This is a genomic window from Rhodococcus sp. NPDC019647, from assembly GCF_044389235.1.
GTDB classification, from domain to species: Bacteria; Actinomycetota; Actinomycetes; order Mycobacteriales; family Mycobacteriaceae; genus Rhodococcus_F; species Rhodococcus_F oxybenzonivorans.
Genome location: NZ_JBIRXS010000039.1, coordinates 1 through 57,671, shown reverse-complemented (window position 1 = coordinate 57,671; position 57,671 = coordinate 1). Strand labels below are relative to the sequence as shown.

The window sequence follows — 57,671 nt, the reverse complement described above, 5'->3', positions numbered from 1 at the left end:
GGCCTGCCGAATCCGGCACCGGCCTCGGCCAGCGCCGTGATGGTCATCCCATTCCAGGCGGTGACCACTTTGTCGTCCCGGCCGGGCTGCGGCCGGATCGCACGGTGAGCGAAAAGAGCGTTCCGCACGCGACCCCACCGCTCCCAGTCGTCCGGATCCTCGAGGAGTTGCATCACCGACGCGCCTTTTTCGAAGGTTCCCTCCGGCGTCACGGTCAGCAGATGCGACGCCCACTCGCCGTCCTCGGCGCCCAGCACCTCGACGAGCTGTGCGGGTGTCCACACATAGGTCAGGCCCTCGACGCCCTCCGTGTCGGCGTCGAGCGCAGACGCGAACGAGCCGTTCTCCGTACGCAGGTCCCGGAGCAGGAACTGCGCGGTCTCCTCGGTGACGCGGACCGCCAGCTCCGAACCCGTTCGCCGACCGAGGTGGGCGTACACGCGCAGTAGCTGGGCGTTGTCGTAGAGCATCTTCTCGAAGTGCGGCACGACCCACTCGGCGTCGACCGAGTAGCGGGCGAAACCGCCGCCGAGCTGGTCGTAGATCCCGCCCCGCGCCATCGCGGACGCCGTGCGCTCCACCGTCTCGAGCACCTTCGCGTTCCCGGAACGCTCGTAGGTGCGCAGTAGACCCTCCAGCAACGCAGACGGCGGAAACTTGGGCGCACCTCCGAACCCGCCCCGTGGAATGTCCTCGTCCTTCAACACGGCAGCAGCAGCCGCGTCGAGAAGCGCGGCATCCACCGCGACATCCGCAGTAGGTATGCCGCCGGCTCCGCGGCGCAGTTCCGTCGCCACCGACTCCGCGGCATTGTCGACGTCGCTGCGCCGGTCCCGCCACGTGTCGGCGATGGCGCCGAGCAGCTGGGTGAAGGACGGCATTCCGCCGCGTGGCGCGGGCGGGTAATAGGTCCCGCAATAGAACGGTGCACCGTCGGGAGTGAGGAAGCACGTCATCGGCCAACCGCCCTGGCCTGTCATCGCCACGGTGGCGTTCATGTACACGGCGTCGAGGTCGGGACGCTCTTCCCGGTCGACCTTGATGCACACGAAATGCTCGTTCATCAGCGACGCGACGGCGTCGTCCTCGAACGACTCGTGCGCCATCACATGGCACCAGTGGCACGCGGAGTACCCGATCGACAGCAGAATCGGCACATCACGTTCACGCGCCCACTCGATCGCCTCCGGCCCCCATTGCTGCCAATGGACCGGGTTGTCGGCGTGCTGCCGCAGATAGGGGCTGGTGGACCCGCCGAGTGTGTTGCGTGCGCGTGGGTCCATGTCCAGCTCCTCTTCGACTACTGCTGCAGCTTCGGTGGATTGTCGGTGGGACCGGAGGGCCCGCTCGTGGTCCCGTTGTCCCCGTGCAGTGCGCCGCGGTCGGTGCCCTCGTCGGCTTCCTGGTCGGGTTCGGGATGGTCCGGTTCGAAGGTCTCGGGCAGATTCTTCAGCTGCTTGTTCATCGAGCGCACCAGTAGCACCACGCCCGCGAGCAGAGCGAGAATGACCACCAGTCCGATAGGCGAGGCCTTACCGAACTCGGGACCGGAGGGCGTGCTGGGCGTCTGCGCCAGCAGTTCCACCGTCCCGGCGACGACACCGAGCGTCAACGACATCACTGCGACTCGTCCGGGTGAACGCCGGCGAACAGGTCGTTCTCCGGAATGGAGGTGGTGACCCGGGTCTTGGCGAGTTCGAATTCCTCGGTCGGCCAGATTTTCTGCTGGATCTCGAGCGGAACAGCGAAGAACGAACCGTTGGGGTCGATCTGGGTGGCGTGGGCGCGCAGGGCGTCGTCGCGCTGCGGGAAGTAGTCGCCGCAGGTGATCTGCGTGGTGACGCGCGCCATCAGATCACCCTGCTCGGTCTTCCACTTCTTGAGCCACTCCGCCATCGGGAATTCTTCACCGCGGCGTTCGTACTCCTCCTGGAACTGCAGGAGACGTTTACGGATGAACCCGTGCGAGTAGTAGACCTTCTGCACTTTCCACGGCTCGCCCGCGTCGGGGAACTGCTGCGGATCCGCGGCCGCCTCGTAGGCGGCCATCGACACCTCGTGGCAGCGGATGTGATCGGGATGCGGATAACCGCCGTTCTCGTCGTACGTCGTCATGACGTGGGGACGGAATTCGCGGATGGCCCGGACCAGAGCTTCGGTGGCCACCTCGAGCGGCACCAGCGCAAAGCACCCCTCCGGCAGCGGCGGCAGCGGGTCACCCTCGGGCAATCCCGAGTCGACGAATCCCAGCCACTGGTGCTGGACACCGAGGATGCGAGCGGCCTCGGCCATCTCCTCGATGCGGACCTCGTGGATGCGGTCTCGCACGCCGGGCACGTCCATCGCCGGATTGAGGATGTCGCCGCGTTCACCCCCGGTCAACGTCACAACCCGCACTTCGTTGCCCTCGGCGGCGTAACGGGCCGTCGTCGCCGCACCCTTGCTCGACTCGTCGTCGGGATGGGCATGGACGGCCATGAGACGGAATCCGCTCACGTATTCGTTCACCTCAACTTCGCCAGTAGCCGTTGCCGGCTTGTTCGTGTCGTACGCTCTTCGTCCTCCGCCATCGCTTGACGGCGCACCGACGCACATCCTCTATAGTTCCACCCGATAGTTCCGCTTGCAGCCGTGACCCCGCTCGAGTGCTGGAAGCAGTGAGGAACTGGAGCGGTGTGAGAGCAGAGTGATGACGAGAACGCTTCCCCCCGGCCGATACACAGGTGCAGCGAAGCCTGCACGGCCGAGGCGCTGGATCGCGTGGGCGCTCGGCGCGGTCGTCGTAGTGCTCGGGGTGGTTGTGGCGTTCTCGGCCTACGACAGGTTCACGATTTCCGACATCGACAGCGAGGCCACATCGTTCGATCTTGTCGACGACTCGCGGCTCGATATCACCTTCACCGTCACCCGTGACGACCCTTCGCGCCCGGGGGTGTGCATCGTCCGTGCACGCTCCAAGGACGGATCCGAGACGGGACGGCGCGAGGTCTACATCGCCGGAGGGCCACATCAGACGGTGAAGATCACGGCCCCCGTCTACACGTCCGAGCCGCCGGCCATGGGTGATGTGTATGGGTGCAGCCTGGACGTTCCGGCGTATCTCACCGGCGGCTGACCAGCCGCTCCCCGAGCGACCGTTCGGGTTCTCCGCCGGTTCCGACCTCCGATCGTGCTAGAATCGGCTGATACACGGTTCCGGTTTGGAACCGTGTATTGCTGCATTGGCGGCAAGGTGGATCTGTGTTCGGCCCCGGCCGGCTGATCCGCCGAGCCGTTGATCACTGCTGTTGCAGTGGTCTGTCGAGGGAGCCCGGGGGCTCCAACTACGAGGGAGTGATCGAGATGACCGAGACCCAGGTGACCTGGCTGACCCAGGAGTCACATGACAGGCTCAAGAGCGAACTCGACCAACTCATTGCCAATCGACCCGTCATCGCCGCCGAGATCAACGAGCGACGCGAAGAGGGCGATCTCAAGGAGAACGGTGGCTACCACGCGGCCCGCGAAGAGCAGGGCCAGCAGGAAGCTCGTATCCGCCAGCTCCAGGAGTTGTTGAACAGCGCGAAGGTCGGCGAGGCACCCACCCAGTCCGGCGTGGCGTTGCCCGGCTCGGTGGTGAAGGTCTACTACGACGGCGACGAGAAGGACACCGAGACGTTCCTCATCGCCACCCGCGAAGAGGGCGCACGCGACAACAAGCTCGAGGTCTACTCCCCCAACTCACCGTTGGGTGGGGCACTGCTCGAGGCGAAGGTCGGCGAGACGCGCGAGTACACGCTGCCCAACGGCAGCAGCATGAAGGTGACGCTCGTCAGCGCTGAGCCTTACCACAGCTGATATCGGCTCTGCTTCACAGAACTCCGGTCCGGGCGATGCGCCCGGACCGGAGTTTTTTGGTGGTGCAGTTCGCGCTCAGATGATTCTGCGGGCCTTCATGCCGGAGAACACCGCACCGATGCGCACTACGTCACCCGTGGTGGGTGCGTGGAGCATCTGGCCGTGTCCGACATAGATCGCCACGTGCCCGGGACCACCCGACTGCCAGTTTCCGAAGAGCAGGTCGCCCGGCTTCGCCTCCGAGAGCGGGATCTCGACGCCCACGCGCCACTGAGTCTCCGAGGTCCGGGGCAGTTTGATGCCGGTGGCGGCGTAGACGGCGAACGAGGTGAGGCCGGAGCAGTCGAACCCCCCGCCGGACGGTCCGTTGATGTTGCCGCCGCCCCACACATACGGCAGACCGATGAACCGCATCGCCATCTCGACCACCCGGCTCGGCTCCCCGGCGCCGACACCGTAGAAGAACGGCGACAACATCCGGGCGAACGATTCTTCGAGCGACCGGATCCGTGCCACATACGGCTGGGTTTCGTGGACGTAGTCCGGTTTTCCGGCGGGCATGCCGCCCGACGTGCGCACCGCACCCGCACCGGCGTTGTAGGCCGCAAGGGTGAGGTCGAGGGTGTCACCCTTGACCACGCCTTGTTTCTTCCAGGCGTCGATCTGCGCGTGGAGGTCGCACAGCATCTGGCCGGACGCCATCATCGGGTCGGCGACGCCGTTGATGTCCACCTTGCCGTCGCCGTCCGCGTCCTTGCCGTATTTGGCCCAGGTGCCGGGCAGAAATTGACCAGGTCCGCGGGCACCCGCCCTCGACACCGGCGAGGCCGCCCCATGTCTGAAGCCGTTCTCGACCGAGTACAGAGCGGCCAGGGTCGGCGGTTTGATTCCTTCACACAACGAGCCGGCCTTGCGGATCCAGGGGGCGAACACGGCGATGGCTCCGATCGGGGCCAGTGAGACCCCGGGAAAGCCGGCAGGAACCGAGGGAATCAAGGATCCGAGGCCGCTGATGATGGCGGGGACGCCGGGGACGGCGGCCAGCCCACCGATCACGGTTTGTGCACCCGAGGCCATCGGCGCCGGGGGCTGGTCGAGCGGACTGTCGGGGAGGACGAGTGCCTGCTCGGGTCCGGGGACCGGCGGGGGCGGCGCCGGCGGTGCGTCTGCAGCAGGCGGCGCCGGAAGATAGGGATCGGTCGCCTGCTTCACCACCTCGGATGCGTCGGTGACCATTTGCTCGGCTTGCTGTCGTGCTGGTTCCGGGAGAGCCGAAATGGCGTCGTTCACCTGTTTCTGAACGTCGGGAGAAGCTTGCTCTACAACTTGGATAGCGTCCGCCGCTTGGTCTTTCACTGGCTGCGGTATGTCTGCTCCTTGAACCATTGCCCCCGCTGCTGTGGTGATCGCCACGATGATCGCCGCTGCATCAACTGACATACGTGCGCTCCTCCTCCTCGGTATGCCGAACCGAGTAGGTTCACGTTACGACGGGGTACAGCAGGCGCGGGCCGAATTCGGCAGCTTGGGCAGCAGCCATTTCGTGCGGTGAGCAGGCTTCGGGCCGTCGCACACGACCGTGCGTGCGTGTTTCCACCCGGCCCGACTGCACTCCACCCCTCTGAGCCGGCCTCGCATCGCTCTCCGAACTGATTCCCAGGTTGCTCACAGGTTTGTCGTGGAAGGTGGTGGACATGAGTGAAGATCGACGGAATGCCCGCCTGCTTCCCGTTCGGCGTGCGCTCGCCGCAGCCGGGATCGCCGGGTTGGTCGCCGGTGGCGGCATCGCGGCCGCCGCGGACGCCTCTTCGTCCGACGCGGCCGTCGCCGCTCCCCTCGTCTCGGCAGGCTCCGGAACACCGGATGCGGTGTCCAGCGGATTCTGAAGACGCGGAAAGTAACCACAGCATGACCGGTGCGCGTAGCGCGACCGAATGGTCGACGTGGGGTGGGCACGTGCGTGTCGTCGTCACCGACCCGGGCGCCCTCGATTCGGCCGCCAACCTGGTGCGCGGCTATCTCGCGGCAGCAGACGCCGCGGTCAATCGCGAGCGATCCGACGCCGAGATCCACTCTCTCCGGCACGGGAAGAACAGCGTGACCCCACTGTTCGCCCGATTCATCGCCGATGCACTGTCTGCGGCACGGATCACGGACGGAAAGCTCGACCCCACGTCGGCATCCACCACCCACTCCTGGCGCACGGTCGGGGTCGACGGAACCGAGGTGACGCTGCCCGAGGGAGTGCAGCTCGATCTCACGGCCACCGCTCGCGCGAGCTCGGCAGACCACTGCGCCTCGACCACCGCCGAACTCCTCGGCTGCGGCGTGCTGGTGGCCCTGGGCGGCGACATCGCCACCGCCGGACCTACGCCGCCGGGTGGGTGGCAGATACAGGTTCAAGACCTGCCGGGCGACCCCACCTGCCAGGTGTCGATTCCGTCGGGTGCGGGCGTGGCGACCGCCAGCACCGTGAAACCCTTGCGTCCCGACCCGATGGCGTTGTGGCGCACGGTGTCCGTGGTGGCCGACTGCTGCACCACCGCCCACGCGACCAGTACGGCGGCGGTCGCGATGGGCGGCGGCGCCGTCAGCTGGCTGGCCGAACTGAAGCTACCCGCGCGACTGGTGGATCAGGAGTTCCGGGTGAGCACCGTCAATGGATGGCCACACTAGCGGCGCGCTCAGTGCTGCAGCCGAACGGCGTATCCGGCGGCGTCGAGCGCGTCGAGCAGATCCTGCCGATGTCCCGGGCCACGGGTCTCTACGGTGAGGAATACCTCCACCTCGTCCAGTGCGAGTGAGCCACCGGTCCGGGAGTGAACAACGTCGACCACGCTGGCCCCGTTCCCGCTGACGACTTCGAGGAGGCCGACCAGACCACCCGGTCGGTCCGGAATGGTCACGTGCACACCGAGATAGCGTCCCGACGCGCGCAACCCGTGGTTGACGACATGGGTCAGCAGTAGCGGGTCGACGTTGCCGCCCGACAGCACGGCGCAGACCTTTCCGGTGAGGCCGAGCTCGGCCTGGGCGCAACTGATCAGAGCCGCCACCGCCGCGGCGCCGGCGGGTTCGACGATGAGTTTCGCGCGCTCTAGGCACAACAGCAGGGCGCGGGACAGCGCGTCCTCGCTCACCGTGACGATGGCATCGACCTGAGTGCCGACGTGCGCGAACGGGACGTCGCCCGGTCGGCCGACCGCAATGCCGTCGGCCATGGTGGACATGCTCGCCAACGGCACAGGACGGCCTTCGGCGAGCGAAGCGGGCCACGCGGCTGCTTGCTCGGCCTGGACGCCGATGATGCGCACGTCGGGACGCAACTCCGACACCGCGGCGGCGATCCCCGCAATGAGGCCACCACCGCCCGTCGGAACGACAATGGTGCCGACGTCCGGCTCCTGCTCCAGAATTTCGAGGCCCACCGTCCCCTGCCCTGCCACGATGTCGACGTGGTCGAACGGGTGAATCAGCACCGCCCCGGTCTCCGCAGCGAATTCCTTCGCCGCCACCAGGGCGTCGTCCACGGTGTCACCGGTCAGATGCACGGTCGCGCCGTAGGCCTTGGTTGCGACGAGTTTCGGTAGGGGCGCGCCCGTCGGCATGAAGACGGTCGACGCGATGCCCAGGTCGGTGGCCGCCCAGGCCACACCCTGGGCGTGATTACCGGCACTCGCGGCGACGACACCACACGCGCGTTCCTCCTCGGCGAGATTCGCGATCCGGTAATACGCACCACGCGGCTTGAAAGAACCCGTGCGCTGGAGATTTTCGCACTTGAGCGACACCTCGTGCCCGCACCGCTCGGACAACGCCCTCGATGCGATCACCGGCGTCCGGCGCATCACGGGGGCCAGCAGCCTACGGGCTGCCCTGATCTGCTCGAGCGTGACGGATTCCACGCGGGCCAGCATAGGGCGCTCCGCGCCCCGTGCGCCTTTTTGGTAGTTGCCGCTACCAAAAAGGCGCACGGGCGGCGAAGCCGCCTACTTCAGCGCCTGCTCGATGTCGCCCACGAGGTCGGCCGCGTCTTCGACGCCGACGGACAGCCGCACGAGGTCGTCCGGGACCTCGAGCAGCGAACCGGCGGTGGAGGCGTGCGTCATCGCACCGGGATGTTCGATCAGCGATTCGACACCACCGAGCGACTCGGCGAGGGTGAAGATCTCGGTTCGCGAGCAGAAGTCCAGCGCCGCCTGCTTGCCGCCGGCGAGCCGGACGGAGATCATGCCGCCGAAACGACGCATCTGCTTCTCGGCGATCTTGTGACCGCTGTGCGATTCGAGGCCGGGGTAGATGACCTTGGAGACGGCCGGGTGCCCGGTGAGCAACTCCACGACCTTTTCGGCGTTGTCACTGTGCCGCTCCATGCGGAGGGCGAGGGTCTTGATGCCGCGCAGCGTGAGGAAGGCATCGAAGGGACCGGGTACGGCGCCGGCACCGTTCTGGAGGAATGCGAATGCCGCGTCGAGTTCTTCGTCGTTGGTGACCAGTGCGCCGCCGACGACGTCGGAGTGGCCGCCGATGTATTTAGTGGTCGAGTGCAGGGCGATGTCGGCGCCGAGCTGCAGCGGCTGCTGCAGGTAAGGCGACGCGAACGTGTTGTCGACGACGATCTTCGCGTCGGCCGCGTGCGCCACCTCGGTGAGCGCTTCGATGTCACCGATGGTGAGCAACGGGTTGGTGGGGGTCTCGACCCACACCAGTTTTGTGTTCGGCCGGATCGCGTTGCGCACGGCATCCACATCGGACACCGGTACGGGGGTGTATTCGATACCCCACTGGGAGAAGACCTTGTCAATCAGGCGGAACGTGCCACCGTAGGCGTCGTTGGGGATGACGAGGTGGTCGCCCGGGCGGAGGACGGCACGCAGGACGCAGTCGGTGGCGGCCATGCCCGAGCCGAACGCCCGGCCGTACGTGCCCGACTCCAGGGCTGCGAGGTTGGCCTCGAGCGGCCGGCGGGTGGGGTTGCCCGTGCGGGCGTACTCGAACCCGTTACGCATGCCGCCGACGCCGTCCTGTGCGAACGTCGAGCTCGCGTAGATCGGGACGTTGACGGCGCCGGTCTGCGGGTCGGGGTCGAATCCGGCGTGCACGGCCTTGGTGGAGAAACCCTGCCAGCTGATGTTGTCCGCTTTGCTGCGCTGCTCACTCATGTAGGCCAGCGTAGTGGGGACCTAATCTTGCAGATACTTCGCAATCGCGAATGCGACGTCGAGCTTGGTCTCGTCGCTCACGGAGGGGTCGATCGCGTTGACGATGATGCTGTGTGTCGGCGTGAGCAGTGCCATGGCGACGACGTCGAGGACCACCCCGTCCACTGCCGTGGACCGCGGATCGGGGATCACATTCGTCCCGTTCCTCATCTCGACGATGACCACCGGGTCCGTCGCCTGCGGCTTGACGGACGCCGTGAGGGTGCTCAGCACGTTGGCCGGCCCCTTCGACCACGAGCAGGTGGGATCGGCGGAGCCCGGCAGGGCTGCCTCGGTGAGATACGGCCGGTCCGATACCAACGACCCCAGCACCTCCGTCAGGTGGTCGCAGTCGGTCGACTCGGCCACCACCGCAGAGCTGGGTTTCGCTGTCGCCACCGATGCCGGCTGGGCGACACCGTCGACCGCCTGCCCGCACCCGGCAACCATCAGTCCGATGATCGGAACCCCCACGACACGACACAGACGAGCACCCACTGATTTCCCCCCTCGGATGTGGAACGGGCCGCCCGCGTCCGGCGAGCAGCCCGTCCCGATGTCTCGCCCTAGGACCCGGCGCTGAGGAAACCGAGCAGGTCGTGGCGAGTGATGACGCCGGCCGGCTTACCGTCGTCCACCACCATCAGCGCGTCGGTATCCCCCAGCGCCTTCGTCGCGGCCGACACCGGCTCACCCGAACCGATGAGCGGGAAAGGCTTGCTCATGTGCTTCTCGACCGGATCGGCGAGGTGGGCACGGCCTTCGAACACGGCGCTGAGAAGGTCGCGCTCCGTCACACTTCCCGCGACCTCACCGGCCATGACGGGCGGCTCGGCCCCGACGACGGGCATCTGGGACACCCCGTACTCGCGGAGGATCTCGATGGCGTCGCGCAGCGTCTCGGACGGGTGCGTGTGAACGAGGTCCGGGAGCTCGCCGGACTTGCCGCGCAGCACGTCGCCGACCGTCTTCTCGTCCGGCTTGCCGTCGAGCGGGGTGCGGAGGAAGCCGTAGGAGGCCATCCACTTGTCGTTGAAGATCTTGGACAGGTAGCCGCGTCCGCCGTCGGGGAGGAGAACGACAATCACCGCGTCGGGACCCTCACGCTTGGCGACCTCGAGTGCGGCGACGACGGCCATGCCGCACGATCCGCCGACCAGCAGGCCTTCTTCACGCGCGAGTCGGCGCGTCATCTCGAAGGAGTCGGCATCGGAGACGGCGATGATTTCGTCGGGGATGGACGGGTCGTAGGCGCTCGGCCAGAAGTCCTCGCCGACACCTTCGACCAGGTAGGGACGGCCGGTGCCGCCGGAGTACACGGAGCCCTCGGGGTCGGCGCCGATGATCTTGACCTTCCCGCCCGACACCTCCTTGAGGTAGCGGCCGGTGCCGGTGATGGTGCCGCCGGTGCCGACGCCCGCGACGAAGTGGGTGATTTTTCCGTCGGTGTCGGCCCAGATCTCGGGTCCGGTGGTCTCGTAATGGCTCTGCGGACCGCCCGGGTTGGCGTACTGGTTCGGCTTCCACGCGCCGGGGATGTCGCGGGCGAGGCGGTCGGACACGCTGTAGTAGCTGTCGGGGTGTTCCGGCGCGACCGCGGTCGGGCACACCACGACCTCGGCGCCGTAGGCTTTGAGGACGTTGCGCTTGTCTTCGCCGACCTTGTCGGGGCACACGAACACGCACTTGTACCCACGTTTCTGTGCCACCAGGGCCAGCCCGACGCCGGTGTTGCCGGACGTGGGTTCGACGATGGTTCCGCCCGGCTTCAGCTCGCCCGACGCCTCGGCGGCGTCGATCATCTTGACCGCGATGCGGTCCTTCGAGCTTCCGCCGGGGTTCAGGTACTCGAGCTTGGCTGCAACGGTCCCGTGCTCGCCGCCGATAACCGAAGTGAGCTTGACGAGAGGGGTGTTGCCGATCAGGTCGACGACGTGTTCCGCGATGCGCATGACTCCATGGTCCCAGATGCGCAGATCGGATGCTCACAGACGTCCGGCACGAGGCATCGGACGCGGCTAGATTGGTACGGACGCAGTCCGCCGGAACCCGTGAGAAACACACCAGGTAGCGGAAAGGTGAGTGCAGTGCCGAAGAGCACCTGGCAGACCGGAGTGAAGGCCGGCGCCACGGCGGTAGTAGCGGGATCGAGCGCAGGAACACTGTCCTGGGTAGCGTACTCATACCTCATGTCGCAGGCGACGGCGGCGAGAGGCGTCATCGGACGCAACGTCGCGAAACCGCCGGAGGCCGACGGCGTGTACGCCCCTGGCAGCGCGGACGTGGAACGCTGGCGTCGCGGCGCACCGTTCGACCTGCACCTGATGATCTTCGGCGACTCGACCGCTGCAGGCGTGGGCTGCCTGACGGCGGAGGAAGTGCCCGGCGTGCAGATCGCCCGCCGCCTCGCCGACGAGACGGGTAAGCGGGTTCGGCTGAGCACCAAGGCAATCGGCGGTGCCACCTCGCGGGGACTCAGCGGCCAGGTCGACGCGATGTTCGTGGCGGGGCCGCCGCCGGACGCCGCCGTCATTCTCGTCGGAGCCAACGACGTCACAGCGAAGAACTCGATTCGCGCCTCGGCCCACAGGCTGGGTGAGGCCGTCGCCCGATTGAGGGAGCACGACTGCGCCGTTGTCGTCGGGACGTGCCCCGACCTGGGAGTCGTCACAGCCATACCGCAGCCCCTGCGCACCGTCGTCCGCACGTGGGGCCTGCGTCTGGCGAGAGCGCAGGCGGTCGCGGTCACTGCGGCGGGGGGACATCCGGTTGCGCTGGCCGATTTGCTGGCGCGCGAATTCCTGGCTGCCCCCGACCGAATGTTCTCGGCCGACCACTTCCATCCTTCTGCTGCGGGATACGAACTGGCGGCAATGCAGATCGTGCCCGTCCTCGCCACGGCACTGGGCATGTGGCACGGCGGCCCTCTCCCGGACCTGCCCGAGGTCTCGGAAGCAGCCGAGGCACGCAAGTTCTCGACGCGAACACTCGCCTCGCTCAATCGCTTTCTGTGGCGACGTGCCGCGCGACGCCGTGCGACGGGTCGCCTCGACGACCTTCTCGGAATCGAGGAGGCGTCGGCGTCGCGAGTCCGGAAGGCCGCCCAGTGAGACGGAGATATCCGCGCACGGAGGCGACGACGTAGGTTGTCTGAACAGCCATGAAATCGGTGGCCTGCAACACAGTGCAGACCTCCGCAGCCGACAAAGGAGTTATTGATGCCCGAGGCAGTAATCGTCTCTGCAGTACGTTCACCGATCGGTCGGGCCATGAAGGGCTCACTGAAGTCGATCCGCCCGGATGATCTGACGACGCAGATGGTTGCCGCGGCGCTGGCGAAGGTCCCCGAACTCGATCCCACCGAGATCGACGACCTGCTCCTCGGGTGCGGCCAGCCGGCCGGGCAGTCCGGGTTCAACATCGCCCGCGTCGTCGCCGTGCAGCTGGGCTACGACTTCCTGCCCGGTGTGACCGTCAACCGGTACTGTTCGTCCTCGCTGCAGACCACCCGCATGGCGCTGCACGCGATCAAGGCCGGCGAGGGCGACGTCTTCATCTCGGGCGGTGTCGAGTCGGTGTCGAGCTTCGTCACCGGCAACGCCGACGGTCTGCCCAACACGAAGAACCCGAAGTTCGCCGACGCCGAGGCCCGGACCGGCAAGCTCGCCGAGGGCGGCGTCGCCTGGACCGATCCGCGTGAGGACGACCTGCTGCCCGACGTCTACATCGCGATGGGTCAGACCGCCGAGAACGTGGCATCCGCCACCGGCATCAGCCGTGAGGAGCAGGACCGCTGGGGTGTCCGGTCGCAGAACCGTGCGGAGGAGGCCATCAAGAACGGGTTCTTCGAGCGGGAGATCACTCCGGTCACCCTTCCCGACGGCACCGTCGTCAGCACCGACGACGGCCCGCGCGCCGGCACCACCTATGAGGCCGTCAGCCAGCTCAAGCCGGTGTTCCGGCCGGACGGCACCGTCACCGCCGGCAACGCGTGCCCGCTCAACGACGGCGCCGCCGCGCTGGTGATCATGTCGGATACGAAGGCGAAGGCCCTCGGATTGACTCCGCTGGCCCGGATCGTGTCGACCGGTGTGTCGGGTCTGTCGCCCGAGATCATGGGTCTCGGGCCGATCGAGGCCGTGAAGAAGGCGCTCGCACTTGCCGGGAAGAGTGTCTCGGACATCGACCTGTTCGAGATCAACGAGGCCTTCGCGGTCCAGGTCCTCGGTTCGGCCCGTGAGCTGAAGATCGACGAGGACAAGCTGAACATCTCCGGTGGCGCCATCGCCCTCGGCCACCCGTTCGGTATGACCGGTGCTCGCATCACCAACACCCTGCTCAACAACCTGCGTGAGCAGGACAAGACGTTCGGCGTCGAGACCATGTGCGTCGGCGGCGGGCAGGGCATGGCCATGGTCCTCGAACGCCTGAGCTGAGGCGGCTCCGCCGCCCGTGCGCCTTTGTGGTAGCTGGAGCAACCAAAAAGGCGCACGGGCGCGAAGCGCGAGAAGGCCCCCGAGAGCATGCTCTCGGGGGCCTTCTCGTGAAACTGCTAGTCGTTGTTGAAGTAACTCAGCAGGCGGAGGATCTCGACGTACAGCCACACCAGGGTGACCGTGAGTCCGAAGGCGACTCCCCAGGCGGCCTTCTCCGGCGCCTGAGCGCGGATCAGCTGGTCAGCAGCGTCGAAGTCCAGCAGGAAGCTGAAGGCGGCGATACCGATGCAGACGAGGCTGAAGATGATGGCCATCGTGCCGCCGTCACGCAGTCCGAGCCCGCCTTCGACGAAGAAGCTGGCGATCACGTTGCCCAAGGCGAGGACGACGACACCGATGAGAGCGCCGATGATCATCCGCGTCAGGCGGGGCGTGACTCGGATTGCGCCCGTCTTGTAGACGACGAGCATGCCGAAGAACACACCGAACGTACCGAGGACTGCTTGGCCGATCAGCGCCGCGCCACCGACTCCACCGAACGTGATGTCGGTGAACATGAACGACAGCGCCCCGAGGAACAGACCTTCCGCGACGGCGTAGGCCAGCACGATCGCCGGGTTGTCCATCTTGCGGCCGAAAGTGGCGATCAGCACGAGGACGAGACCGACCAGGCCGCCACCGATGACCAACGGCCCCGCGAGCCCCGCGTCGTTGGTGACCAGGAAGTAGGAGATGATCGCCGACACCGTGAGCACACCGAGTGTGATTCCGGTCTTCGTGACGACATCGTCGATGGTCATCGAACGGTAGTCGGGGCCCGTGCGGTAGGGCTCGGCCTGGGTGTACTGAGGCTGACCGAACTGCTGCGTGACCTGCGCGGCGCCGGCCGTCGTAGATCCGAACGAGGCGTATCCGCCGTTGCCCTCTTGTTTGGGCAGGTTACGGAACACCGGGTTACTGGTGGTGCGCACCGTGCACATCCCTTCTCGTGGCTCGCCGGGTGAATCCGGGTTCTCTCATATGATGAACGTCCGGCACCCCACCGCGAGTTCCCGTTCTTCGCTTCGGGTCGGACAATTCGGACTCTACCGGTGCCGCAGTGGCAGCCGCCAGACGAGTGCCCGGCGGCGCGGCGATCAGGCGATCGACCGGGTCACGGTGAATTTGGCGTTGCGGCCGACCACGTCGGTGCGCCCGACCAGCCGTTGCAGCCGGCCTCGATACCCGAGATGAGAGTTGTACACGGTCCACATTTCGCCACCGGAACGGAGTACCCGTCCCGCCTCGGCGAACATCTTGATGGCGACACCGGTGTGTACGGCCGCGCCGACGTGGAACGGTGGATTACAGAGGACGACGTCGCAGCTTCCGGTGGGCAGTGTCGACATCACGTCGTCGCGCAGTGTGCTCACCCGGTCGGCGACTCCGTTGACACGGGCCGTGGCCGAAGCGGATGCGACTGCGGCCGCCGACTGGTCGGTGGCGATGACCGAGATGCCGGGCCGCAGCCGAGCGAGGCTGACAGCCAGGATGCCGGTGCCGCAGCCGAGGTCGACGGCGGTCTGCGCGGCGGGGTTCACGCGCGGGAGGAAGTCGAGGAGGCACCGGGTACCGATGTCCAGTGTGGAACCGGCGAACGCGGCTCCGTGGGAGACGACATCGAGGCCGAGCTCGTCGATATGTTCGGTGACCGGGAAACTTGACCGAGCGGACGCCACCGGACCGCTCGCGATCAGCACCCGCGACTTCTGCCGCCCGAGTGTTGCCCGCACGGACGCGAACGAGCGGTGGAGCACCTCGTTCATCCCGGTGGAAATGTGCTTGTTCCGGCCGCCGGCGAAAACCACCACGCCGGGGTCGGCGTGACGCGCGATCGCCTCGGCGATCTCGGCGAGCTCGCTCAGGCTCCGCGGCAATTGCAGCAGGACCACGCGCGCACCCTCGAGTAGGTCCTGCCCGAGGGCGCACTGCCGATAGCACGACGTCAGACCTGCCGCCTCAGCGTTGCGGGCCAGCGCCTGCTCCCCCGTCAGCGGATCCTGGAACACCCGGATGCCGGTGGAGGCGTGCGTTACCGCGGCGCCGAGTGTGAGCGCACCGTAGTGGTCCCCGATCACGGCGACGGTTCCCGCAGGCGCGTCCGCTAGAGCGGTCGTGGCCTCGTCGAGGATCAGACGGTCTGCGGCGTCGACGGCCACCAGGTTCGGTGCCTCGACATCGGGGCGGCGCCGCAAGAGAGCGAACAGTGAATCACGGTCGAGCACGTTACTGCGACACCCACTCGACCACGTTGTCGACGCTTTCGCGGTGGGTACGGAATTGGTTGACCGGGTTTCCGGGGTCGGCGTAGCCGAACGAGACACCGCAGACGACTTTGCGCTCCTCCGACAGCGAGAAGAAGTCGCGGATATAGGGCGAACTACCTGCGAGCGCAGCCTGGGGAATGGTGGCGACCCCGAGGCTCTGCGCCGCGAGGAGAAAGCTGTCGACGTACAGGCCACAGTCGACCGCGCCGTAGGTTCCGAGCGCTTCATGGGTGGTGACGATCGCGACGTGCGGCGCCCCGAAAAGGTCGAAATTCTTCATGGTCTGTTCGGCCGAGGCCGTCCGGTCCCCGGCCGCTATGCCCACACTCGAATACAGCTGCATGGCACATTCCCGGCGACGCAGCTTGTGCTCACCCCGGTACTCGCGGGGAAAGTCGAAGTCCGATTCTTGCGGATGGCTGCGCACGTACTCTGCGAGTCCCGTACGGAACCGTTCGGTTCCTTCTCCCTCCGTGATCGCCACCTGCCACGGCTGCGTGTTGCACCACGACGGCGTCTGCTGCGCCAACTCGAGGATCCGCTCGATCACCTGACGCGGCACCTGATGGGGCAGAAAGGCCCGGCAACTGATCCGCTCGTCGAGAAGCGTGGCGAAAATGCCTGCGGCCGGGTTCGTGTCGGGTGCCGCAATTCCGGTGTCGGTCACGTAGAAATCTCCTCAGGTTCGCTCGCTCTCGAACACGCTCTCGGGAATGTGCGACCGCGATATGCTGGCGTCAGTGCACCGAGAAGGTGATGTCATGAGTGTGCCACGAGGCCCGGAAGGAGAAGCCGGGCCGACCGACTCGGATCCGCGAACAACTACGCGGGTCGCCGTCACCGACATCGTCGCAGAACTCTCGGCAGAAGGGTTCGACGATGCACGGGAGATCGGCCGGGGTGGGTTCGGGGTCGTCTACCGCTGCCTCCAGAGCGCCCTCGATCGCACAGTGGCCATCAAGGTTCTCTCGTCCGACCTGAGAGACGAGGATCGCGCGCGGTTCCTGCGCGAGCAGCGCGCGATGGGCAAGCTGTCCGGGCATCCCCACGTCGTCGACATCCTTCAATCGGGGGTGACGCCGAGCGGCAGGCCGTACATCGTGATGCCGTATCACCCGCGCGATTCACTCGAGGCCTGGGTACGCCACGAAGGACCCCTGCCCTGGGCGGAGGTGCTTCGGGTCGGGATCAAGTTGGCGGGGGCGCTCGAGACGGCGCATCGCGCGGGGACGCTGCACCGGGACGTCAAGCCGGCCAATATCCTGCTCACCGGCTACGGCGAACCCCAGCTCACCGACTTCGGCATCGCCCGCGTGTCGGGCGGATTCGAAACTACGTCGAGCATGATCACCGGTTCGCCCGCGTACACCGCGCCCGAGGTGCTCCGGGGTGAGCCCCCTTCCGTGGCGTCGGACGTGTACAGCCTCGGCGCCGCATTGTTCTGCCTCCTCACGGGACATGCTGCGTTCGAGCGCCGCAGCGGCGAGAGGCTCGTCGCGCAGTTCCTGCGGATCGCCACCCAACCTGTTCCGGATCTTCGGGGGGAAGACGTTCCGGACGACGTATGCTCCGCGATCGAACATGCCATGGCCGACGATCCGGCCGATCGTCCCGCAGGCGCAGCGGATTTCGGCCGAGAATTGCAGGAGGCGCAACGCAGGCACAATCTCGGCATCGACGAGATGGCACTGCCCTCCACGGTCGGCGAATTCCCGCGTGTGGAACAGTCGGCAACCCCGACCACTCAGTCGGCCGTGTCCGGACGCGGCCGCAGTTATCGCCGGCGCTCGGGCGCCACACCCCCCAGCGCCGCGGCTCGCTTCCGTCCGCCGACGCCGATGCGGTTGCTGGTGCCGCGGACCCGGCCGCTCGAGATGCTTCGACGAGGGCACCGCCGACGTCTGGCGTTGATCCACGCACCCGCCGGGTTCGGGAAGAGCACGGTCGCCGCGCAGTGGCGTGACGAACTCGTCCGCGAGGGCGCCGTCGTCGCCTGGCTGACCGTGGACAACGACGACAACAACGTCGTGTGGTTCCTGTCCCACCTCGTCGAGGCGATCCGCCGGGCCGATCCCTCGCTCGCCGACGAACTGGGGCAGGCACTCGAGGAGAACGGCGAGGATGCCGAGCGGTACGTGCTCACTTCGCTCGTCGACCAGATCCACGAAGGCCGGCGACACGTGGTGGTGATCATCGACGACTGGCACCGGGTGTCCGACCCGAAAACGATCGAGGCCATGGATTTTGTCCTCGAGAATGGTTGCCACCACCTCCAGATCGTGGTGACGAGCCGCACCCAGGTGGGACTTCCGCTGGCGAAGCTCCGCGTCCGGGACGAACTCGTGGAAATCGACAGCATGGCGTTACGTTTCGATCTCGGTGAGTCACAGCGATTCCTCGTCGACATCGGCGGACTCGAACTCGCCGACGCCGACGTCGAGGCGCTCGAGGAGACAACGGACGGATGGGTCGCGGCACTGCAACTGGCCTCCCTGTCGCTGCGGGACCGATCCGATCCCGGCGACCTCATCCGGCACATGTCGGGGCGGCATCACGCCATCGGTGAGTACCTGGCCGAAAACGTCCTGAGCACCCTCGAACCCGCGCTACTCGACTTCATGCTCGCGACCTCGATCACCGAGCGTGTCTGCGGCGACCTCGCGTCGGTGCTGGCGAATGTGCCGCGGGGGCAGGCTCTGCTCGAACAAGTCGAGTCACGGGACCTGTTCCTGAGGAGCCTCGACGACGACCGGGAGTGGTTCGAATACCATCACCTGTTCGCCGAGTACCTTCGCCGGCGCCTCGAACGTGATCAGCCCGAACGAGTTCCGGCGTTGCACCGCGCCGCCGCGCAATGGTTCGCCGACCACCACTACGTGAGCGATGCCGTCAATCACGCCCTGGCGACGGACGACCTCGACATGGCGGTGACCGTCGTCGAAACGCAGGGGATGCGCCTGGTCGAACACTCTCGAATGGTGGCCTTGCTGGGTTTGGTGGAGAAGCTGCCACCCACTGTCGTGGAGTCCAGCCCTCGCATTCAGATCGCCGTGGCGTGGGCGAGCATCCTGCTCCAGCGGGCGCCGGAAACCCTGCGCGCGCTCTCCCGCGTTGCTGCCGCCCTGGAACATTCCCCGCTGAGCGAGTCCGAGCGCGCGGACATCCGGTTGGAGGGCGACGTCATCAGGGCCGTCATCGAGGTGTCGGCGGATCGCGTCGCCAAGGTCCCCGAGCTGATCGCCGAGGTGTTCGCACGGCCGGAGGCCCTGCGCTCGTGGATCGTATCCGCCGCCGCCAATCTGGCGTCCGCCGTCGCCATCGCCAGATTCGAGTACGGGGAGGCCCGTCGCCTGCAGCAGTGGGCTATCCCCTACCACCGGCAAACCGTCGGCGCGTTCAACCAGATGTACGGCTACAGCTTCGCGGGCCTCGCCGCCATGGAGCAACTGGACATCGCTGCCGCCGAAGAAGATTTCCGGCTGGCCGTGCAGGTGGCGACGAAAGCGAGCGGTGAGCACTCGCACGCCGCACGACTTGCCGGAACGTTGCTCGGCGAATTGCTGTACGAGCAGGGTCATCTCGACGAGGCCGAGCGGCTGCTGGACGAAAGCTACGAGCTCGGCCGGGAGGGTGGGCTGGTCGACTTCATGATCGCCCGCTTCGTGACATCAGCCCGGTTGAAGGCCGGGCGCGGGGATTTCGCTTCGGCGGCCCGGCACCTGGACGAAGGAGCCACGGTGGCCACTACGCTGGGGCTTCCTCGACTCCTGGCCAGGGTTCAGAATGAGCGGGCTCGTCTCGGACTTCCACCGTCTCCGCCAGAGTCGCAACCGCCTGCGACGCCCCTGCGCCCACCCGATTTCGGTTATGCCGAGATAGTCGCGCAACTCGACGATGCGACCGCGATCCGCGGGCAAATGACGGATCAGCCCGGTATCGCGTGCGAACGCGCCGAAGCATGGGTGCGCCGAGTCGAAGCGCAGAACAGGCCGAGGGCGACTTTGCAGGCCAAGCGCCTTCTGGTGGCGTGCCTGGTTGCGGCAGACCGCGTCGACGAAGCCAAGCCGGTTCTGGCCGAGGTGGTCTCGACCTGCGCTCGAATCGGGTTCGTGCGCTATGTCGTCGACGGGGGCCCCCGAATGATCCCTCCGCTTGCCGCCCTGCTGGCGGACAAGCAGGGCGGACGCTGGCCAGCCGACTGGCCGGAGGTTTCTGCCGACTTCCTCGCCGCCGCGTTGGCAGGCCACACACCTCTGGAAAATTAGCGTTCGCTTTATTGACTACGTCAAGAAACGGTGATGCAGTGTGATCGTGGACACACACACTCGGCTGGCCGGCCTGCTCCGCGGTGCTTCGCTGCGAGTCACGGCGCCCCGGGTAGCGGTCCTCACCGAGGTCCATCGGCAACCGCACTCGGACGCCGACACCATCACGACCGGTGTGCGCAACCAGCTGGGTTCGGTGTCGACCCAGGCTGTCTACGACGTTTTGCGAGCCCTCACCGAAGCCGGGCTGATCCGTCGTATCGAACCGCCCGGATCCCCGGCTCGCTACGAGACCAGAGTCGGTGACAACCACCACCACGTCGTGTGCCGAAAGTGCGGTTCGATACGCGACATCGACTGTTCCGTAGGCGAAGCACCCTGCCTGACACCCGATTCCAACCACGGTTTCGTCATCGACGAAGCCGAGGTTCTCTATTGGGGCACCTGCCCCGACTGCCACGCGCACGCGTCGGCCACCAGTGGGTGACGAATTCGAGGAAACAAGCAGCGCCGATCCAGCGCGGTACCGGCCTTTCGCCACGACGGCACCGCCGGACGACCTATCGTGGAACGGTTGATGCTGCCTGCCGAAAGGTTGCTCGCATGTGCCGGTTGTTCGGTTTGTCCGCTGCTCCACATCGTGTCCGTGCGTCGTTCTGGTTGCTCGATGCGCCGGACAGCCTGACGCAGCAGAGTCACCGGGAACCGGACGGCACCGGGCTGGGGACGTTCGCCGAAGACGGCACTCCGGTGGTGGAGAAACAGCCGCTGGCCGCCTATGAGGACACCGAGTTCGCACAGGAAGTGAAGCATCGGTATTCGAGTACGTTCGTCGCGCACATACGGTTCGCCACCACGGGCGAACTGTTACCGGCGAACACGCACCCGTTCACACTGCGCGGCCGAATCTTCGCGCACAACGGCGTGATCGGAAATCTGGCGGCTCTCGACACCGAATTGGGCCCCGACCTGGACCTTGTGGAGGGTGACACCGATTCGGAGCGCTTCTTCGCCCTCGTGACCCGGCACATCGACCGGAACGGTGGTGACGTCACGGCCGGGCTCAGCACAGCGGCGCAGTGGGTGGCGGACAATCTGCCCGTCTACGCCCTCAACCTGGTGCTCACCACCCCGGAGGAACTCTGGGCGCTGCGCTATCCGGACACGCACGACCTCCTGGTTCTCGAGCGGCGACCCGGTGGCCCGAGCGGAAGCAGGCATCTGCAACACACCAGCAGCTCAGGCCGAGTCCGGGCCCGGTCCGAGCACCTCGCTCAGCATCCCGCGGTGATCGTCGCGAGCGAACAGATGGATGAGGACCCGGGTTGGACCCCGCTACGGCCGGGCGAGCTGCTGCACGTCGACCGGAACCTCACAGTCAGCCGCGAGGTGGTCCTCGACCGACCACCCCGCGACCTCATTCATCTCGATGACCTCGACAGCCGGGCAGCCGCCGCGCAGCACGAAAACTAGCGAGCAAGCACCTACTGCGCGGAGAGACCCGGCTGGGTGTCGATCCGGCTGGGTCCGCCGTTGAAGGTGCCCGCCTTCCCGAAGGACCATTCGCCGTCCTTGCCACAGACCAACACCCCGTTGCGGTCACCCGGGTTCGCGTAACCGATAACGGTGGTGTTGCCGTTGGCGTCGTCCTGCACGATGGGGCACCCCTTTCCGGGGCCGTTGTTGGGGTCGACGGGGACGGCATTGGCCGTGGTTGCCGCACCCAGAGCGCCGAGGATCGGCAGGGCTGCGAAAGCGAGAGCGGCAATGGTTCGGCGGGTGTTGATCATTCGGTCTCCAGAAGATGTCGGGTAGGTGTCTTGCTGACAGGTACTACTGTGCCGATTGCGGCGCACGGTTTTAAGCAACCCCAGGGGTGGGATCCGCTCACCTACCGCGTTTGCCGCACACGCCTTCAGCGCACCTACTCTGCCCAGTACTCCAGCATCGGTTCGCTTGCGAGTTGGTTCGACCCCTCGGTGATGACGAGAGCGTCCGGAGACAGCGAATACTGCACACCCGCATTGGTGACCGCGAAACCGGTGGCGGTGCGCACGGGATCGTCGATCTCGACGGATGCCCCGTCACTCAGTCGCACACCCTTGTAGTAGAGCCGGCCCACGCCGGTCTCACAAATGACGACGAGCGACTGTGTGGTGCGGCCGAGCGCCACCGCCGGGTTCGACGAGTTGCAGCGCGCACCCGACACCCCCACGAATCCCTGACCGTCCGTCCCCGACGACTGTGGCGGCGGCGCACCGGTTCTGGCCGGATTCGCGCTCGGAGTGAGGCGCACATTCTGAACGGTGACCGCGACGTCACCGGGGAGAATCGTCAGGTAGCCGTCGCCCTGCACGATGCCATTCGCGATGATGCACTCGAAGTCGCCCGTCAGGCAGGACAACCGTTCCCAGTACCCGTGCGAAGCAGTCGGACTGACGACGTACTCGCCGGGCTGAATGTCGGCGCCGACCTTGAAGGTCCCATTGTCGGGTAGGGATTTCGGCGTCGGCGGAAGGGCCGCAGCCGGGGGCGGCTGCACCGGGACGGGCTGCACCTGGGCGGCGACGGAGGAGCTCGGAGGTGGCACGGTTGTGGCCGCGGGAATCGCGCGGGGATCGTTTTGACCACTGCAGCCGACGAGACAGAGCAACAGGGCAGGCACCACGATCGAGAGCGTCTTCACCAGGTCAACCTCAGCAGTATCGGGTCCCACGCACGAACGGCGCAGCTACTCGATTGGTCGGTCGACCTCCGCGGAACGTTACGTGCCGTTGTTCGTACATCCAGCGAAGCCGAATTCGAGATGACATACTCCCGGTGGTTCTCGTCTCGTCTCGTCCCGGTCACCGAGTTCTCCGGAAGGACACACCGATGAACGTTCCTCTTGCCGCCCGATCCGTAGGAATCGCCGCCGCCGTCACCGCCCTCGGCCTTTTTGTAGCACCGACCGCGTCCGCGGAACCCGACGACGTCACGGTCGACATCGTCGGAGACGACAATGCGGTGGTGATGGGAGTGCGGTACGACGCCCCCGGGGCCGTCGTCTGCATCATGGCCGTCGTACCCGAAGACGGCACCGTTGCTGTGGCGACGGTCGGCCCCACCATCGTGATGGACGGAGACGACGTCGACCTGAAGGCCGCCGTCGAGCCCGGCGACTACACGGTGCAGTGGAGTTGCTCGAGCGTGCCGGCGTTCGAGCAGTGGGGTACCACTCCCCCGATGACCACCGGCACCGCGACGCCCGTCGCCGTCACCGTGACCGGAACGCCGGGGTCCGGCGGCTCCGGGAACCCGTTCGGAAGCTGACATGCGATCAACAAACCGCTGGTGAGCGGGCTGAGCCAGATATTTCCCGGGCGGGGCGTAACGAAATAGGTGTGAACGCGGATTCTCTCTATGGAATCCCGCAACGGACAGGAACCCACCGCCATGTCGACCGTCACTCATATCGATACCGCCCGCGCCCGCCGCTCCCGTAAGGTTCTCTTCATCGGGAACCCCACCGGATACAACGAGGTGTCGCAGTGGGCGATGGTCAAGCAGTCCCTGGTGGCGGACGGATTCGAGCCGGTCCGGACCATCGACGGCCCCACCCTCTGCGCGATCGTCACCGATGACGTACTCGACGCCGCCGGCTCACCGCACGACGCACGAACCATCGAGCACGCCCGCGAGCAGGGTGTGCAGTGCATCAGCGTGACCGACACCACCCGAATCTGGCAGGCCACCGCCCGCGTCCGCGCCCGCATCGCCCAGAACGCCCCCGCCGCACGGGTCAGCCCGCACCACCAAGGGGCCTGACGGCCTACGCAGAGACCTGGCCGTTTACTGTGCCCCCAGTCGGACTCGAACCGACACTGTGCGGATCAAGTCCCCGGAAGTGGATCCGCGTGAACTCCACTGGACTCGATATCTGTTTATTCGCAACGTATTTCGTACATGCTCGTCCGTGCCGATCCATCTCCGTTCGTACCGACTTCTGACACCTCGCGCAACAAACTGTGCGGGTGTCCGCGACGATTGTCGGTCGCAAGTATGGTCGAGAAATGACTGTGCGAGCAGGTGTGGTGGTCACGGGTACAGAAGTCCTGGCCGGTCGAGTCACCGACAAGAACGGCCCGTGGGTGGCCCAGCGACTACTCGAAATGGGAGTGGACGTCGCACACATCACGATCTGCGGTGACCGGCCCGATGACCTGACCGCACAACTACAATTTCTCGCGGATCAGCACGTCGACTTGATCGTCACGACCGGGGGCTTGGGTCCGACCGCCGACGATCTCACCGTGGCGACCGTTGCCGCTCTGTACGGCCGCGAATTACACCTCGACGAGAAACTCGAGCAACGCATCCACGCAATCGTGCAGCGATGGCGAAGCCGACTGAGTGCTGCAACCGACTCCGAGCCACTACGGGCAGGTATCCGCAAGCAGGCAATGGTTCCGAAGGGCGCGCATTCCATTCCTCCGACCGGAACCGCCCCCGGTGTCGCGATACCTGCCAACGACTCCGGGACACTGCCCGCTGTCCTGATACTGCCCGGCCCGCCTCGTGAACTGCAGACGATGTGGCCAGCGGCACTCGACAGCGCGCCGATCGTCGAGGTCTTGGCCCAGCGCGCGCAGATCCGTCAAAACACCATCCGCGCGTACGGTCTGTCCGAAGCCGACCTCGCCGCGACACTGCGGACCGCAGAGCGCCAGATCACGGGATTCGACGACCTCGAGATCACCACCTGCCTGCGGCTCGGAGAGCTCGAAATGGTGACCCGCTACGCAGAGTCGGCGGCAACCGCATACACGGAACTCGCAGGTCTTATCGACGAACATCACGGCTCACAGGTCTTCTCGATTGACGGGTCCACCATCGACGACATCGTGGCGAACCGGTTGGCCGGCCATCGAATCGCCACAGCAGAATCGTGCACGGGTGGCATGATCGCCGCACGTCTCACCGATCGCGCAGGCTCGTCGGCCTACGTCATCGGCGCGGTGGTGTCCTACGCGAACGCGGTCAAGTCGGACCTTCTGGACGTTTCCGCCGAGATCATCGAAGAACACGGCGCCGTGAGCGAGCGGGTGGCGGCCATGATGGCAGAAGGCGTGCTGAGCAGACTGGGCGTCGACATCGCGGTATCTACCAGTGGCATCGCAGGACCAGGGGGTGGCACCGATCTCAAACCGGTCGGCACTGTCTGCTTCGCGATCGCCTCCACGGAGCGACCGACCGTCACCCGTACACTCCGGCTCCCCGGCGACCGCGCAAGCGTACGTGCGCTTTCCACCACCGCGGCCATGCACATGCTCGCCGACGCATTGGGGCCTGCCCAATAAGCGAAATCGCTTACGCGAGGTGATCAAACAGTAGTTACGTGCCCCCAGTCGGACTCGAACCGACACTGTGCGGATTTTAAGTCCGCTGCCTCTGCCAATTGGGCTATAGGGGCTGCTGGTCGCCGAGGTGGTGCCTCGGCGACGTCGCGCAGATCAGATTAGCTCAGCCGATGGACATCGCAATTCCGTCGAGGATGTCGTGCTCGCTGACCACGAGTTCGTCGATGCCGGCTTTGCGTTCCAGCTCCTCGGCGAGTGCGAGGGTGACGATCGCACCGCCGCCGATGACGTCGACCCGGCCTGGGTGCATCGGCCCGAGTGCCGCCCGCTCGTCGTGTGTCATGGCGATCAGCGACTCGCAGACCTCACGCAGCCGGGGTAGCGGGACGCGGGAGAGGTGGACCTGCTCGGCGTCGTACTCGGGCAGTTTCTTCGCCAGCGCGGCGATGGTGGTCATCGTGCCTGCCACGCCCACCCAGGTCCGGGCCTGCTCGACGGGCACACGGGCGAATGCTTCGTCGAGGCGCTCCTTCGCGAAGGTGCGTGCCGCGTCGACCTGCTCGGCGGTGGGCGGATCGTCGTGCAGGCATCTCTCGGTGATCCGCACACAGCCGATGTCGGTGGAGAACGCCGCGTGAACGCCGGACTCGTCACCGAGCACCACCTCGGTGGAACCGCCACCGAGGTCGACCACCACGAACGGACCCTGCGCCGCATCGAGTTCGCCCACAGCACCGTTGAACGACAACCGCGCTTCCTCGTCCCCGGTGATCACCTCGGCTCCGGCGCCCGCGATCACCGACCCCAGCACGTCCCTGGTCATCGAGAAGAAGTCTTCTCGATTGGATGCGTCCCGGGTGGCGGAGGTGGCGACCATCCGGACGGCTGTCGCGCCGGCGTCGCTGATCAGGCTTGCATATTCACTGAGTGCGATTCGCGTGCGCTCGATGGCCTCGGGTGCGAGTCGACCGGTGGCGTCGACACCCTGCCCGAGCCGGACGACGCGCATCTCACGGCACACGTCGTGAAGTGCGCCGTCGGTGTCGATGTCGGCGATGAGTAGACGAATCGAATTGGTTCCGCAGTCGACGGCCGCTACCCGCGTCACTGTTCGGCGCTTTCGAGGTCGTCGATACCCGGCCAGTCCGCGGGAATGGCCGTGCCCCTCAGCTTTCCACCGGCAGCCGACGCGGCGAGGGCGACCGATTCGTCACCGAGCGGATTGACCCCCGGACCCTTTGCGAGCGAATGGGCCATCAGCACGTGCAGGCACTTGACGCGGTCGGGCATACCGCCGCCAGTGAAGTCGGTTCCCAGCGATTCGATCGCGTCACGCTCTGCCAGGTATGACTCGTGCGCCCGCCGGTAGGCGGCCGCCAGCTCGGGATCGGAAGCGAGGCGCTCCGTCATCTCCCGCATCACGCCAGCCGACTCCTGTCGGCTCGCCTCTGCGGTCAGCCGCGGGTCGGTGAGGTAGTACAGCGTCGGGAACGGGGTGCCGTCGGGAAGCTTCGGCGCCGTCTTCACGACACCGGGGCGACCGTCGGGGCTGCGGTATGCGATGTCGAGCACTCCACGCGGTTCGCGCCCGAGCTGGGCGGCAACGGCGTCGAGGTCTTCCTGCGACACGGGGTGGGACGGGTCGGACGAAGTGGTCACCCGGTGGGTTCTCCTGGTTCTAGCGGTGCGGGCGGCGGGGGCACGGGAGCGGGGGCCGGCGTGGGCTGTGCCTCGGGTGCTACCGGAGGTTCTGACACTGTTTTCCACAGGTCGGAGTACCAGGGGCCCGCCATCTCGGCGTCCTTCTCTTCCCGTTTCTCCGGTTCCTTGTAGTCGCCGGGCAGCTGCACCTGGTACGGCGTGTCGCCGGGCCGGACCCAGCGGAGCCGGCCGCGTGCCTGCGCCTCGATGTAGGCGGGGTCGGAATAGCGTTGCTCGAGAATACGCAGTTCGGCGAGCTCCTCCTCGAGCTGAACCTGTTCAGCGGCAAGCCGGTCGGCCTCACCTCGCTGGGTGAGGTATGTCCGCAGCGGAACCGCGAGGGTCAGCGCGAGGAGGAGTACGACCACGACGAGGATCAGGGCGCGGCCGGTCGACAATCCGAGAATGGTGTGTTCGGAGCGGGGAATTCGGGCCGCTACGCCGGTGGCGCCGATCCTGCGAGGACGGGCACGACCGGGCAGCACTTTTCCGGTGTCGGCACCGTCGGGAGCTGCAGGCTTGCCCTCTGCGGAACCCGGCGGAGTCGACTTGGTGGTGCGGGGTCGCCGTGCACCACCGGGGACTCCGTCGGTCCGGGTTCGCCGCGACCGTTCACCACGCCCGGCGGCCCGGCCGCCCGGACTTGCTCCGGACGACCGCGGCCTACCGCGTTGTGCCACTACCCAGATACCCCTTTACTCGACAGCCGAGAATCAGCCCTCGTAGGCGAACCGCGGGAAAGCGACCTCGCCGGCGTAACGGGCGGCGTCGCCGAGGTTCTCCTCGATGCGCAGGAGCTGGTTGTACTTGGCGACGCGCTCGCTGCGGGCGGGGGCGCCGGTCTTGATCTGACCGCTGCCGACGGCGACGGCGAGGTCGGCGATGGTGGTGTCCTCGGTCTCGCCGGACCGGTGGCTCATCATCGTCTTGTAGCCGTTGCGGTGCGCGAGGTCGACGGCGTCGAGCGTTTCGGTGAGCGTGCCGATCTGGTTCACCTTCACCAGCAGCGCGTTGGCGGCACCCTTGACGATGCCCTCTTCGAGCCGCTCGGGGTTGGTGACGAACAGGTCGTCGCCGACGAGCTGAACCTTGTTGCCGATCTGATCGGTCAGGGCGACCCAGCCGTCCCAGTCGTCCTCGCTCAGCGGATCCTCGATCGAGACGAGCGGGTACGCGTCGATCAGCTCCGCGTAGAAGTCCGCCATCTCGGCCGCGGTGCGGTTACTGCCCTCGAACTTGTAGCCGGCGCCCTCGGTGTAGAACTCGGTGGCGGCGACGTCGAGCGCGAGTGCCACATCGGTTCCCAGAACCAGGCCGGTCTTGCCGATCGCGACGCTGATCAGATCGAGCGCCTCCTTGGTGCCTGCGACGTCGGGGGCGAAGCCACCCTCGTCACCGAGGCCGGTGGCCAGGCCCTTCTCCTTCAGCACCGCCTTGAGCGCGTGGTAGACCTCGGCGCCCCAGCGCAGCGACTCCTTGAAGGTGGCGGCACCGATCGGCGCGACCATGAATTCCTGGACATCGACGCCCGTGTCGGCGTGTGCGCCGCCGTTGAGAATGTTCATCATCGGGACCGGCAGCACGTGGGCGTTGGGGCCGCCGACATAGCGGAAGAGATCGAGACCCGACGAGTCGGCAGCCGCGCGGGCCACGGCCAGCGAGGCGCCGAGGAGCGCGTTGGCGCCGAGGCGGGACTTGTCCGGGGTGCCGTCGGCGTCGAGCAGGGCCTGATCGACGGTGCGCTGCTCGGTGGCATCGATCCCGATGATGGCCGGGGCGATCTCGCTCAGGACCGCCTCGACGGCCTTCTCGACACCCTTGCCGTTGTAGCGGTCGCCGCCGTCGCGCAGCTCGACGGCCTCGTGCTCACCGGTGGATGCACCCGACGGGACCGCGGCGCGAGCGAAACTTCCGTCGTCGAGCAGCACCTCGACCTCCACCGTGGGATTGCCACGGGAATCGAGGATTTCACGGGCTCCGACCTGCTCAATGATGGACACTTACAGACTCTCCTTCTATGGGCTTCGCACTGTGCACCGACGGTCCGATGGTGCCAGGACACCAGATCGTGCCAGCACACAGCGTAACGGCACAGCGTAGGGGGCGCGGGATGGCGCGCCTCGGTCACCGTGATCCGCCGGTGTGCTGCTCGAATTCCCACCTGATGGACCAGCCGGTAACGAGGTTACGGACGGACTCCCACCGAGTACGCCGACGCCCGGTCACGCACGAGGGTGAGGTACTCGCCGGACAGGTTGTACGCCATCAGCGCCGACTGCCACCCTTCCGGTTCGGTGAGGTCACCGCCGCGGGCGCACAGGTAGCGGGCTGCCGTCAGGGCCGCGTCGTCGATGTTGTCGGCATCGGCCACACCGTCGCCGTTGGCGTCGACGCCCCATCTCTTCCACGTTTCCGGAATGAACTGGAGCGGACCCATAGCCCGATCGTGCACGGGGTCGCCATCCCATTCGCCACGGTCGGTGTCGGGAATCTCCGCCACACCTGGGCCTCCGTCGAGGGGAATGCCGCGGATTTCCGGGGTCACCTGCCCGGTCGGGGCGACGGAGGAACCCTGATGGGTGCCGTGCCTGCTCTCCACGCTCGCGATTCCGGCGAGAGTGGTCCACCCGATCCCGCATTCGGGAGCGGTGGCGGCGAGAACGGCCGCGGCGTAGCCGTACGCCTCGAGTGCGGTTGTGCCGATACCCACGGCGTCCGTCAACTCTGCCGACCAACCGCGCAGCTGGTCGGCACTACGTCCCGGCGCCTCGATGTCGATCGGCGGAGTGGGCGCACCCGGACCAGGCGGGATGCCCTCCGGTATCGCGACACGCGGCTCCTGCTCCCGCGAGCAGGCACCGTAGGCAACCGTCACGACCACCAGCGCCGCGAGAAAGGCGATCAGGGTTCGGGGCCATCGAGAACGACGCTTCGGCGCAGCGGGATAACGGGTCACCATTCCATCATCCATATGGCGAAGCGGTAGTCCGAGAAGTCCGCGCGTGCCGGGAGCACAATTCGCACCGTTTGTGTACGCGTCGCACCACTCCGCGCGGGCGCGACGCGCGCACTGAGTCCGCGGATGTCGGGAGTTATCCACAACCCGCGACCCGCACCTTCCGCCCTCCCCTGAGTACGAGCACGCTGACTGCATGGATTCGGAACCGGCGGGACTCGTCCGACGCTGCACGGCACTCGATCACGGCTATACCGACGGTGAGCTCCACCGATCCGCAGGCGCGGTGACCTACTCACCGTGCGCCGAGGCACGTACCTGCGCCGCGACGACGACGCCCGACTCGACACCGTCGGTCGACATCGCGTTCTCGCGCACGCCACAGCGGTGGCATCGCATTCCGACGCCGCGGTGAGTCATGTGTCTGCCCTCGCACTCCACGGAATCGACTTGTGGAACGTTCCCCTCGCGCTGGTTCACATGACCGCCAACCGCACGCAGGGTGGCAAGAAGAGTCGCCGCCGCCACCTGCACGCCACGCCGTTCTTGCCCGACGAGGTCATCATGATCGACGGCATACTCGTCACGACGGTGCCGCGTTCCCTCGTCGATTTCGCTCGCACCGTTCCGTTCGAGCAAGCAGTCGTGGCAGGTGATCATGCACTGCGTCTCGGCCTGACGGACCACGACGAACTCGCCGACGCCGTCGCCCGCGCACACCATCGCACCGGCGCGAAGCGTGCCGAGCGGGCAGTCGCGTTCATGAATGGCTTAGCGACAGTGTCGGTGAATCACGCAGCCGCGTGCTCTTTCATCGCGAAGAGTTGCCGGCACCCGAACTGCAACAGGTGGTGCCGGGCCTCGACGGCCGTCCGGTCGGCCGGGTGGACTTCTTGTGGCGGGAGTACGGAGTCGTCGGTGAATTCGACGGAATGGAGAAGTACTCGCTGCACCCGACACGCTCGGAGTCGGAGTCGGTGCGGCTGGAGAAGCTTCGCGAGGACGACCTCCGGGCGACCGGGGTCGCCGTCGCGCGCTGGACGTGGAAACACCTGGACGACCCGGCGACCGTGGTGGCCCGGATCCGCCGGGCGTGCGAACTCGGCTGCCGATCCGCGCCGCTGTCGTTCGCATCGCAGACCGTCTCGCCGGTGCGGCGCAGGCACTAGGTCCACGGATTCAGGACTCAGGCCGGCCAGTGGGCGGACCAGTCCCCCGGCTGGAGTACCTGGGTGCCTTCGGCGCGGGCAGCTTTCTCGGCGGCGCGGATGCGCGCGATGAACTCGTCCGTCACCGCGCGCAGCGTCGTCTCCGCGTCCGCCTGGGCGTGGAGTGCGGCCTCGAGTTCGGTGGGTATCAACTCCGTCGGCAACCCCGCCTTCGCGGCTTTGGCCATCACCTTTGCCGCAAGGGACGCGGCGGGCTGGCTGAGCGCGATGCCGTCGAGGCACGATTCGCGGGCTTTTTCGGCCGCCTTCCGGATCTCCCATGCACGTTCCTGCTCCGCAATGTCGACGGGGCCGACGACGTCTTCGCTGAGATGGGGACTGCGGTGCACGAGTTTGGCGACGAGAGTGGCTGCCACGTCGTCGACGTCGAAGTTCCCCGACGCCGACGCGATCCGCGCATGGAACAGCACCTGCAGCAGTAGGTCGCCCAGTTCTTCGCGCAGCTCACCGGTATCGGAAGACTCGATCGCGTCGAGCACCTCGTAGGTCTCCTCCACGAGATAGTGCGCGAGGCTGCGGTGGGTTTGCGTCACTTCCCAGCCCCCGTAACTCCAGAGCCGGTCCATCACCTCGGCGGCCTCGACCAGGTTGTCTCCCAATAGTTTCGGCGCCGAGATGACGCGATCTCCCCCTGTCACGCGGGCGCGGACGGCGGGGTGCTCGCGATCGGTGGTGACCAGGACATCCGATTTCGGCACGACAGTGAGGAACTGCCGGACGCCGTCGGGGACCTCGTCGGTGACCTGCACGCCGTCGCCGATCACCCCGAGGGCTTCCATCGGGATCGTTGACGGCCGAAGGGGGTCGAGCAGGATCACCGTCATAGGGTCAGGCCTCCATCACCACGGAACCGGCAGCCTTGCCGTCGAGCGCGACGATGAAGTCGGCGATGTACTGCAGCAGCTCCACGTCGCGTACGCGGTCGGCGCCGATACCTCCCGAGCCGGCCCGCGGCAGCGGCAGCTGGACCATTCCGGTGGTGGCCCGGTACTGGGCGCTCGGGTAAATGCGCTTGAGGCGCAACTGCTTCGAGTCGGGCAGCGGCATCGGTGCGATCTTCAGCTGAGTGCCGGCCACCGCGACCTCCTCGAGACCGTATTCGCGGCACAGCAGGCGCAGCTTGGCCACGGAGACCAGCCGGCGTACCTCTTCGGGCATCGGACCATACCGGTCGACGAGCTCGTCCACGACAGCGGCAATGCCGGCATGATCCGTCGCCGCGGCGAGTTTGCGATACCCCTCGAGCCGCAGACGGTCGCTGGTGACGTAGTCGGGAGGGATGTGCGCGTCGACGGGGAGGTCGATCCGGACCTCCTTGGGCGCGTCCTCCGTGGTGACGGGTCTTCCGTCCGCTGCTGCACGGAAGGCCTCGACGGCTTCACCGACCAGGCGCACGTACAGGTCGAAGCCGACACCCGCGACGTGACCCGATTGTTCGGCACCCAGCACATTTCCGGCGCCACGGATCTCGAGGTCCTTCATCGCCACTGCCATGCCGGCGCCGAGATCCGAGTTCTGCGAGATGGTAGCGAGCCGGTCGTACGCCGTTTCGGTGAGCGGCTTCTCAGGCGGATACAGGAAGTACGCATACCCACGTTCGCGGCTACGCCCGACCCGCCCGCGCAGCTGGTGCAGCTGGGAAAGACCCAGGGAGTCGGCGCGTTCCACGATGAGCGTGTTGGCATTGGAGATGTCGAGGCCCGTCTCGATGATCGTGGTACACACCAGGACGTCGAAGTCACGTTCCCAGAAGCCCTGCACCGTCCGCTCGAGCGTGTCCTCGTTCATCTGGCCGTGCGCCACCGCGACCCGTGCTTCCGGCACCAGGTCGCGGATGCGTTGCGCTGCCTTGTCGATGGAGCTCACCCGGTTGTGGACATAGAAGACCTGACCGTCGCGGAGCAGTTCCCGTCGGATTGCCGCGGCGACCTGCTTGTCGGCGTACGCACCGACGTAGGTGAGGATCGGGTGCCGTTCCTCCGGAGGCGTCAGAATCGTCGACATCTCGCGGATGCCGGCCATACTCATTTCGAGGGTTCGCGGAATCGGTGTGGCAGACATGGTGAGCACGTCGACGTGCGTACGCAGCGCCTTGATGTGCTCCTTGTGTTCGACACCGAAGCGCTGCTCCTCGTCGACGATTACAAGGCCGAGGTCCTTCCACCGGATCCCGGTCTGCAGCAGCCGGTGTGTTCCGACCACCACGTCGATTTCGCCGTCCGCCATCCCAGCGATGATCTCCTTGGAGTCACCGGGGTCGGTGAATCGGGACAGTCCGCGCACCTTCACCGGGAATGCTGCCATCCGCTCGGTGAACGTCTGCAAATGTTGTTGCGCGAGAAGCGTGGTGGGCACGAGCACTGCCACCTGCTTGCCGTCCTGCACCGCCTTGAAGGCAGCACGTACCGCGATCTCGGTCTTGCCGTATCCGACGTCACCGATGACGACGCGGTCCATCGGGACCGCCTTCTCCATGTCGGCCTTGACCTCGCTGATCACCGTCAGCTGATCGACCGTCTCGGTGAACGCGAACGCGTCCTCCATCTCCTTCTGCCACGGTGTGTCCGGCCCGAAAGCGTGGCCGGGCGCCGCCTGACGCGCCGCATAGAGCTGGACGAGTTCGCCGGCGATCTCGCGAACTGCCTTGCGCGCCTTGCGTTTGGTGTTTGCCCAGTCGGAGCCGCCGAGCTTGCTCAGGGCGGGAAGCTCACCGCCGACGTAACGGGAGAGCTGATCGAGGGATTCCATGGGGACGAACAGGCGGTCACCGGGATGACCACGCTTGCTCGCGGCGTACTCGATCACGAGGTACTCACGTCGCGCGCCGCCGATGGTGCGCTCGACCATCTCGACGAATCGTCCGATGCCGTGCTGGTCGTGCACCACCATGTCGCCCGCTGTCAGTGCGAGCGGATCCACCTGATTGCGCCGCTTGGCGGGCAGTCTCTTGCCGTCGCCGACGGCGGCAACCCGGTTACCGGTGAGATCGGACTCGGTGACGATGACCAGTCCGGGTGTCGAGTCGTCACCCGGCAGCACCAGCCCCTCGTGCAGCGCCCCACGGAGCACCGCCACCTGCCCGCGCGGCGGCTCCCCACCCGCCGTGAGTTCGGCAGCCGGGACTTCCGCCTCGTGCAGCCGCTCGAGAACCCTGTGTGCGGTGCCTGCACCGGGTACGACGACGACGGCGCGGCCACCAGTGCTCACGTGGGCACGCAGGGACACGAACAACTCGGCCAGCAGATCGTCGGATCCGCGCACCTGGGGCGCCGCGGTGACCGCCAGTTCGAGTTCTTCACCGTTTCCCGACGCGAGGGGGCTCAGAGTCCACCACGGGCGGCCACTGGCCTCCGCCGAGTCCCGGACCTGGCGCAGCGAACGATAGGCGGAGGCACCGAGGTCGATACCGCCCCCTTTCAACGCCGACGCGTCGAGCGGTGCGTCAGCGCCGATCGAGGCAGCCGTCCACGAGGCCTCCAGGAACTCCTGACCGGTGCGCACGAGATCGGTGGCACGAGTCCTCACCTTCTCGGGGTCGCACAGCAGGATGTGGGCGTCGTCCGGCAGCACATCGGTGAGGAGCTGCAGTTGGCCCGGCCGCAGCACCGGCAGCAGCGCCTCCATGCCTTCCACCGGAATGCCCGCCGACATCTTGTCGAGCATCTCCACGAGAGCGGCGTCGGCTTGATTGTCGGCCGCGAGTTGCGCCGCACGATCACGCACGTCCTGGGTGAGGATGAGCTCCCGACACGGCGGGGCGATCACCGCGTCGAGTTCGACTTCGGGAAGTGACCGCTGGTCCGCCACCGAGAAGGCACGGAGCTCGGTGACCTCGTCGCCCCAGAACTCGATGCGGACGGGGTGGTCCGCGGTGGGCGAGAACAGGTCGAGGATGCCGCCGCGGACGGCGAACTCCCCGCGCTTGCCGACCATGTCGACGCGGGTGTACGCCATTTCGACGAGCCGCTGGACGAGTCCGTCGAAATCGTGCTCGACGCCCACCCGCAGGGTGATCGGTTCGATCTCGCCGAGGCCGGGTGCCATGGGCTGCACGAGGGAGCGCACCGTGGTGACGATCACCCGCAACGGCGCACCGTACGAGACGTCGTCCGGGCGGGCCAGCCGGCGGAGAACCTCGATGCGCTTGCCGACGGTGTCGGCGCTCGGTGACAGCCGCTCGTGCGGCAGGGTCTCCCACGACGGGAACTGGGCGACGGCGTCGCCGATCATCTCCTGAAGTTCGGCGGTGAGGTCGTCGGCCTCGCGGCCGGTGGCGGTGACCAGCAACAAGTGGGTGCGCTCGGCGAGCGCCGCGGCCACGAACGGGCGGACGGGCCCGGGAGCGACGATGTCGAGATGACTGCGTCCGAGTACCTCGGCCACTTGCGCGATGACGCCGTCGGCCAGAGCGATCCGTGCCAGGCCGGCGAGCGGAGTTCTAGCGGACGAGGGCTCGGCGGCGATGAGCGGGGAAGACAACGACAACTCCTGAGCAGTGATGACGAACTGCCGGCGAACAGCTCGGGCCGAGGCGCTCGGCCAGTTGCGGACTGAGCCAGCCTAGTCGATCCCGGCCACATGCGGATTCTTGTCTGCCCGCTGGCCGGGCAAACAGGAACGGCCGTCAGATCGCGACGTCGATACTGCCCTTGACCAGCAGTGCACCGATCGCCGCCCCGGACACCGGGCGGCTGAACAAGAACCCCTGACCTCGGTGGCAGCCCAGGTCGATGAGCGCTCGGGCCGCCTCGGCGTTCTCGACCCCCTCCGCCACCAGCTCGAGACCGAACGACTCGGCCAGCCCGACGATCGACTTCACGATTGCCCTGTCTTCCGGGTTCTTGTCCAGATTCATGACGAAACCCCGGTCGATTTTGAGCGTCCCGACGGGGAGCGCCTTCAGGTGACTCAGCGAACTGAAGCCCGTACCGAAGTCGTCGATCGCCACCTCGACGTGCAGCTCGTGCAGACCGTCGAGGGCCTCCCGAGTTCGGGTGAGGTCACTCAGCACCGCATTCTCGGTAATCTCCAGACACAAGGCACCCTGTCGCAGATCGAACTCCTTCAGCGCACTCGCGACCACGTCGAGAAAGTCCAGCCCGGCCAGCTGCCCGGGCGAGACATTGACGCGAAGGGTGAGATCCAGGCCTGGTGCCTGGCTACTCCACCGTGACCACTGCGCACACGCGGTTCTGATGACCCAGCGACCGAGTTCCCCGGCCAGGTTGGTCGCCTCGGCGACGTCGATGAACGACACCGGCTGCAGCAAGCCCAGGAACGGATGATGCCAGCGCACCAACGCCTCGACCCCGATGATGCGACCGGTGCGCAGGTCGACTTCCGGCTGATACTCGAGGAACAGCGACCCGTCGGCGATGGCGCCGCGCAAGCTCAACTCGATCATGTTGCGCTTTTCGCTCTCCGCCTGCATCTCCTCGGTGAACACGCTGATAGCGTTGCCGCCCTTGGTTTTCGCGGCCATGACGGCCTGGTCTCCCCGGCTGAGCAATGCGCCCGTCGTCACCTTGCCCGGATGCCCTGCCGCGACACCGATACTGACGCTGCGACTGACCACCTCGCGCCCGAGTCGCACTCGCTCGGTCACCACGTCGCGGATGTGCTGTGCCTGCAGTTCCGCTTCCGCGAGATCGACGGACCCGCCGAGGACGAGGACGAATTCATCACCTCCGAGGCGTGCGACGAGGTCGTCGGGTGCGCAGCTCGCCCGAAGCCGATCCGCGATCGTGGAGATGAATCCGTCACCGGCCCCGTGGCCGAAGAAGTCGTTGAGCGGCTTCAACCGGTCGAGGTCGAGGAACAGGATGGCCACCGGGCCCGGATCCGCAGAACTCAACCGCGCGTCGAGATGGCTGTAGAGGGCGCGCCTGTTACTGAGCCCGGTGAGGGAGTCGTGATCGGCCGAGTACCGCAGCTGTTCCTCGACTGCGACACGCGCCTGCACCTGTGCGAGCAGAGCGGCGATCGCCTTGAGGACATCGACCTCCGCGGGCGTCCAGTCGCGATCGCCGAACTTGATGAACCCGAGGGTGCCCGTCGTCGTCTCCCCCGACAGCAACGGAACGGCCGCGAGCGACACCTCGGGTACTCCGGACGCCTCCCGAACACGGTCGTTGTAGTCGGGCCCGGACACCTCCGGACGGGTGATGACCACTTCCTTCTGATGCTCGGTCAGCGCGAACATCGGATCCGCATCCTTGAAATACACCACCCCGATCGGGTCCGGTTCTGGGATGTGCGGGCGCGGGGGGTATTCGGCCACCAATACGGTCGCCCCGAGCTCGTGGTCGTTGAAGCGAAGGAAACAGGTATCCACCTCGAAGTGCTCGACCAGGTCCTGGAGGACCAGCTTGGCGACGGGCACGAAGGACACCGCATCCACGGGCGTGAGCCGTGACGCGACGGTCGTCACGAGGGTGTCAAGCTTCTCGGCGTGCTTCTCGGTAGGCACTGCGCCTCCTGTCACGACGTCGTCCGCCGTCCTGTCCGGTCCCGTCGACGCGCACTGCGCACCGAAGGCGCTGGGGCATGACTCAATCTCAGCACCATGATCAGCGACTCCTTTTCTCCCACTCCGACCAGGTCGACGAGTTCGCGTCGAAGACCCTCCAGCGACCCGGCATAGCGCGGCGACAAGTGCTCGAACTCCGCCCGCTCCACACCATAGAGAAACACCGGTGAGATGGGTTGCACCGCGAGCCCGTGCTGCTGCGCCGTGATCCACACACTCTCGGTGGCCTGTCCCCCGCGCACGTAGTCCGCCGCGTCTCGGCCGCACACCGAGAGCACCGCGATCGCCGAACTGGACGACACCCGGTCGCGAGTGGAATTGCCGAGCGCCCGGCCCCCGTCCTGCCCGCCCACGTGTTCCATCACGTCGGGTCGACGGAGCAACTCCAGCGTCGACAGTTCCGCGGAGTCGAGCTCGAGAGCGCGGACATCGATTCCCACGTCGACCGGATCGGCGGGTGGCCAGCGCAATTCGTCGATCATTTCCCGGTGCAAGGTCGGAGTCAGGAACCGGATGCGGTCGGACTCCGCCAGGATCTCACCGATGGTCGTCACGGTTGCTCGCTCGGTGACCAGGCGCAGCCGACCCTCTTCCTTCTCGGCGTCCTCCACCAGGCGAGCGGCGAGTGCATTGCCGAGGTCGGCTGGGACGCCCATATTCCGGTTGGTCGTGCGCTCACGCATGTGCACGTACCGACGGGCCAGGTCGGGGTCGTGGCCGCCGGCGAACGTCATCGTGGCAACCGGTCGACCCGGGTCGGTACCGCTGTGGAGCCGCACGTCGCCGAGGATCCCGGACGCCGCCGCAGCGATTCGGGCGTTGTGCAGTGCTGCTCCGATAGCCACCAGACTCCCGCGGTAGCCGACGTCCATCTCGGTAGTGTGCTCTCGGGCCAGGAAGAAGCTGAGCGCTTCGTCGTCCGCGACGATCTTCCACGGTTGAACGTTGCCCCCGGACGGCGCGAGGGCCGCGGACTCGAGCACTGCGTCTACTGCATCCACCGTGGCCACCGGGTCGAGGGGCGCCGTACCCCCGGCTTCCGCAGATGCCGCCGCCGCGAACACCGGCTCGGAGGTCGCCGGCTCGGACAGGGTGTCGAGGTGCTCGTCGAGGTCCATGCGGCACCGCCCCGACGCGAGGGGCTGTCCGAGCCCGATCCGCCGTACCGCCGCGGCCACCTGGGCGCCACCGAGCAGCACGTCACCGCCCAGCTGAGGCCAGGTGGAGATGGTTTCGTCCACCTCCACCAGCGAGGCCGCCATCGCCGTCGACAGCTGACCGGCATCGAGAATTCGCAGTACCAGGGGGATCTTCTCCCGGGCCCCCAGACCGGACAGCGAATCGACGTCGACGTCCCCGAGCACCCCGTGGAAGAGCGGACGCTCCGGTTCGAGGTCGAAACGTTCGACATCGACGAGCCCTCTGTCACTGGTGGCCATCAGAACGGGGAGCCGCCTGCGACGCGCCTCCTGCCGCAGCGACAGCTTGACGTCGAGGGAATCGCACTCGTCGATCACGACGTCGGTGCCGTCCAGGAACGCCGCCACCGTGTCGGTGCTCACGCCGTCTTCCCACAGCGACACATCCATGTACGGGTCGATCTCGGCGAGCCGACGGGCGGCCACCACCGACTTGTTCACGCCGAGGTCGAGCACCGTTCCGGGCACCCTGTTCAAGTTCGACAGTTCCATGGTGTCGAAGTCCGCGAGCCGCAGAGCGCCACATGCGCCTTCCAGGGTGAGAGCGAGCGCCACCGCGTGCCCGACACTGAGGCCGACGATCCCCACGGTCACGCCCCGTAACCGGTCCTGCTGCTCCGCCGTGATCTTGTTCCGATTCCTGTCCAGTCGCAGCAACCGAAACGACGCCGGACCGAGCAGACGTACCACCGTTCTGCGCCACGAGTAGTAGGCCCAGACGGGACGCTCCTCCGTGACTTCCGGCCCGGGGGCCGGTACGAGGCTGCGAAGATTCGCCCGCTGAAGTTCCAGCCGATCGACGAACAGCACGGCCGGATCCTGCCGGAGAAGTTCCAGCAGTTCCGCATCGTCGGGAACCGCCTCGTCGAGGACGAGTGCGGCATAGTCACCGCGAAAATCGTTCACGACACGCTCCGCATCGGCCGGACGACGCTTCCGATGGTCTCCGGCGCCATCGAAGGCGCCGGTCGGGACGTCGTGAGGAGTAGTTGGGCCAATTGCAAGGATTCGGCGTGGCCCCGGCGCCTCCTCCGATCCCACCACATCAGCCGCGTCTCGTAGCGGTCATCCGGATACGGCACCGGCGCAATATGGTCGGCCACCACACCGCCGGACGAAGCCCACGTCGCCAGCACGTGGGTGCCAGCCGTGGCGAGCATGAACTGCACGTCGAGAAGGTCCATCGAATAAGTCGCGAAACGGCCGAGCGCCGCTCCCAGTTCTCCCCGGTGAGACGCATTCTCCGACACCCAGGCGCCCTTCGCCTCGACGACCCCGAACGGTAACCGATCCTCGATCATCCGGCGAACCTCCGGGGCACCGGGATGGCCCGCCCATTCCGTTATTGCGTGCGCCTCACCTGCGGCGACGTAGGGTCCTTGTGCCCGCACCCCCGCGGCCACCGAACCGTCCGCATCCAGCGCGACGAAGAACACCGCGGTGGTGTCACCGTGTCGAATCCGGCTGTACTCGAGTGCTTTCTCGGCACCGTACCTCCGATAGCCATCCTTCGCTCCCTCGAGATATGCTTCCCAGAGTTGCGGCTCCGCCGACGGCCGGGCTGCAACGAAACGGCACTGAGATCGTGCATCCCAGACGCTCAGAGTTCGGTTTAGCGGTGTGTCGGTCGAGCGAAGTTCGTAGGGCGATTTCGACAATTGCTTCACAGGCATTGGTGTGTCCCATCGTGAGTCGGTGCAGCAGTTCCGAGGGACTCACGGGTTACGAGAGACCCCAAGAACTGGACACACGATCACCGGTCACAGTCCCGCAGTGAGCTATTTTCCGCGCTCACCAGCCATTTGTCACCTGCGATGCCACAAAGCGGACCTGAAACAAACTGCAGGTCCGTCTTTTCCGGCAATAACCGACTCTGGGATTACGCCAGCGAAATGAACAGCTCCACGCTGCTCGGAGAACGGAGAGACTCAACCTCTTCCGTGAAGGCGCGTTCGATGCGCCCTTCCTTCTCGGCTATTTCAGCCTGAAGCCACACATCCTCGATCGGATCGGACGACCGGCCGTCCGGTAGGAACTTGGCAAAGTATCCGGCCGGCACACGGACCAGCACGTCACCGATCGCGAGGTCATCCAGTCCGCCACACCGGTATCCGACGACCGCGCTCCACCCGAGGTCGGGAACGGCCACATAGACGGTGGTCAGATCGTCGATTCCGCGCTGATGGATGCGCTCGCGGGTGAACTTCATCAGGTCGGTGGCATGCACCGTCGAGCCCAATTCCATACGCGGAAGCACCAACCCACCGAAGTCGGCTGCCTCACGCTTGACGATCTCGAAAGTCATTGCGGCCCTACCTCGTAGCGGGTGGCACTATGGCCACATACAGATCGATTCCGAAGGCGTGCGGGTAGAACTCGAAATCGCCCGTGAAGGACCGTTCGATCTGTTTCAACTCTTCCGCTTCACGAATCTGCCCCCACAGCGCGTCGAACAAGTCGGGAAAGGTTCCCACCGACGAGAACTTGGCATACGTGCCCGCGGGCAGCCGGGACACGATGTGTCCCCGCTTCACCTCGTCGAGCGAGGAGCATTGGTACCCGACGATCTGGGTGTAATACGAATTGATGTCGGCTGCGTGGTCGACGTAGGCGGAGGCAAGCGGGCGGTCCACATTCTGCGCGAGCAGCGTGGACCACGTCTTCTCGAGAGCTGGATCACGCGCCTCACCGAGTGCACGTTTCGGACTACGCACGGCCAATCCGGCAACTAGCGTTTCTTCACGTTCGACGATGACGAACGGCATCGGGCACCCTCCGGCATCATCGGCGCACTGGGCTTACAACGACACTATCGCTTTTCGCTCCACCTGCATTCAGGCGAACGGACTTCAACCATACATTGCCGGGCCGGGAGCGGTGATTCATTGGTTCCGAAATCACCCGAGCCCCCGACCGCGGGTCCACTGCACTGTAGTGGTGCCTTTTCCTACCAGTGGAGGATGTGACACACATAACACTCTTGGGATACTTCGGCATTGGCGGAACCACTCCCCTGTCCCGGTCAACTCCCCCTGCCCCTGTCAACGAAGTAGTCGACGCGACGCGAACTGGCGGAAGTACACGAGCTTGGACGGCTCTACGAGACCGGGAAGAATGAAGTACCAGACGCGCTCCATGCGACGCGGGAGTTCGTCGAACGCGTTGGTCGCAGTGGCAACCACGTGGGTGCCCAACAGCGAGCCGAGCAAAAAGGTCGCGAGCGTCTCGGGAGCGACATCCTCTTCCGTGCGAATGTCACCCTCGTCGACGGCCCTGCCGACGAGCCGCTCGAAAGCCTGCTGCCACGCGGTCACCACATTGCCGTCGGTGCCCTGGTAGTCGCCGATTTCGTGCTGAAGTCGCAGCATCGCCGCCACGATCGGATCAGAACTGGCTGCCTCGATCGCGACGTAGGAGAGTGCGACGAGCGCCTCCAGCGCGGGCGTGGGCCCGTCGCTCACGGAAGTGACTCCTGCAGTGAGCCGGACCTGACCTTCGTCGATCACGCCCCGAGCGAGGTCTTCCTTGGAACTGAAGTGAAAGTACAGGGCACCTTTGGTGACACCGGACTGCTCGATGATCTCGTTGAGACCCGCATTCGCATACCCGAGGCGCACGAACACGTCGGCCGCGGCCATCAGGACTGATGCCCGAGTGACCTCTGCACGAACCTGTCTCGCCATCGATTGCCTCCCCGACCAACCCCTCCGAGGGGGCACACAACTGCTGCGAACCCTAACACCCGCCACGCTCGAGGCTGACGGTGTTGGACCGCGCGTCGGGAAATGAGAACCCGTTCATCCGACTGGAGGCTGTGGCCTGTCCGATCCGAGCTGCGGGTCTGCTTCCAGGTTGGTCAACCCGTTCCAGCAGAGGTTGACCAGATGTGCGGCCACCACCTCCTTGGACGGCGTGCGCTCGTCGAGCCACCAGGTCGCCGTGGTCGACACCATGCCGACCAACGCCTGTGCGTAGAGCAGGGCGAGGTCCGGATCGAATCCCCGCCGCGAGAAGTCACCGGCGAGAATGTGCCCCACCTGACCGATGGCCTCGTTCAGAAGACTCGAGTATGTGCCGTCCGGCGCAGCCATCGGCGAGTCACGAACCAGAATCCGGAAGCCGTCGGTGTGCTCCTCGACGTAGGTGAGCAGGGCGAGCGCCACCCGCTCGACCCGCACGCGGGAGCGGTTCTGCTTCAGCGAGGACGTGATCATGTCGAGCAACCGCGACATCTCCCGGTCCACAACCACCGCATAGAGGCCTTCCTTGCCACCGAAATGTTCGTACACGACCGGCTTGGAGACGTGCGCGCGCTGCGCGATCTCCTCGATCGAGGTGGCCTCGTAACCCCGCTCGGCAAAGAGGGCGCGCGCAATCTCGATCAGTTGCTCGCGGCGCTGAGTGCCGGTCATCCGGGTGCGCGCCACCCGCGCCGGGGTCGCATCCACTTCGGTGGGTCGGGGCACCGAGGCACCATCCTTTCCTCACACGCGCGACGGAACAAGTGCCGCGGGCAGCGCAGAACGCTGCAGGTAGCACCCACTCTATCGGGACGCCCGAAACAAATTTCCGGAGCGGTTCGACCTACGGCGGGTCGGCATGCGAGGATTCTCTCGCGCAAACGGGCGTGACACCCCGCGAGTGCGGCAATCCGCCGTAGTGTAATGGCAGCACCTCTGATTTTGGTTCAGATAGTTCAGGTTCGAGTCCTGGCGGCGGAGCGAAGCCTGAAGCGCAATGCGCTGTCCGGGCCGGCCGCCCAGAGAGCAGCAAGAGTAGAACGACCAGAGGGAGCTTCATGCCAGTGCAGACCGCCGTGGTCGTCCTCGCCGCCGGTGCAGGAACCCGGATGCGGTCGAAGATCCCCAAGGTGCTGCACACCCTGGGGGGACGCACGATGCTGGCGCACTCCCTCCACGCGGCCGCCGAAGTCGATCCCACGCATCTCGTCACCGTGGTCGGTCACGATCGCGAGCGTGTCGGCGCCGCAGTCACCACCCTGGAAGCCTCGCTCGGCCGCGCGATCGCCATCGCCGTCCAGGAAGAGCAAAACGGGACCGGGCACGCCGTCGACTGCGGCCTGTCTGCGCTACCCGCCGACTTCCAGGGGACCGTGCTGGTCACCGCCGCCGACGTACCACTGCTGGACGGCGACACCTTGCGGGCCCTTCTCGAGCGCCATCGCGGCGGGACGGCACCTACGGCCGTCACCGTGCTGACCTTCACCGCTCCCGAACCCACCGGATACGGGCGAATCGTCCGGCGGTCCGACGGCGAGATCACCCACATCGTCGAGCAGGCGGACGCTACCGCGGAACAGGCAGCGATCACCGAGGTCAACTCCGGCGTGTACGCCTTCGACGCCGAATTCCTACGCACAGCCCTCGGTCGGCTGAACGCGGACAACGCGCAGGGCGAGCTGTACCTGACCGATGTCGTGAAGATTGCCCGCGAGGCCGGTAAGCCAGTGGTCGCCGCCCATCTGACGGATGCCGCGAAAGTAGGCGGCGCCAACGACCGCGTGCAACTGTCGCGGCTCGCCGCCGAACTGAATCGGCGCACCGTGGAGAGGTGGATGCGCGACGGAGTCAGCGTCATCGATCCGGCCAGCACCTGGATCGACGTAGACGTCACACTCGGGCGCGATGTCACACTTCACCCCGGAGTCCAGCTGCACGGCACCACCACGGTGGGCGAAGATGCGGTGATCGGCCCCGACACCACGCTCACCGACGTGTCCGTCGGCGAGGGAGCGAGCGTCATTCGCACCCATGGCACCGAGGCACACATCGGTGCCCGCGCCACCGTCGGCCCTTTCTCCTACCTGCGCCCGGGCACCGTACTCGGCGAGTCCGGCAAACTCGGCGCCTTCGTCGAGACGAAGAACGCCGAGATCGGAGCGCATTCCAAAGTTCCTCACCTGACGTACGTCGGGGATGCCACGATCGGCGAGCACAGCAACATCGGAGCGTCCAGTGTGTTCGTCAATTACGACGGCGTCGCCAAGAGCCGTACCGTGGTGGGGTCGCATGTCCGGACGGGATCGGACACCATGTTCGTCGCTCCGGTACAGGTCGGTGACGGTGCCTACACCGGAGCCGGCACCGTGCTGCGGTACGACGTACCCCCGGGGGCGCTCGCCGTCTCCGGTGGGAAGCAGCGCAATATTGACGGCTGGGTGCAACGCAACCGGCCAGGTACCGCCGCCGCCGAGGCGGCGTCTGCCGCGGAACATCCTCACAGTTCCGACCTGCACGAAACCGACAAGCAAGATTTAAAGGATGGCATAGAGCAGTGACCGCGAATTGGATCGACAACCAGAAGAACCTCATGCTTTTTTCTGGTCGCGCGCATCCGGAGCTGGCCGAGCAGGTGGCGAAGGAGCTCGATGTGCGGGTCACTCCGCAGACTGCTCGTGACTTCGCGAACGGTGAGATCTTCGTCCGCTTCGAAGAGTCGGTGCGCGGCTCCGACGCCTTCGTGCTGCAGAGCCACCCGGCCCCGCTGAACACCTGGGTGATGGAACAACTGATCATGATCGATGCGCTCAAGCGTGGATCGGCCAAGCGCATCACCGCGGTGCTGCCCTTCTACCCGTACGCCCGCCAGGACAAGAAGCACCGCGGACGTGAGCCCATCTCCGCTCGCCTCGTCGCAGACCTGCTCAAGACGGCCGGCGCCGACCGCATCATCACGGTCGACCTCCACACCGATCAGATCCAGGGCTTCTTCGACGGACCTGTCGATCACATGCACGCCCAGGGACAGCTGGCCGAGTACATCCGCGGCAACTACGGCACCGAGAACATCGCCGTCGTCTCCCCCGACTCCGGTCGCGTCCGTGTCGCCGAGAAGTGGGCCGACACCCTCGGCGGTGCCCCGCTGGCGTTCATCCACAAGACCCGCGACCCGCTGGTGCCCAACCAGGTGAAGTCGAACCGTGTGGTCGGTGAGGTCGAAGGCCACACCTGCATCCTCATCGACGACATGATCGACACCGGTGGAACCATCGCCGGCGCCGTGAAGATCCTGAAGGAGGCCGGTGCCGGAGATGTGATCATCGCCGCCACCCACGGTGTGCTCTCCGACCCCGCCGCCGAGCGTCTCGCAGCGTGTGGTGCCAAGGAAGTCATCGTCACCAACACCCTCCCGATCGACGAGTCGAAGAAGTTCGCGCAGCTGACGGTGCTGTCGATCGCTCCGCTCCTCGCGCGCACCATCAAGGAAGTATTCGAGAACGGCTCGGTGACCTCGCTGTTCAACGGCAACGCCTAGGCGCTCCGCGCCTGTGCGCCTTTTTGGTAGTGGGAACGACCAAAAAGGCGCACAGGCGTAGCCTTCTGTCGTGTTCACCGGGATACCTATCGCTGCACTCGACTTCTACGAGGATCTCGAGGCAGACAACAGCAAGAGCTTCTGGACCGCGCACAAAGCGGTGTACGACGACGTAGTGCGGGCACCCATGACGGCGTTGCTGGCCGAACTCGAGGACGAGTTCGGCGCGGGCAAGGTGTTCCGCCCCTACCGCGACGTCCGCTTCTCGAAGGACAAGACCCCGTACAAGACCCATCAGGGCGGCTTCGTCGAAACGCGCCCGGGAGTCGGCTTCTACGTGCAGATCGATGCATCGGGCTTGTTCGTCGCGGGAGGCTTCTACTCGCACACGCCGGTTCAAGTCACCCGGTTCCGCGACGCCGTCGACGACGACCGCCGGGGACGCCAGTTGGTGCGGCTCGTGAAGAAGCTGCAGTCGTCGGGATTCGAGATCGGCGGCGACACACTGAAAACGCGGCCTCGTGGCGTTGCCGAGGATCACCCGCGCCTCGAACTGATGCGTCACAAATCGCTGACCGCGAGCAAGAAATACCTCTCCCCCGACTGGATCGACAGTCCGCGTTCCGCGCAGGAAGTGCGGGCAGCGTGGCGCGAGATGCGGCCACTTGTCGAGTGGCTGACCACGGTGATCGGCGCGGGCGAATGAAACTTACTGGTCGGGAAAAGTAGTGCAGCACACAGCGATTGCACCCCCTCACCCGAGGGTGAACATGATCTTCGTCACGCCCGCTCGCAGAAGCGCAGGTCGCCCGAGGGGCAGTGTGTCGCCCGGGCTCGCAGTGCCCTACTGTGGCTCGTCGTGATCGACGCGCAAACTCTCTCGGGCCCTATCGATATCGGTGCAATTCGAAACGTCCGGCGTTGGTCGCCGGGGGCTTGCGTCTGGTGCGGAGATGACCATGCTGTCGAGATGTTCCGCAACGAACCTCGCTGTGGCGCTTGCCGCGAGAAGGAGACCGTGATCGACGAAGCCCGGCGCTTCCTCGGCATGTACGGTCTGCGCCCCCTCGGTGGCACGCTGCAGTCGGACGACGACGAAGAGCGCGAACACCGTGTCAAGGCCCGCGATGCACGTCGTGAACTGAACGAGGTGAAGCTGTCCGAGCTTCCCGACCCCGCGGCCGTGCGTAAGGCGCTGCGCCCCCGGGCCGCCAGCGTCGTCTCGGAGACTCGCACTTCGGCCCACTCCGGAACGTCCTCGCCGTCCACGTCGAGTCGCCCGAGCTCGCCCCGCAGCTCGACCACCCCGCCCGTGGCACCCGTGCGCACCGACTCCGTGGACGTCGCCGCGCTCGAAACCCGGGTGACCGGACTTCTCGAGCAGCTCACGTCGATCGACGCCCAGATGAGCCAGATCGGCGAACCCGTCGGGTTGGCGGCACGCGCCCGCCTCAGCGACCTCGAGAAGCAGCGCGCCACCGTGCTCCGTACTCTCGCCGCGCTCGAGAAGGCCCGGATCGCCGCCGGACGGTAGAACTCACGCCAAGTCGGTAAGCCCACTACCGACGCCTAGCGCGTGGCCCGAACTTCCCTCGCGCGGCCGAACACAGACAGCACCACGTCCGCGTCATCGCGACGCGGACGTGGTGCTGTTCGAGCGGAACAGCTCAGTGCGCCATCACCAATTCGCCCTGTGAAGGTGCCAGAGCTGCATTCGGCACCAGGAATGCCGCGATCACCGCACCGGCCACGAATATTCCGGCACCCCATGTGAACGTGGCCGTATAGCTGGCAACGTGGGCCTGCGCCACGGTCAGCGGGCCGGGCTGGTGCGAGGTCAGGTAGTCGGTCATCGCCGATGCGGCGACGGTAGTCAGTAGCGCCGTACTGATCGAGCCACCCACCTGTTGGCTGGTGTTGATCAGCGCCGAGGCGACACCGGCATCGTCGTGGTGCACACCTGCGGTCGCGCCCTGGAACGCGGTGGTCATCGCACCACCGAGGCCGATACCCAGCAAGACGAGGCCAGGCAGGACTTCGGCAACGAAGCTGCTGCCCAATTCGAGCTGCGTCAGCCACACCATGCCGACTGCGGAAACCAGGAAGCTACTGCTGATCACAATTTTCGGACCGACCCTGGGCAACAGCAGCGACGGCACCGTGGTCGACGAGAGAACGATGCCCGCGACCATCGGCAGGAACGCCAGACCTCCCTCGATCGGCGAGTAGCCCAAACTGACAATCAGATAGAAGGTCAGGAACAGGAAAATCGAAAACATTCCCATGCCCATGACGAACACCGCCAAGAACGAACCACCGCGCGTGCGGTCCAGCACCAGTCGCAGGGGCAGCAGCGGATGTGCGACCCTCGCCTCCAGCCAGACGAACACCGCGAGCAGTACGACTCCGCCGATCAGGCACCCGAGCGTGACCGGGTCGGTCCAGCCGGATGATTCGGCGTGCGCGAATCCGTAGACGATGGCGAACAATGCGGCGCTCACCACGAGGGTGCCCGGAATGTCGAGCTTGGGCCGCTCGGTGGTGACATGCTTGGCCAGCAGCAGCACCGCACCAACCAGAGCGACGGCGGCGAATCCGACGTTCACGAACATCACCCAGCGCCAGGACGCCCATTCGGTCAGCATCCCACCGAGCAGCAGACCGATCGCGGCGCCTGCACCGGACAACGCACTGAAAATGCCGAAGGCCTTCGCTCTTTCGGACTTTTCAGTGAAAGTCACAGTGAGCAGGGAGAGCGCGGCGGGGGCCAGCAGAGCACCGAAGACACCCTGGCCGACACGTGCCGCGACGAGGATCTCGAAGTTGCCCGCCGCGCCACCCACGACAGACGCGGCCGCAAATCCGATCAGACCGACTACGAAGGTGTTTCGCCGGCCGAACAGGTCACCCAGTCGACCGCCGAGCAACAGCAGGCTGCCGAATGCCAGCGCGTAACCGGTGATGACCCACTGCCGGTCACCGTCGCTGAAGCCGAGGTCCTGTTGGGCCGCGGGCAGCGCGATGTTCACGACAGTCGCATCGAGCGTCACCATGAGCTGAGCCACGCCCAGCACGACAAGCACCCACCAACGCAAGGCGTGCGAGCCGCGACGGCCTGCTCTATCTGAGGCAGGTGCCCCAATCGTGGTAGTCATGTGTCCCCTTTGTTGCTAGTCATGTGCCAGTCAGTTCGAAAACCGATCTGTTTCCAATGAGGAAAACAGATCGGTTTTCAAAGCGCAACTCGAGGGGTAGCCTGTTGCCTATGACCAACACAGCAACGTCCTCGTCTGCAGCGGGTGCCGGTGCCGTCTCTTCGCGCGACCGGTTGCTCGACGCCGCAGCGAAGCTGTTCTACGAGCAGGGCGTCCACATCGGCGTCGACGCTGTGTGCCGAGCGGCCGGTGTATCCAAGCGGTCGATGTACCAGCTGTTCGACAGCAAAGATGACCTGGTCGCCGCCAGCCTGCTCGAGCGCACGGCACCGGACTATCAAGGCTCGCTGTTGCCGGCAGACGACGACCGTGCGCCCCGGGCACGGATACTGCACGTTTTCGAACGATTCGAAGACCTGGAGCGGACACACGAATTTCGTGGATGCCCGTTCGTTGCGGCGGCCGTCCAAGTCAAGGCGCCCGAGCATCCGGCGAGTGTGGTGGCCCGTCGGCAGAAGGACAAGCTGACCTCGTTCTTCCAGCGGGAAGCCGAGCGCGGCGGTGCGAACGACCCCGCCCGGCTGGCCCGACAGCTCACTCTCGTACTGGACGGAGCCAGCGCCCGCTCCGTCGTTCAGGCAGAGCGCCTCGACTGCCTCGCTGTCGAGACGGCCGGCACACTGCTCGACGCCGCCGGCATCGTCGATTCCTCGGTCTGATCAACGCTTTCGGCAGAACTCTCGGGCACCTCCCGGTAACCCCAACGGGGGTACCCGAAGGAGGATTATCGTGAGCCTGGGACGCCCGGTCCGCGGCGCGCGTGTAGTCGAGCCCCTACCGCAGCTTCAGACTGGGCAATCAGCGGAATCGTCCGCGCCAACCGATGTACACCGTTCACGAACATACACACTTGGGAAATCGCGTAGTGGAGCGCACCAACCACCTCGGTCAATTTGTCTCTGGTCGGCGCAGTTTCGCTTGGTCGCGGGCCGTCACCTCGCCTGCGACCTTCCTCGAACTGCCAATCGACCAGCGCGTCGATCTCGTCGATGCCCCATTGTTCGCGGTTGCGGGCGGGAGTGTGTTCGGTCATGCGGGAGATGGCCTTTGATAGAGAGCGAATCAGATCCGCCGGTGTCGATGAATGTCCCGACGAGCGGGTCCGATCCGCAGGTGGTGCAGCAGCATTCGGCGGACGCGAGGGTGGTTACGCGTCCGCCGAGGCGATCTCAGCGCGCTAGGCGTAAGAGGCACCGAGTCGGTCGAGTCTTCAGCTGGCATGCACAGGTGATGACGGCGTCACGCGTCTTTCTTCTTCTGTTTGAATGCCGTCACCGCCGACACCACCAGCGTCGAGGGATTGGCATGGTCCGGGAAACGCGACTGCATGTGGGCGACGAGTTCGCGTGCGTTCTCGAGGTCATCGACGTTGGCCACGAATTCCTGCAGGTATTCACGCGTTTCGTCGATGCACGCGGCCGGGTCGTCGAGTTCGGGGCGCTTGTGTCCGGCGACCACCGTGGTGGGGTTCAGCGACGCGAGGTAATCGACGCTGGCGATCCAGCTGGGCCAGTCGTTCCGGTTGGTCATTGCCAGCATAGGATTGACACCGTTGTAGACGACGTCTCCGGCGATCACCGTCTGCAGGGTAGGGATATGGACGATCGCGGTGGGCGAGGTGTCGGCTTGCTCGATCTCGATGGCCAGCATTTCCGTGCCATCGACGGTGAGGACCAAGTTGTCGAGCGGTTCGGGTACCGCGGCGTTGTCGAGGGCCTGCCCGCCGAAGAAATCGCGGACGTAGGCGCGATCACTCTCGAGGTTGGTGGCGATGGATTTCGCCACGGCCGGTACTGCGACCGCGCGGGCTTCCGGAAATCGGTTCAGCAGCCGCTCGAGACCGAAGTAGTGGTCGAAGTGGCCGTGGGTGATGAAGACCGTGGTCAGCCGCTTGCCGGAATCCTCGATCTGATCGATCACCTCGTCGACGTCGGTGGCCAGGAACTGGGTGTCGACGAGGATCGCTTCGGTCGGCCCGGTGATCAGCGTGGAGGTGGTGGGCGAGAACGAACCGCCACCGGGCAGTTCGAACGCTTGGCAGGTATAGACATCGATCGCGAGGTCGCTCATAAATATTCGTGCTTTCTGTGAGTTCTTCATTCTGAGGCTTTTCCGTGCTGCCGGGGATCTGTTCAAGTGCGGCCGCTCATCCGATTTCCCCTGCGCGTATCGCCTCGGCCAGCGAATGAACGCGGCTCAGATGATGGGCGCCGTAGAAGTCGGCCTCGGTCAGGCGCTGCTGGTCGGCGGTGGACAATTCGGGGTGCGCGAGCGCAGCCGCGACGATGCGGCCGTGCATCCACGCCCCGACGAGAAGGCTCAGCATCGTCAGGTAATCAACCGAGGCGGCGTAGGCGTCACGAGGATTCCGCGCCGCGTGAGACAGAAGTGTCTCGGTCGCGTCACGCACGGTCTGCAGGGCGCGATCGAGCCGTTCCGCCGTACGCGCCGCCACCGGGTGCTCGATCACCCGAAGCGATCCGACGCTGGAGTCGATCTGATCGAACAAGCGTCGCGCAGTCACTCCCCCATCGCGAATCAGCTTGCGGCCGAGCAGATCATTGGACTGGATTGCGGTAGTGCCCTCGTAGATCGGCATGATCCGAGCATCGCGATAGTGCTGCGCCGCACCCGCTTCTTCGATGAAACCCAAGCCGCCGTATACCTGGACCCCGTCGGAGGCGATGCGGACGGCTTCCTCGGTGAACCAGGCCTTGAGGATCGGCACACAGAATTCGGCGAGCTCCGCGGCGTCGGGCGAGTCGGTGCGCTGCCAGCGGTCGAACCACTCGGCGACCTGCATCGAGAAGGCGCGCATCGCCGAGATAGAACTCGACATCGATGTCAGCAGGCGAGCAACGTCGGGATGCTCGGCGATAGGGGTACCCGACGGTCGTCCGACCACCGTGCCCTGCACTCGCTGCTGGGCATAGTCGCGAGCCTGCTGGTAGGCGAGGTCCGCCAGCCCCAGGCCCTGCAGTCCGATGCCGATGCGGGCGGTGTTCATCATGACGAACATCGCCGAGAGGCCACGGTGCAGGTCTCCGACGAGATAGCCTGTCGCGTCGGCATAATCCAGCACACAGGTAGGACTGGAATGAAGACCGAGCTTGTGTTCCAGGGAAAGAGTGGTGACGCGGTTGGGTTCACCAATACCGCCTCGGCCATCGGGGAGGAACTTCGGAACCACGAACAGCGACAACCCGGCCAGTCCCACGGGAGCATCCGGAGTACGGGCGAGCACGAGATGCACGATGTTCTCGGTGAGGTCGTGATCTCCCCACGTGATGAAGATCTTCTGCCCGGTGACCGCCCACGTACCGTCCACATTGGGGCGGGCGATGGTGCGGATCGCAGACAAATCCGTACCAGCATCCGACTCGGTGAGGTTCATCGTGCCGGTCCACTGCCCGGACACCACCTTTGACAGGTACACATCCTTCAGTTCAGGGCTAGCGGCCGAGTGCAACGCCGCGGCCGCACCGGTCGACAACAGCCAGCACACCGAGAACGCCGGATTGGCTGCGGACCACAACTCCGAGACCGCGTTATAGAGCAGGAACGGCGCACCTCCGCCGTCAATTGCGGGATCGAGGCCGAACCCCACCCAACCAGCCTCGGCAAAGGAACGGTAGGCCTGCTTGTACCCGACCGGGGTCGTGACAGCACCATCGGAGAGCACGCTGCCAGCACGATCACCGACAGTATTGAGCGGACGCAGCTTTTCGGCGGCGAAATCCGCTGCCGAAGTCAGGACTGCAGCAGCGTCAGCGGCCTTGATCTCACCGTTCGTCACGGTCTCGAGAATGTCTGTGCCGAGGACCTCGGTGTAGAGGAAGTCGTATTGGGCAAGTGGTGCTGTGTACACGGTAATGGTCCTTCTAGAATGTGAGGCCGATGGTGGTGCTCAAACCGCCGTCCAGCGGGATGACCGCACCGACCACGTAGTTCGAGGCACGAGAACTCAGGAAGATTGCCGTCGCAGCAATGTCGGAGGGCTCGCCGATCCGGCCTACCGGGGAGGCGTCTCTCAGCTGATCGCCGACCTCCGTCAACATCGCAGCCGTCATCTTCGACGGGAACGGCCCGGGTGCAATGGCATTGACCAGAATCGATGGCGCGAGCTCCGCGGCCATGTGGCGAGTGAGGTGGTGGATGGCGGCCTTGGACGCCGAGTAGGAGAAATTGCTGACGCCCGGCACTGCCAGCCCGTCGATCGAGCCGATGTTGATCACGCGGGCAGGGTCGTCTTGGTTGGACGCCTTCTCCAGAAGCGGGCGCGCCAACTTGGTCAATGTGAAAGGAGCTTTGACGTTGGCGGCGAGCACCCTGTCCCACGCGGAGTCGGGGAACTCGTCGAACGGTGCACCCCAGGTTGCACCGGCGTTGTTGACCAGCACGTCAAGGCTCGGCTCCCGTGCACCGAGGGCGTCGATCAGCGCCGCACACTGCTCCTCGCTGGTGACGTCGCACGGGATGGCATGTACCTCACCGAATTCCGAGAGGCGCTCCGCTGCCTCGACACACGCGGCTTCTTTACGGGAAGAGATGTACACGCGGGCGCCGGCCCGGAGATAACCCTCGGCGATCATGTAGCCGATGCCACGAGTACCGCCGGTGACCAGAACCGTCTTACCTGAGACCGCGAACAGTTCGGGGAACATGACGTCCTTTCCGAGACGTGAGGTGGGGCGACGCACACACCCATCCGGCAGAAGAAGAGACCGCTCGCGATCGGGGGCCAAGTGTGAGCCTGATAGCGGATCGAGCAGAAAGTACCACCACCGACAACTTTAATGCAACTTGTTGCATAATGGGAATCCGAGGTCGATGATCGTTGGGTCCGCTCACTCCGCCCGGACTGCAAGCCGAGCACCCACAGTGCGTACCGAACAGGGAGAAGCGAAGATGACTGGAGTGAAACATCTTTCGATGGCAGGCCCGACCGAGGCCGAGTTGCAGTCGGCAGGCCTCCGATTCACACAGAGCGGACCGATAGCCGAAATCACGCTGTGCAGACCTGAACGACGCAATACACAGAGCCCGGCAATGTGGCGAGCACTCGCCGCATTGGGGCAGACAATGCCGACTGACATCCGCGTTGTCATCGTTCGCGCTGAAGGGCGTAGTTTTTCGGCCGGTTTGGATCGATCGATGCTGAAAGACCCTGCCTCGCCGCACGAGGCTGCCGACGGCGAGACCATTTCCGGCCTACTCGACGGTACCGACATGACCGTCGCGCGCACCATACGTGAATATCAAGACGGCTTCCTGTTCCTGCGTAACTCGAACTTCATCTCGATCGCCGCCGTCCAGGGACACGCAGTCGGTGCCGGCTTCCAACTCGCACTCGCGTGCGATCTCCGGGTGGTGGCCGACGACGCAACATTCTGCATGAAGGAGGTCGCACTCGGCCTGGTGCCCGACCTGACGGGGCTGACACCCCTGGTCCGGCAAGTTGGATACGGCCGCGCGCTCGAAATTTGTGTCACTGCACGCAATATTGTTGCCGCGGAGGCGCTCTCACTAGGCCTCGCACACAGCGTGGTGCCTGTCAACGATCTCGAAAGCGAAACTCGGGCCATGGCTCACACTCTCCTGCAGGCAGACACCGCCGCCGCGCGAGAGGTCAAGCAGCTGGTGCAGTCGGCCGAGGTCGTCCATGTCGAGCATCAGCGGCAGCTCGAAGCTGCGGCCCAGACGCGTTTGCTGCGCGCGCGCAGCGCTACGGCGGACGGCTCCGACCGAGGGTTCTGAACCGATATCCCGACACATCTGTCGTGTTCGAACAGTGGATCACCATAATTCGCCGCATTACCGTCACCACGCGAAGAGCACCTTGCCGACGCGGTCGGCCTGGGTGGCATGGATCAGGGCGTCCTGATACTTCTCGAGCGGGTAGGTGGCCGCGATGGGGACCCGCAAGGTGCCGTCGGTGACGAGGGCGGCGAGCCTGGCATAGGCGGCGGTGAACTCCTCGAGAGGCGCTGTGTCGAGCCAGCCCTTCTGCCAGAAGCCCCGGACGTGAAGATCGCGGAAGATGAGGTCGCCCGGTCGGACGACGACCGGGGCGCCGCTCATTCCTCCGTAGCTGACGAGGGTGCCCCCATGGACGAGCCAAGGAGCGAGTTCCGCGACCACGTCCCCGGCTGTCGCGTCCAGCAGAAGTGAGATCCGCTCGTCCCCGAGCGCCTTCTTCAATTGCACACCGAGATCCGGTCCACTGACGACGATTGCGTCGGCACCCAACTCCAGCAGCTCCGCGGCGACTTCGGGGCGGCGCACTACATTGAGAGTGCGGTAACCGGCGTGCTTGGCCAGGGTGATGACGTAGCGGCCCACAGCAGAATTACCGCCGGTCTGTCCGACCCATCCACCCGACGGGACATCGACGAAGCGACGGAGCAGGAGGTCGGCCGTCACAGGGTTGACGCCGAGCATCGCCAGCTGCAGGACATCGGCCGCCGGATCGACCACGATGGCGTCATCCTCGTCGATCGCGATCTGGTCCTGCCACGTGGCGTGCTTCAGGGTAGGAATGATCAGGACCCGCTCGCCGATGCGGGCAGGATCGACGGCAGGGCCAACGGCGACGATTCGACCGACGCCTTCGGTTCCCAGGGCTGCGGGCAGGGTCGGGCGATGCCCATAGAGTCCCCTGATGAGAAGCACGTCGGATGGGTTGATCGGGGCGGCTTCCATCGCGACGAGCACCTGTCCTGCTCCGGGTTCGGGAGTCTTCGACTCGATCAGCTCCGAAGCCGTGCTCGGCTTCCCGAATGCCCGCATGTGCAACTTCTTCATCGTGACCTCCGGTTGATGGTCAGCTCGATTCGAGAGATCCTGTCTCCCATTCCCTCCCCTGAAAGCAGGAGACGGAACGGGTCCCGGCACAGTTCGGGCGTCGCCGGTTTCATGACCGATTTCCCGATCTTTGGATGTCCGGCGCGGGTCGCGAGGTGTGGGACGAGCACAAACCTACGAATGCGCGACCGGCGGCTCATAGGACGAGTGCGCCGCGCCCTGGTATGGATGCGCCACCGCCAGTATGCAATGACGAACGGTCACGCCGGGAAGCCCGCGAAGCGGGCGCCATCGCGTCGACGTGTGCGCTGTTGACATTTGACGCCAACGACTAGACGATCCAGTCTAGTCGCCGCCTCCACGTGGCCGGCGCGAACTCACCATGGACAAGGAGCCATTTCATGAGCCAAGAGCACACGCCCGGCGAGGTCACCCTCGAGAGGGACGGCAACATCGCGATCATCACGGTCGAGAACGAGTCCAAGTTGAACTCCTACACGCCGGACATGATGCGCCAGCTCGCCGACCATCTGACCACATTCGACGAGGACGAATCCTTGTGGGTTGCGGTGTTCCGCTCCGCCGGTAAGAACACCACCGCAGGCTTGGACATGCCCAAGTTCTTCGGCCCGGAAGCAGACGCGGACATCGACCCGACTCTGGTCGATCCGTTCGCTCTGGGGCGGCGCGCAACCAAGCCGATCGTGGCCGTGGTTCAGGGCCTCACCTTGACTGTCGGCATCGAGATGATGCTCGCCGCCGACATTGTCGTTGCCGCCGATACCGCGCAGTTCCAGCAGCTCGAGGTCGCCCGCGGCCTCGCACCCCTTGGCGGTGCCCATTTCCGTTACCTGACCCGGACCGGCTGGGGTAATGCGATGTACCACCTGCTCCGGGCTGACAAGTTCGACGCCCAGCGCGCCCTCGAGCTCGGCTTCGTCCAAGAAGTCGTGCCTTTCGGCCAGCATATCGAGCGCGGAATCGAACTGGCGCGTGAGATCTGCGCCAATGCCCCGCTCGGCGTTCGAGCCACCAAGGCGTCCGCCCTGAAATACATCGAACAGGGCGAGACCGCCGCCATCGCCGCGATCGACGACGTGAAGGGCGCCGTCTTCGACAGTCACGACTTCCAAGAGGGAATCCAGTCGTTCATCGAGCGCCGCCAGGCCAACTTTCAGGGCAAGTAGTCGCAGCGCGAATTAACCGAAATCCATTGGACCTCGACATAAGGAAATCGGCGCACTGTTCGCCGGCGCCTGCGGGTTGGCGCACCGGTACCAGTGAAGGGCGCGCTCGTTCTATCGGTGCCCGCTCGCCGGTTCCTAGGTTGGCAGTGTCCGACACACAACCCGGCGTGAAGAGGAAAAGCACATGAATCG

Annotated in this window: 54 protein-coding genes and 2 tRNA genes (1 of these 56 running past the window's edge); 22 read left to right on the top strand and 34 right to left on the bottom strand. The window is 65.9% G+C overall.

The genetic code is table 11. The features are described 5' to 3' along the window. The 3 genes in view from ACH49N_RS35650 to mca are tightly spaced (at most 17 nt apart) and all read right to left on the bottom strand, a layout consistent with a single transcriptional unit that may run on beyond the window. Positions 1–1,283 carry the 5' portion of a thioredoxin domain-containing protein gene (locus tag ACH49N_RS35650; protein WP_358278623.1) on the bottom strand. 733 nt of this gene lie to the left of the window's left edge, so only the first 1,283 of its 2,016 coding nucleotides appear in the window; it begins with the start codon at positions 1,281–1,283; its stop codon lies off the left edge, out of view. A gap of 17 nt (positions 1,284–1,300) precedes the next feature. Continuing rightward, positions 1,301–1,618, bottom strand: a complete 318-nt coding sequence (locus tag ACH49N_RS35645) for a hypothetical protein (protein WP_284708783.1) — start codon at positions 1,616–1,618, stop codon at positions 1,301–1,303. Continuing rightward, positions 1,618–2,496 (bottom strand): mycothiol conjugate amidase Mca, encoded by an 879-nt coding sequence (mca, locus tag ACH49N_RS35640; RefSeq protein WP_109335268.1) that lies wholly within the window; start codon positions 2,494–2,496, stop codon positions 1,618–1,620. Before mca ends, ACH49N_RS35645 begins: the two co-directional genes overlap by 1 nt. Positions 2,497–2,689: 193 nt before the next feature. Between mca and ACH49N_RS35635 the strand changes: the two genes are divergently transcribed. Then, positions 2,690–3,115 (top strand): DUF4307 domain-containing protein, encoded by a 426-nt coding sequence (locus tag ACH49N_RS35635; RefSeq protein WP_358278621.1) that lies wholly within the window; start codon positions 2,690–2,692, stop codon positions 3,113–3,115. 227 nt (positions 3,116–3,342) lie between these two features. Next, the gene (gene greA / locus ACH49N_RS35630; protein WP_005238978.1) at positions 3,343–3,837 is read left to right on the top strand and encodes a transcription elongation factor GreA; all 495 of its coding nucleotides are present in this window, start codon (positions 3,343–3,345) and stop codon (positions 3,835–3,837) included. A 75-nt stretch (positions 3,838–3,912) separates the two neighbouring features. Here greA and ACH49N_RS35625 read toward each other — a convergent pair whose 3' ends face one another. Continuing rightward, positions 3,913–5,277, bottom strand: coding sequence for a bifunctional lytic transglycosylase/C40 family peptidase (locus ACH49N_RS35625; protein ID WP_358278618.1), 1,365 nt, complete (start codon positions 5,275–5,277; stop codon positions 3,913–3,915). A gap of 254 nt (positions 5,278–5,531) precedes the next feature. Here ACH49N_RS35625 and ACH49N_RS35620 point away from each other — a divergent pair, with 254 nt between their 5' ends. Next, positions 5,532–5,723 carry a hypothetical protein gene (locus ACH49N_RS35620; RefSeq protein WP_317768714.1) on the top strand — a complete coding sequence of 64 codons (192 nt, stop codon included), beginning with the start codon at positions 5,532–5,534 and terminating at the stop codon, positions 5,721–5,723. A gap of 22 nt (positions 5,724–5,745) precedes the next feature. After that, positions 5,746–6,513, top strand: a complete 768-nt coding sequence (locus tag ACH49N_RS35615) for an FAD:protein FMN transferase (RefSeq protein ID WP_159925218.1) — start codon at positions 5,746–5,748, stop codon at positions 6,511–6,513. Between the two features lie 8 nt (positions 6,514–6,521). On the opposite strand, the gene ilvA is transcribed toward ACH49N_RS35615, so the two are convergent. The 4 genes from ilvA to ACH49N_RS35595 form a co-directional block, all read right to left on the bottom strand. After that, positions 6,522–7,754, bottom strand: coding sequence for a threonine ammonia-lyase (ilvA, locus tag ACH49N_RS35610; RefSeq protein WP_159925216.1), 1,233 nt, complete (start codon positions 7,752–7,754; stop codon positions 6,522–6,524). Positions 7,755–7,826: 72 nt separating this feature from the next. Then, positions 7,827–8,999, bottom strand: coding sequence for a cystathionine gamma-synthase (locus ACH49N_RS35605; protein WP_159925214.1), 1,173 nt, complete (start codon positions 8,997–8,999; stop codon positions 7,827–7,829). A 21-nt stretch (positions 9,000–9,020) separates the two neighbouring features. Beyond that, positions 9,021–9,536 (bottom strand): hypothetical protein, encoded by a 516-nt coding sequence (locus ACH49N_RS35600; protein ID WP_159925212.1) that lies wholly within the window; start codon positions 9,534–9,536, stop codon positions 9,021–9,023. 68 nt (positions 9,537–9,604) lie between these two features. Continuing rightward, on the bottom strand, positions 9,605–10,990 hold the full coding sequence (locus ACH49N_RS35595; RefSeq protein WP_109332248.1) for a cystathionine beta-synthase: 1,386 nt from the start codon (positions 10,988–10,990) through the stop codon (positions 9,605–9,607). A gap of 135 nt (positions 10,991–11,125) precedes the next feature. On the opposite strand from ACH49N_RS35595, the gene ACH49N_RS35590 reads away from it, so the two are divergent. Beyond that, positions 11,126–12,148 carry an SGNH/GDSL hydrolase family protein gene (locus tag ACH49N_RS35590; RefSeq protein WP_201453439.1) on the top strand — a complete coding sequence of 341 codons (1,023 nt, stop codon included), beginning with the start codon at positions 11,126–11,128 and terminating at the stop codon, positions 12,146–12,148. Positions 12,149–12,256: 108 nt separating this feature from the next. Beyond that, the gene (locus ACH49N_RS35585) at positions 12,257–13,474 is read left to right on the top strand and encodes an acetyl-CoA C-acetyltransferase (protein WP_109332250.1); all 1,218 of its coding nucleotides are present in this window, start codon (positions 12,257–12,259) and stop codon (positions 13,472–13,474) included. A 116-nt stretch (positions 13,475–13,590) separates the two neighbouring features. Here ACH49N_RS35585 and ACH49N_RS35580 read toward each other — a convergent pair whose 3' ends face one another. The 3 genes from ACH49N_RS35580 to ACH49N_RS35570 form a co-directional block, all read right to left on the bottom strand. Further along, complete coding sequence (locus ACH49N_RS35580; protein WP_201453438.1) at positions 13,591–14,445, bottom strand: Bax inhibitor-1/YccA family protein; 855 nt, start codon at positions 14,443–14,445, stop codon at positions 13,591–13,593. Positions 14,446–14,610: 165 nt separating this feature from the next. Beyond that, positions 14,611–15,738, bottom strand: coding sequence for a methyltransferase (locus tag ACH49N_RS35575; protein ID WP_250776315.1), 1,128 nt, complete (start codon positions 15,736–15,738; stop codon positions 14,611–14,613). Between the two features lies 1 nt (position 15,739). Further along, positions 15,740–16,447 carry a nitroreductase gene (locus ACH49N_RS35570; RefSeq protein ID WP_250776317.1) on the bottom strand — a complete coding sequence of 236 codons (708 nt, stop codon included), beginning with the start codon at positions 16,445–16,447 and terminating at the stop codon, positions 15,740–15,742. A 100-nt stretch (positions 16,448–16,547) separates the two neighbouring features. Between ACH49N_RS35570 and ACH49N_RS35565 the strand changes: the two genes are divergently transcribed. The 3 genes from ACH49N_RS35565 (at position 16,548) to ACH49N_RS35555 (ending at position 21,518) form a co-directional block, all read left to right on the top strand. Continuing rightward, complete coding sequence (locus tag ACH49N_RS35565; RefSeq protein ID WP_358277078.1) at positions 16,548–20,045, top strand: protein kinase; 3,498 nt, start codon at positions 16,548–16,550, stop codon at positions 20,043–20,045. A 46-nt stretch (positions 20,046–20,091) separates the two neighbouring features. Further along, complete coding sequence (locus ACH49N_RS35560; RefSeq protein ID WP_250776322.1) at positions 20,092–20,532, top strand: Fur family transcriptional regulator; 441 nt, start codon at positions 20,092–20,094, stop codon at positions 20,530–20,532. A gap of 116 nt (positions 20,533–20,648) precedes the next feature. After that, positions 20,649–21,518 carry a class II glutamine amidotransferase gene (locus tag ACH49N_RS35555; protein ID WP_250776323.1) on the top strand — a complete coding sequence of 290 codons (870 nt, stop codon included), beginning with the start codon at positions 20,649–20,651 and terminating at the stop codon, positions 21,516–21,518. An 11-nt stretch (positions 21,519–21,529) separates the two neighbouring features. Here ACH49N_RS35555 and ACH49N_RS35550 read toward each other — a convergent pair whose 3' ends face one another. Both ACH49N_RS35550 and ACH49N_RS35545 read right to left on the bottom strand, forming a co-directional pair. Then, on the bottom strand, positions 21,530–21,835 hold the full coding sequence (locus ACH49N_RS35550) for a hypothetical protein (protein WP_109332254.1): 306 nt from the start codon (positions 21,833–21,835) through the stop codon (positions 21,530–21,532). 134 nt (positions 21,836–21,969) lie between these two features. Beyond that, entirely contained in the window at positions 21,970–22,731 is a 762-nt protein-coding gene (locus ACH49N_RS35545) for a hypothetical protein (RefSeq protein WP_250776325.1), read from the bottom strand. A gap of 188 nt (positions 22,732–22,919) precedes the next feature. Between ACH49N_RS35545 and ACH49N_RS35540 the strand changes: the two genes are divergently transcribed. The 3 genes from ACH49N_RS35540 (at position 22,920) to ACH49N_RS35530 (ending at position 25,384) form a co-directional block, all read left to right on the top strand. Further along, positions 22,920–23,357, top strand: coding sequence for a hypothetical protein (locus tag ACH49N_RS35540; RefSeq protein ID WP_250776327.1), 438 nt, complete (start codon positions 22,920–22,922; stop codon positions 23,355–23,357). A 123-nt stretch (positions 23,358–23,480) separates the two neighbouring features. After that, complete coding sequence (locus tag ACH49N_RS35535) at positions 23,481–23,852, top strand: hypothetical protein (RefSeq protein WP_250776329.1); 372 nt, start codon at positions 23,481–23,483, stop codon at positions 23,850–23,852. Positions 23,853–24,097: 245 nt separating this feature from the next. Then, entirely contained in the window at positions 24,098–25,384 is a 1,287-nt protein-coding gene (locus tag ACH49N_RS35530; protein WP_250776330.1) for a competence/damage-inducible protein A, read from the top strand. Between the two features lie 39 nt (positions 25,385–25,423). On the opposite strand, the gene ACH49N_RS35525 is transcribed toward ACH49N_RS35530, so the two are convergent. The 7 genes from ACH49N_RS35525 to ACH49N_RS35495 form a co-directional block, all read right to left on the bottom strand. After that, positions 25,424–25,497: transfer RNA gene (locus tag ACH49N_RS35525), tRNA-Leu, on the bottom strand. 50 nt (positions 25,498–25,547) lie between these two features. Then, positions 25,548–26,492, bottom strand: coding sequence for a Ppx/GppA phosphatase family protein (locus ACH49N_RS35520; protein ID WP_250776412.1), 945 nt, complete (start codon positions 26,490–26,492; stop codon positions 25,548–25,550). Beyond that, entirely contained in the window at positions 26,489–27,043 is a 555-nt protein-coding gene (locus tag ACH49N_RS35515) for a DUF501 domain-containing protein (protein WP_109332261.1), read from the bottom strand. The genes ACH49N_RS35520 and ACH49N_RS35515 overlap by 4 nt, the downstream gene beginning before the upstream one ends. Continuing rightward, the gene (locus ACH49N_RS35510) at positions 27,040–27,765 is read right to left on the bottom strand and encodes a septum formation initiator family protein (protein ID WP_358277042.1); all 726 of its coding nucleotides are present in this window, start codon (positions 27,763–27,765) and stop codon (positions 27,040–27,042) included. The genes ACH49N_RS35515 and ACH49N_RS35510 overlap by 4 nt, the downstream gene beginning before the upstream one ends. Before the next feature lie 33 nt (positions 27,766–27,798). Then, positions 27,799–29,085, bottom strand: coding sequence for a phosphopyruvate hydratase (gene eno / locus ACH49N_RS35505; protein WP_159925184.1), 1,287 nt, complete (start codon positions 29,083–29,085; stop codon positions 27,799–27,801). A 185-nt stretch (positions 29,086–29,270) separates the two neighbouring features. Beyond that, the gene (locus ACH49N_RS35500) at positions 29,271–30,041 is read right to left on the bottom strand and encodes a lytic transglycosylase domain-containing protein (RefSeq protein WP_374435469.1); all 771 of its coding nucleotides are present in this window, start codon (positions 30,039–30,041) and stop codon (positions 29,271–29,273) included. Positions 30,042–30,332: 291 nt separating this feature from the next. Next, the gene (locus ACH49N_RS35495) at positions 30,333–30,764 is read right to left on the bottom strand and encodes a hypothetical protein (RefSeq protein WP_358277041.1); all 432 of its coding nucleotides are present in this window, start codon (positions 30,762–30,764) and stop codon (positions 30,333–30,335) included. A gap of 80 nt (positions 30,765–30,844) precedes the next feature. On the opposite strand from ACH49N_RS35495, the gene ACH49N_RS35490 reads away from it, so the two are divergent. After that, positions 30,845–31,210, top strand: coding sequence for a hypothetical protein (locus ACH49N_RS35490; protein WP_358277040.1), 366 nt, complete (start codon positions 30,845–30,847; stop codon positions 31,208–31,210). 17 nt (positions 31,211–31,227) lie between these two features. Here ACH49N_RS35490 and ACH49N_RS35485 read toward each other — a convergent pair whose 3' ends face one another. From ACH49N_RS35485 to ACH49N_RS35445, 9 genes are all read right to left on the bottom strand, one after another. After that, positions 31,228–32,094, bottom strand: coding sequence for a MazG family protein (locus ACH49N_RS35485; RefSeq protein ID WP_358277039.1), 867 nt, complete (start codon positions 32,092–32,094; stop codon positions 31,228–31,230). Between the two features lie 4 nt (positions 32,095–32,098). Beyond that, positions 32,099–35,749, bottom strand: coding sequence for a transcription-repair coupling factor (gene mfd / locus ACH49N_RS35480; RefSeq protein WP_358277038.1), 3,651 nt, complete (start codon positions 35,747–35,749; stop codon positions 32,099–32,101). A gap of 145 nt (positions 35,750–35,894) precedes the next feature. Next, positions 35,895–37,739 (bottom strand): EAL domain-containing protein, encoded by a 1,845-nt coding sequence (locus ACH49N_RS35475; protein ID WP_358277037.1) that lies wholly within the window; start codon positions 37,737–37,739, stop codon positions 35,895–35,897. Positions 37,740–37,750: 11 nt separating this feature from the next. After that, positions 37,751–39,904, bottom strand: a complete 2,154-nt coding sequence (locus ACH49N_RS35470; RefSeq protein ID WP_358277036.1) for an Rv1355c family protein — start codon at positions 39,902–39,904, stop codon at positions 37,751–37,753. Next, entirely contained in the window at positions 39,901–40,671 is a 771-nt protein-coding gene (locus ACH49N_RS35465; RefSeq protein WP_250776420.1) for a hypothetical protein, read from the bottom strand. Before ACH49N_RS35465 ends, ACH49N_RS35470 begins: the two co-directional genes overlap by 4 nt. Before the next feature lie 206 nt (positions 40,672–40,877). Then, positions 40,878–41,303: a hypothetical protein gene (locus ACH49N_RS35460; RefSeq protein WP_159925172.1), complete on the bottom strand. Its 426-nt coding sequence runs from the start codon at positions 41,301–41,303 to the stop codon at positions 40,878–40,880. A 7-nt stretch (positions 41,304–41,310) separates the two neighbouring features. Further along, the gene (locus ACH49N_RS35455; protein ID WP_109332285.1) at positions 41,311–41,763 is read right to left on the bottom strand and encodes a GyrI-like domain-containing protein; all 453 of its coding nucleotides are present in this window, start codon (positions 41,761–41,763) and stop codon (positions 41,311–41,313) included. Between the two features lie 276 nt (positions 41,764–42,039). Then, positions 42,040–42,681, bottom strand: a complete 642-nt coding sequence (locus ACH49N_RS35450) for a ScbR family autoregulator-binding transcription factor (protein WP_159925170.1) — start codon at positions 42,679–42,681, stop codon at positions 42,040–42,042. 114 nt (positions 42,682–42,795) lie between these two features. Further along, entirely contained in the window at positions 42,796–43,410 is a 615-nt protein-coding gene (locus ACH49N_RS35445; RefSeq protein ID WP_230990262.1) for a TetR/AcrR family transcriptional regulator, read from the bottom strand. A gap of 238 nt (positions 43,411–43,648) precedes the next feature. On the opposite strand from ACH49N_RS35445, the gene ACH49N_RS35440 reads away from it, so the two are divergent. The 5 genes from ACH49N_RS35440 to ACH49N_RS35420 all read left to right on the top strand — a co-directional run bounded on the left by ACH49N_RS35440 (position 43,649) and on the right by ACH49N_RS35420 (position 47,807). After that, positions 43,649–43,719, top strand: a tRNA-Gln gene (locus tag ACH49N_RS35440). A 77-nt stretch (positions 43,720–43,796) separates the two neighbouring features. Continuing rightward, complete coding sequence (gene glmU, locus ACH49N_RS35435; RefSeq protein WP_250776421.1) at positions 43,797–45,296, top strand: bifunctional UDP-N-acetylglucosamine diphosphorylase/glucosamine-1-phosphate N-acetyltransferase GlmU; 1,500 nt, start codon at positions 43,797–43,799, stop codon at positions 45,294–45,296. 32 nt (positions 45,297–45,328) lie between these two features. Then, entirely contained in the window at positions 45,329–46,273 is a 945-nt protein-coding gene (locus ACH49N_RS35430) for a ribose-phosphate diphosphokinase (protein WP_374435471.1), read from the top strand. A gap of 70 nt (positions 46,274–46,343) precedes the next feature. Continuing rightward, complete coding sequence (locus ACH49N_RS35425; protein ID WP_250776422.1) at positions 46,344–46,979, top strand: DUF2461 domain-containing protein; 636 nt, start codon at positions 46,344–46,346, stop codon at positions 46,977–46,979. A 153-nt stretch (positions 46,980–47,132) separates the two neighbouring features. Next, positions 47,133–47,807, top strand: coding sequence for a hypothetical protein (locus ACH49N_RS35420; protein ID WP_204164797.1), 675 nt, complete (start codon positions 47,133–47,135; stop codon positions 47,805–47,807). A 133-nt stretch (positions 47,808–47,940) separates the two neighbouring features. Here ACH49N_RS35420 and ACH49N_RS35415 read toward each other — a convergent pair whose 3' ends face one another. Then, positions 47,941–49,428, bottom strand: a complete 1,488-nt coding sequence (locus ACH49N_RS35415; protein WP_250776423.1) for an MFS transporter — start codon at positions 49,426–49,428, stop codon at positions 47,941–47,943. Between the two features lie 110 nt (positions 49,429–49,538). Between ACH49N_RS35415 and ACH49N_RS35410 the strand changes: the two genes are divergently transcribed. After that, positions 49,539–50,147 carry a TetR/AcrR family transcriptional regulator gene (locus tag ACH49N_RS35410; protein WP_250776424.1) on the top strand — a complete coding sequence of 203 codons (609 nt, stop codon included), beginning with the start codon at positions 49,539–49,541 and terminating at the stop codon, positions 50,145–50,147. A gap of 206 nt (positions 50,148–50,353) precedes the next feature. Continuing rightward, a complete protein-coding gene (locus tag ACH49N_RS35405; RefSeq protein ID WP_358277035.1) occupies positions 50,354–50,539 on the top strand; it encodes a hypothetical protein in 186 nt (61 codons plus the stop codon). A gap of 188 nt (positions 50,540–50,727) precedes the next feature. On the opposite strand, the gene ACH49N_RS35400 is transcribed toward ACH49N_RS35405, so the two are convergent. The 3 genes from ACH49N_RS35400 to ACH49N_RS35390 are packed head-to-tail and all read right to left on the bottom strand — an operon-like array spanning position 50,728 to position 54,152. Beyond that, positions 50,728–51,588 carry an MBL fold metallo-hydrolase gene (locus ACH49N_RS35400; protein ID WP_250776425.1) on the bottom strand — a complete coding sequence of 287 codons (861 nt, stop codon included), beginning with the start codon at positions 51,586–51,588 and terminating at the stop codon, positions 50,728–50,730. A gap of 46 nt (positions 51,589–51,634) precedes the next feature. Beyond that, positions 51,635–53,356 (bottom strand): acyl-CoA dehydrogenase, encoded by a 1,722-nt coding sequence (locus ACH49N_RS35395; protein WP_358277034.1) that lies wholly within the window; start codon positions 53,354–53,356, stop codon positions 51,635–51,637. 13 nt (positions 53,357–53,369) lie between these two features. Beyond that, positions 53,370–54,152: an SDR family oxidoreductase gene (locus ACH49N_RS35390; RefSeq protein ID WP_250776431.1), complete on the bottom strand. Its 783-nt coding sequence runs from the start codon at positions 54,150–54,152 to the stop codon at positions 53,370–53,372. Between the two features lie 166 nt (positions 54,153–54,318). Between ACH49N_RS35390 and ACH49N_RS35385 the strand changes: the two genes are divergently transcribed. Then, positions 54,319–55,245, top strand: a complete 927-nt coding sequence (locus ACH49N_RS35385) for an enoyl-CoA hydratase/isomerase family protein (protein ID WP_358277033.1) — start codon at positions 54,319–54,321, stop codon at positions 55,243–55,245. Between the two features lie 63 nt (positions 55,246–55,308). On the opposite strand, the gene ACH49N_RS35380 is transcribed toward ACH49N_RS35385, so the two are convergent. Continuing rightward, complete coding sequence (locus tag ACH49N_RS35380; protein WP_250776428.1) at positions 55,309–56,292, bottom strand: zinc-dependent alcohol dehydrogenase family protein; 984 nt, start codon at positions 56,290–56,292, stop codon at positions 55,309–55,311. Positions 56,293–56,693: 401 nt separating this feature from the next. On the opposite strand from ACH49N_RS35380, the gene ACH49N_RS35375 reads away from it, so the two are divergent. Further along, entirely contained in the window at positions 56,694–57,479 is a 786-nt protein-coding gene (locus ACH49N_RS35375; protein ID WP_250776429.1) for a crotonase/enoyl-CoA hydratase family protein, read from the top strand. Positions 57,480–57,671: the final 192 nt, after the last annotated feature.

Excerpts from the sequence above, each read along its gene's own strand:
- ACH49N_RS35445 (WP_230990262.1), bottom strand. The coding sequence starts at position 43,410 with ATGACCGGCACTCAGCGCCGCGAGCAACTGATCGAGATTGCGCGCGCC.
- ACH49N_RS35635 (WP_358278621.1), top strand. The coding sequence starts at position 2,690 with ATGACGAGAACGCTTCCCCCCGGCCGATACACAGGTGCAGCGAAGCCT.
- ACH49N_RS35400 (WP_250776425.1), bottom strand. The coding sequence starts at position 51,588 with ATGAAGAACTCACAGAAAGCACGAATATTTATGAGCGACCTCGCGATC.
- ACH49N_RS35485 (WP_358277039.1), bottom strand. The coding sequence starts at position 32,094 with ATGACGGTGATCCTGCTCGACCCCCTTCGGCCGTCAACGATCCCGATG.
- glmU (WP_250776421.1), top strand. The coding sequence starts at position 43,797 with ATGCCAGTGCAGACCGCCGTGGTCGTCCTCGCCGCCGGTGCAGGAACC.
- ACH49N_RS35375 (WP_250776429.1), top strand. The coding sequence starts at position 56,694 with ATGAGCCAAGAGCACACGCCCGGCGAGGTCACCCTCGAGAGGGACGGC.
- ACH49N_RS35620 (WP_317768714.1), top strand. The coding sequence starts at position 5,532 with ATGAGTGAAGATCGACGGAATGCCCGCCTGCTTCCCGTTCGGCGTGCG.
- ACH49N_RS35455 (WP_109332285.1), bottom strand. The coding sequence starts at position 41,763 with ATGCCGTTCGTCATCGTCGAACGTGAAGAAACGCTAGTTGCCGGATTG.
- ACH49N_RS35615 (WP_159925218.1), top strand. The coding sequence starts at position 5,746 with ATGACCGGTGCGCGTAGCGCGACCGAATGGTCGACGTGGGGTGGGCAC.
- ACH49N_RS35450 (WP_159925170.1), bottom strand. The coding sequence starts at position 42,681 with ATGGCGAGACAGGTTCGTGCAGAGGTCACTCGGGCATCAGTCCTGATG.
- ACH49N_RS35390 (WP_250776431.1), bottom strand. The coding sequence starts at position 54,152 with ATGTTCCCCGAACTGTTCGCGGTCTCAGGTAAGACGGTTCTGGTCACC.
- ACH49N_RS35605 (WP_159925214.1), bottom strand. The coding sequence starts at position 8,999 with ATGAGTGAGCAGCGCAGCAAAGCGGACAACATCAGCTGGCAGGGTTTC.
- ACH49N_RS35465 (WP_250776420.1), bottom strand. The coding sequence starts at position 40,671 with ATGCCTGTGAAGCAATTGTCGAAATCGCCCTACGAACTTCGCTCGACC.
- ACH49N_RS35415 (WP_250776423.1), bottom strand. The coding sequence starts at position 49,428 with ATGACTACCACGATTGGGGCACCTGCCTCAGATAGAGCAGGCCGTCGC.
- ACH49N_RS35430 (WP_374435471.1), top strand. The coding sequence starts at position 45,329 with ATGCTTTTTTCTGGTCGCGCGCATCCGGAGCTGGCCGAGCAGGTGGCG.
- ACH49N_RS35380 (WP_250776428.1), bottom strand. The coding sequence starts at position 56,292 with ATGAAGAAGTTGCACATGCGGGCATTCGGGAAGCCGAGCACGGCTTCG.
- greA (WP_005238978.1), top strand. The coding sequence starts at position 3,343 with ATGACCGAGACCCAGGTGACCTGGCTGACCCAGGAGTCACATGACAGG.
- ilvA (WP_159925216.1), bottom strand. The coding sequence starts at position 7,754 with ATGCTGGCCCGCGTGGAATCCGTCACGCTCGAGCAGATCAGGGCAGCC.
- ACH49N_RS35625 (WP_358278618.1), bottom strand. The coding sequence starts at position 5,277 with ATGTCAGTTGATGCAGCGGCGATCATCGTGGCGATCACCACAGCAGCG.
- ACH49N_RS35385 (WP_358277033.1), top strand. The coding sequence starts at position 54,319 with ATGATCGTTGGGTCCGCTCACTCCGCCCGGACTGCAAGCCGAGCACCC.
- ACH49N_RS35530 (WP_250776330.1), top strand. The coding sequence starts at position 24,098 with ATGACTGTGCGAGCAGGTGTGGTGGTCACGGGTACAGAAGTCCTGGCC.
- ACH49N_RS35585 (WP_109332250.1), top strand. The coding sequence starts at position 12,257 with ATGCCCGAGGCAGTAATCGTCTCTGCAGTACGTTCACCGATCGGTCGG.
- ACH49N_RS35495 (WP_358277041.1), bottom strand. The coding sequence starts at position 30,764 with ATGGTGTGCGCGGGCGACGGCGTCGGCGAGTTCGTCGTGGTCCGTCAG.
- ACH49N_RS35535 (WP_250776329.1), top strand. The coding sequence starts at position 23,481 with ATGTCGACCGTCACTCATATCGATACCGCCCGCGCCCGCCGCTCCCGT.
- ACH49N_RS35410 (WP_250776424.1), top strand. The coding sequence starts at position 49,539 with ATGACCAACACAGCAACGTCCTCGTCTGCAGCGGGTGCCGGTGCCGTC.
- ACH49N_RS35555 (WP_250776323.1), top strand. The coding sequence starts at position 20,649 with ATGTGCCGGTTGTTCGGTTTGTCCGCTGCTCCACATCGTGTCCGTGCG.
- ACH49N_RS35595 (WP_109332248.1), bottom strand. The coding sequence starts at position 10,990 with ATGCGCATCGCGGAACACGTCGTCGACCTGATCGGCAACACCCCTCTC.
- ACH49N_RS35550 (WP_109332254.1), bottom strand. The coding sequence starts at position 21,835 with ATGATCAACACCCGCCGAACCATTGCCGCTCTCGCTTTCGCAGCCCTG.
- ACH49N_RS35460 (WP_159925172.1), bottom strand. The coding sequence starts at position 41,303 with ATGACTTTCGAGATCGTCAAGCGTGAGGCAGCCGACTTCGGTGGGTTG.
- ACH49N_RS35540 (WP_250776327.1), top strand. The coding sequence starts at position 22,920 with ATGAACGTTCCTCTTGCCGCCCGATCCGTAGGAATCGCCGCCGCCGTC.
- ACH49N_RS35645 (WP_284708783.1), bottom strand. The coding sequence starts at position 1,618 with ATGTCGTTGACGCTCGGTGTCGTCGCCGGGACGGTGGAACTGCTGGCG.